Genomic DNA, 55,988 nt, shown 5'->3' with positions numbered 1-55,988 from the left:
CGCATCCGGGCTTGTTTCTATACGCGATTCACCTAGAACGGTCTAGATCACTGCCGAATCCGCTCTCCATCCATAAGCGGTTCGCTGCTTTCTGTGATCACCTGCTCCTTGTCGAACAAACCTTCGCTCACTGCCGTTGTATGCTCATTCGCATTCAAAATCGTAATCGGCCTGCGAACGGCATAAAAAGCATTGCCAAGCGGTCCTTGCCTGGTTTCTATCGTATAAACATAGGTGCCTGTATGATCCTTGCGAATAGCCGTGCTAGCGATTAGCAGCGTATCCTCGCTCCCTTTTTTGGCTATATTCACCCGCACGCTCTCGCCCCCTTTAACCGTCTTATCTTGAACGGTAACGACGATGCGAGTTGCAGGCTCATCTGTGCCCGCTGTCCCTTGCGGTGAAAGGCTGCCGGAATTCCCCGGATCGCTGTCTACCATTAAAGAAATATTGCCTTGAATAACACGGCTTTTTTTCTCCAGCAATTGTGCCTCCATCCCCTCGCCAATCGTAAACATAGCAGCGATGCTTGCAGCAATTTTCAGCTCGAATTGATACCCCTTGCTGCTGTTGGACAGGCGAATATCCGCTCCCCCTGCGGCCATTCCCTCCATCGCCTTGATATCCGTTATGATGCCAGCAAAGGGGGCGACGAGCTCCTGATTGGACAATAGCTTTTTTTGTGCCGCTTGAATATGCTTCTTTTGGATGTCCCGATCGATTTTGGCAGCTTCCAAGGCGGCTTTAGCTTGAAGAAGCGCGGCGTAGTCCTCTTTGTGAGCCGCTTCGATATATTCATTCTCGAGCAGGCTCATCGACAGCTCCAGCTTCTGGAGCGCCGCCTGCTCGTCTTCAATCTGCTGCTTCGCTTCGGTGCTGTCGTACGTAATAAGCGACTGGCCTTTTTGCACATTTTCCCCTTTGCCCACAAGCACCTTCGTGACCTTCCAGCCAGCAGGGTTAGTTAGCTCCACCTCTTGCACGGGCTTGATTACCGCACTTCCTTTATAGAAATAATCCAGCGACCCTTTGGCAGCCTCCCCCGTTATCACTTTAGGCAGCGTTAGCGCAAACAGCGTGTTGCCTAACAACGTAAAAGCAACAAGAATGAGCGTAAACAAGCCGCCTATAAGTCTGAGCTTCCGCTTGCGGGCGCTTATGTTATGTTCCATCGTTTCCACTTCCAAAACAATCACTCCTACCCCTTGATCCCCGATTGCTGGATCCCTGCTACAAAATAAGATTCCGCGTACAAAAACAGCAGCACCATCGGCGTCATATAAAGCACAGAGGCAGCAAAACCAACGCCGCGCGCCTCTTGATTAATATAAGCCAAATAAAGCGATAACGGCTGCTTGAACGGATCCTGCAGAAAAATAAGCGGCTGCTCTACCATATTCCAGTAATCGACGAACAACAGCACCATCAATGAAGCTAGGCCCGGCTTAACGAGCGGCATAATAATCCGCGTAAAAATAACAGCATGTCCGGCACCGTCCATTTGCGCGGCTTCCATATAGGAATAAGGAATATGCGCCATGAATTGCCGCAGCATAAACACCCCGAATGCACTGAAGATGCCCGGCAAAATAATAGCAGATGCCGTATTCATTAAATCAAGCTTCTCTACGATCATATAATTCGGGACAAGCGTCACTTGAAAGGGCATGAGCATCGTCATCAAATAGATGAGAAACAGCTTATCACGGCCTTTAAAGCGCAGTTTGGCAAATACATACGCCGCTAGAGCCGCCACGAGCGCCTGCCCCGCGATGATCGGTACGACCAATCCCGCCGAATTCCAAAATAGCTTCAGAAACATCGGATTTTTATACAGCACCTGTGCAAATTGATCAAACGAAAACCAATCCGGAAGCAGCTTCAGGTTAACAAAAGAAGCCTTCTCTCCCGCAGCGGCATCCGTCATTTTTCCAATTAAATGATAATTCAAGCCGATCTCGCTCTCCGTCATGATCGAGTTGGTAAACGTAAGCACAATCGGCAATACAGCTACGGCCGCCAACATCACTAAGATGAGTGTTATTGCCAGCCTTGATACCCGTCCAGACTTCTCCATCATTTCCTCCAAAGCGTTTATTCCAAAAATGATCGAAACCGGCGCTCTACCGCAAACAGCAGCATGACCAAAATAACGATGCAGCCGACCATAAGCGTTGCCGCTGATGTCAGCTTCTGCATATCAAGCGAAAAAAACATATTATTCATATAGTGCTGCATCATGTAGATACGGTCATACGGATAATCTCCGGCCAGCAAATAGGACTCCCGGAATACTTTAAACGAATTTACGATCGAAATCAGAATGACAAAAAACATCGTAGGCGTTAAATACACAAGCGTGATATGAAAAAGCTGGCGCACCTTGCCCGCTCCTTCGATTCGTGCCGTCTCGTAATAAGATTGCGGAATCGATTGCAGTCCCGCCAGAAATAATATCATGTTGTACCCCATGTTCTTCCAAATGTACATCATGACAAGCATGCCCATTGACCATTCCGATTGCAGCCAATCGATTCTGCCGCCGCCCAAGCTATTCAGCCACGCGTTCAAGCTGCCATTCCAGTCCATGAAAATTTGCCAAATCATGACGATAGAGGCGACGGGAATGACGAGCGGCAAAACAAAAGCGGTTTGCAGCCAGCTGCGAAAAAATAAACGCTGATTCAGCAAAAAAGCGAGGCATAAGGAAATGGCGATAAGCAGCGGCACGCTAATGAGTGTAAAAAGCAGCGTATTCGACGCCGCTTTACGGAAGGAGCCGCTGCCAAGCAGCTCCTTGTAATTGTCGAAGCCAACGAAGGCGCCGCCAAGGGTTCGATCCGTAAAGGAATAAAACACTCCCATGCCAAACGGAAGCAAATAAAAGAGCATAAAACCAATTAAGCTGGGCAGCAAAAACAGCAGTGCGGCGATCCACTCCTTGCGCAGCAAGAAAGCGAAACGATTTCTACTCATTGAGATAGGTCGTTGCTTTATTTTGAACCAGCTTCGCGACCTCCTCCGCCGATTTTTGGCCGCTAAAGAACGCTTGCGACTCTTTGGTTATAATCTCATTAAGCTTCGTTGTTTTGAACGCGACAGCATGGACCGCGCCGTTTACGTAAGCTTCAAGCTGCTGAAGGATTTCATTGTCGACCTTAAACGTCATGCCCTGCAAAGGCCCTTCTTTATAGGCTTGAACTTCTCCCGCCGCTTGCAGCTGCTTGACCTGCTTTTCAAAAATGCTTTTACGGATCGGAATGCCTGCTGACTCAGGAGGATGCTGCAGCTCTTCCGAAGTGAGATATTTAATAAAATCCCAAGCTTCCGCTTTAACCGTTGATTTTGCATTAAGGCCTATCGTTTTATAGGTTCGGAAATAGCCCCCGGGCTCGGTAGACAACGCATTCGGCTTCGCATACAGCTTGGCATGCTCGGCAAATTCCCGAAGTGCAACTAAGTAATCCCATGATGAATTAATTTGGCTTTGCATGAAATAGGCTTTCTCGCGGCCATCGTCTGAAATCACTTCTTCGTCGAACATCTTTTTCACCTGCTGCATGAGATCGGTAAAGGCCTTCGTATCAAACTTTGCCTTTCGGCTTGCCTCATCCACGAACAGAGAGTAGTTGTCCGTAACCATTTGATCTAATAGATACTCCGCTTGGGAGGTGAATGCGTGCTTATATTCGCCTTTTTTGGCTAATTCCTTTGCAGTCTCGGCAAATTCATTCCATGTCCAGCTGCTGTCGTCTACTTTTACGCCCGCTTTTCCAATGGCATCCTCATCCCCCAAGAGCCCAAAAAGGAAGAACGAGAGCGGCATCCCATAAAGCCCTTCGCCAGTCGTTGCATGATTCAGAACATTTACGAAAAAATCATCCTTACGGAACGATGAATCCTGTTCCATCATCTTATTCAGATCAACAAGCAGATTATTGTTTACATACTTGTCGATGGGCAGCAAATCCATTTCAATCAGATCGGCTCCCTTTCCGGCTAACATAGCCGTATTCGTAGTAGTGACGAATTTCTCGAGGGCAGCTTCTAAATTTTGGTCATCGGCCTCGATATATTCAAGCTTGATCTCGATATTCGGATGCTTGGCTTCATATTTCTTCTTCGCTTCCTTAAACCGCTCGTCCGGCCAAAAAGTCGAAAATACGATTGTCTTTTTACCGCCCGTCCCGGTCGCAGCTTCATTATCGCCCTTCTCTTCCCCCGTCACCGACCCGCCATTCGTTGATGTTTGCTCCTGCGGCGCATTGCTTGTCCCCTGGCTGCTGCAGGCAGAAAGAAACAGCAGGATCAGGCTGCACGCTATCCATAAACCTTTTATTTTCATATTCACTCACCTTTCTTCAATGGCCGTCATTCAGAACCGGCTCATTAAATGTAATGCAGGGATGTCACGACCATTTGACTAACTTGTGTACAAAATGTCTCCAAATCTTTCCGTTTGTGTTGAGCAGCCATTCCAATAAAAAACCCGAAAGCATGTCGCCTTCTTCAAGGCACAGCTTTCGGGTTAATATCCCGCTTCGTTATTTGAATGTAATGACAAACGGCTGATTGTTTGCAGGACGTACTGCCGGTCTTGACTGCTGTGCATATGGCTTCCAGCCGTCGATCAGAAGCTTGCTGCTGTCCGTACTCCATGCCATTTGAGCAGGTACAAGCCCTTGATAAATAGACTTCTCGTAGAGAATATTATTGCCTTGCAGCTTGCCGGCATAAATCATATCGCCCTGCGAGTAAGCAATATACCTTCTATCCTGAGAAACTTGGAAGCTGCCGACCTGCTTCAGCAATGTCGAGGCTGCCCCATTACGCCGGTCATATGCAAATAGGGATCCATCCGGGGCGACAAAAGCGATTTGGTCGTTAGTCAACCAGTCCACTGAACCATCATAGCTTATGGCATGTATGTAATGGGTGGCAAACTCGCTGTCCTTTAGAGAGCCAAATAAAACATCCGATTGCATCTCGTTTGTTTTGACGACCAATGCGCCAAGGCCGTCATCCGCTATTTTCACATACGTGATATAGTCCGTTCTCTGCCAGTTTGGGATAGCATACTGCTTTAAGCTTTTCTCGATTGCATCGTACACGTTGATCGTTACCTTTGCATCTTGCGTATTTTGAGTGACATACGAAAGGTAGCGGCTGTTGCTTGACCAAGTGGTGCTGCTGTTTAGATGCAAATGAGGAGCGAGCTGCTCGATCATGACTTGCTTTCGATCGGAAATTGAAACGAGCGACAGGGAAGCGGCCTCATCTCCTTCCTGAACGAATGAAGCGTAGCTGCCATCTGGCGATAAGCTGTCGATAGCGGCCGTTTTATCAAAATCCCAAAGCTTGGTCCTCTCATTATATGGATAATCCACTTTTTCAAAGCCTTTGGAACGGTCGCCTGCTCCGCCGTAGACGCCAAGGACGGCATCAATGCCCATCCAGCCGAGCCAATTGCCTTTATCCGCTTCATGAACTGGCAATCGGTAGATCGTTTTAACCGCTATCGCTTCATTTCTAGGATCGGACGCGATATTCTCTTCGAAATCAGGAATAATGATCGTTTCCGAGCGGGGTTTTGTCATGCAGCCAGATAAGAGGGCGCCTAATAAAACAAGCAAAATAAGCAGCGCAACGGGACGTTTGCTCATAGCGGCTCCCTCCTTTCCTGGGCGTAAGGCATATCGATAAATACAGTCGTTTGCTGATGCTCGCTCTCAATCCGAATAACGCCGTGATGCTCATTAACGATATTTTTGCAAATGCCTAGGCCCAGTCCGACGCTCTCTGCCTCATGCTGCTTATTGTCAGCCCGGTAGAACGGCTCGAAAATCCGCGACAAATACGCCTCAGAGATCGTCTCCCCTTTGTTGATGAAAGCAAACCGAACAAGCTGCTCTTCCCGCTTCGCTTCGACATGGATATCGGAATGGGCAAAGCTGTACTTAATGGCGTTATCGATCAGATTAATAAAAAGCTGCCTCAGCTTATCTCCATCCCCGTTGACAAAGAGCCCGTCCTCGGCATGGCAGTCTATTTTTTTGCTGTAGCGTTTGGCTTTTACCTGCATGGCTTCGCATACATCCCGAACAATTTGTCCGGCTTCAACTTGTTCAAAATCGTCCCTATTCATCGTTTGCTTCGACATCTCGAGCAGCGCAAGCACCATCCCATGCAGACGCTTGCTCTCATCGACGATATGATCCATCCCTTTGTTGAACAACGACTCGTCCCGCTCGCCTATCTCGCGAATCATCTCCGCATAACCAAGAATGGTTGTGAGCGGCGTCTTCAGCTCATGCGTAACGTTGTCGTAAAACTGCTTCCGCTCCACATTTACTTCCTCCAGCCGATCTCTATCCTTCTCGATTCTAGTAATTTGAGCCTTAATCTTCTCGATCATGCTGCTGAAATTGGCAGCCAGCTTACCGATCTCATCCCTTCTTCGAAAGCCGATCCGGATATCCAGATTCCCGTTCATCACCTCGGTAGAAGCTTTGGTGAGCTGGATTAGCGGAATCGTAATATGTCTGGAGAGAATGTATGAGAATAGGAAAGCGACCGCAAAGATCGCCAGCGCAATATAAAAGATAATCGCCAGCGTATGGTCGCTTTGCTCATACAGCAGGGAGAAGTCCTTGGCAAAACGCAAAATGCCTACCTTCGTTCCGTCAATGACAACCGGATAAGAATAAAGAACAGAAGTATTGCCCGACGAATACGAAATCGTATAAGCCGTTTTGCCAAGCAGCGCTTGCTTCAAATCCTCGTCTGCGCCCGAGAAGGGCAGCTTATCGGATGCATATATCATTTTCCCATCGACCGTATACGCGCTTACGCTGCTGCTGGTGGAGTGACGCAGATCCTGCACCATTTCCTCCGCCATTTGCCCGAAATAAAGCTGGTCATTCGTAAAATGATTAATCAAAAAAGCCTGGCGAACATAGATGCTGCTGTTTTTTTTAAGCCCGATCAAATCCTCCGCAACAATTTTTTTATTGCTCGTTTCAATGCTTTGCGAGACCAACTGATTAAGCAGCAGAAAGGAGATACAAAAGATAAAGAAAAAGCCAATAATAAATTTGGCTCTAATCGTCCGGATCATTTTAGAAGTCCGCCTGTCTCTCGAATTTGTAGCCAATGCCGAACACGGTCGTGATCATATCGTTAAGATCCAGCTTCTTTCGCAAGCGCTGGATGTGCGTATCAATGGTTCTTGTATCGCCAAAATAATCATAGCCCCATACGAAGTCCAGCAGCTCCTCCCGGGTGAATATTTTGCCCCTATAGCTGTACAGCGTCATCAAGAGATCAAATTCCTTTGGCGTCAGCTCGACCATTTGTTTGTTTTTCTTGACTTGCCTCTCGCTTTTTGCCACTTCAATGTCCTTGAAACGAATGACATCCTCCAAGGTCTCATCCACCTGCCGGCTGGCTTGCATAAGACGCCGAAGAATCGTCCGAATTCTGGCTATGACCTCACGAAGGTCAAAGGGCTTCGTAATATAATCGTCCGCTCCAAATTCCAGCCCTAAAATTTTATCCTTAATATCGGATTTCGCAGTAAGCATCAGAATCGGAATATTGTGGGTAGCCGTTACCTTCTTGCATATATCAAGTCCGCTTTGATCAGGCAGCATCCAGTCGAGCAGTAGCAAATCCGGCTTGAAGCGCCCAACTTCTCTAAGCCCGTCTTCCCCCGTATGCGCCTTAACTGTCTCAAAGCCCTCATTACTCAGTCCATAGGCGAGCAAATCAGCAATGGCCACTTCGTCTTCTATAATTAAAATTTTGATTTTCTCCATAGGCTTGTCTCCAAATGCTCCCTTCACTTTCCCTCAATCATTATAGCCTATCATAGAAAATGGAGATGCCTCCCGTCAATAAAGCGGCGATCGGCGCTTCCGAGCCAGCTGTTTTTTTTCATAAAAGTGTTGGCTGATGGAAACATTATTTGTAGAGGACAAAATAAGCGGGAGGTCGCCTTGTACTATATTTACAGCTCTTCACTGCTTTTAACTGGCCTGTTCCTTGTAAATGCTGTGTTCTCTTATCAAAGCAAGCACATCGACCCGCATTTCTGGTCTACGCTAAAATTTCAGCTGCTTGCCTTGCCTTTGTTCCTTACGGCGAATCTTTGCATTGGCTATGGAATCAAACTCGGGTATAAAGCAGTTGGAAGCTTGGGGTATGTGCTGCTTGCTTCGAAGGGGCTCGAAATGTTCATTTCGCTGCTTATGGGGTTTATCTTCCTGCGGGAATCGCCAAGCTGGCGCACGTGGGCAGGCCTTGCCATCGTTCTAATCGGGTTTGTTGTAGCCAAAGGGAAATAGTGCTGCGCGGAGGGTTATAACAAGAGAGGTTAAGCTCCGAATGGCTCATCTTAGCCATTTGAAGCTTAACCCCCTTGTTCCCCTTTTTTAAAAACAGGATCGGTTTTTAATCGTTGCCATTTCTATTGTTGTCCCTGTTGTCACGCCTATTCTCTCTATCTTTGTCTTTATCCTTCTTTCGATCCTTTTCCCTTTCCTTCCGCTCCTTTTCCCGTTTTTTCCGTTCCTTCTTGTCTTCCTTTTCTGTTTTTCGATCACCATCTTTATTCCATTCCGATTTCGATTTATCTTCCTTGTCTTTGTCCTTATCCTTCTTTTTAGGCAGAATATCGGGAGCCTTAGGGAACGGAATGACCGGTTCATCCTTTAATGCCGCTGCGAAAACCGCTTGGAATACAACAGCCGCAGCCTTCGAGCTTGTCGATAAATAATGGCTGCTATCGCTCTGATCGTAGCCCAGCCATACCGCGCCTACTAGCTGGGGCGTGTATCCGACAAACCAGTTATCCTTGGCCCCATAACCCGTCGTACCGAGCATTTGAGTCGTGCCTGACTTGCCCGCAAGCGGTCGGTTTTGGAGCTCCGCCGCAACTCCCGTCCCTTCCTTAATAACGCCTTCCAGCATTGCTGTCATCGTTCGTGCAACGGCAGAGTCCGTTACCTTCTCGCTGCCCGTGCTTTGCTCGAATGAAGCCAGCACTTCGCCGCCTGCCGATTCGATGCGCGTAATGGCATGCGCATGCTGGCGAATGCCGTCATTTGCGAATACGCCGAAGGCTTCGGCCATTTGCAGCGGCGATACGCCGTCATGCAGGCCGCCAAGCGCAAGCCCCAGCGTACGGTCCTGCTCCGTTAATGGAATGCCGAAGCGCGCTGCGGCATCGGTGCCCTTGGCAATTCCGATCTCGTTCAGCAGCTTCACAGCCGGTATATTATACGAATGGATCAACGCTTCATAAAGCGATACTTTCCCATGGAAGGAGCCGTCTGCGTTCTTAGGCTCGTAGCCGTTAATGTTAATCGGCTCATCGACCAGCTCGTCGCTTGGCTTATAGCCAAGCTCTAGCGCAGGCGTGTAAACCGCTACTGGCTTGATCGTTGAGCCCGGCTGGCGCTTTAGCTGCGTAGCCCGGTTGAAGCCGCGAAACGGCTGCTCCCCTCTTCCGCCTACCAGCGCCCGAATGCCGCCATTGCGCGGATCAACGAGAACCGTGCCGCTTTGAATCAGCTGGTCTGCCGCACTGGCTGGAAACAGCGTCTCATTCGCATATACCTTCTCCGCCGACTGCTGCATTTTTGTATCCAATTCCGTATAGATTCGCAGCCCGCCTTGCAGCACTTCATTTTCCGACAATCCATATTTCGCCATCGCCTCGCGAATGATCTGATCGACGTAATAAGGAAAGCTGATGTCATCTACGCGGTTAGGCTTCGAGCTTAATAATTGGATAGGCTCTTGAACCGATTTGCTGTAACTATCCTCGCTAATCAACCCTTGCTCCTTCATGAGCTGAAGAACGACATTCCTTCGCTCAAGCGCCTTATCCTTATGCTTATACGGCGTTAGGGCGGAGGGCGCCTTTATAAGACCGGCAAGCAGAGCAGTTTCCGCTACTGTAAGCTGCCCCGGCTCCTTCCCGAAATACGTATTCGCCGCCCGATCGATTCCCCAAGCGCCTTCCCCATAATAAATCTGGTTCAGGTACATCGCTATAATTTCCTCTTTGCTGTAATTCTCCTCGATTTTCTTGGCGAGAAGCACCTCGTTCCACTTCCGTGACCAGGTCCGCTCTTGCGACAAAAAGACGTTTTTGGCGAGCTGCTGCGTAATCGTACTGCCGCCTTGCACCGTACCGCCTGACGCCATATTCGTCCAAAAAGCACGCCCGATCGCCCGCAGGTCCATGCCCTCGTGTTCAAAATATCGCCTGTCTTCTACGGCAACAACGGCATCCACCATCGATTTGGGAATATCCGAGTACCCGATTTCGTCTATTTTATTGAAGGAAATCCGGCTAGCCTCCGCTCCATTCTGATCATACAAAATCGTAGCCGCCGGCAGCGGCACCTCAAGCTGTCCAATATCCTGCACGCTGACAAAATACCGAAAAGCCGCCCAGCTCCCAACAATGGCGACAACGAGCAAAGCTGCCATGATGAGCAGCACTTGTTTAATCTTTATCTTTTTGATACGGAAAGCCTGCTTGTTCTTCATTCATTCTCCCCCATGCTCTTGCTTCTTGCTGCCTACAACATTCGTAAGTGGACTCCTTTTTTAGTACGTTGGACTCATTAACTGCTTAGATGCGCAAAAAAATGCCAGGAAACAGTCGCCTGCTCCCCAGCATCTTTTAGACCTATTTGGTGAATCGTAAACATCCACGCTATATGGTTATGCCTGCATTTCGGAATGATAAAGTCCCTCTTCGGCTTCCGACAAAAAAAGCGTAAAATCCTCCCGTTTGTTTAAAAACTGCTGATACTGCACCTGCGCGATCTCATCATCCGGATTCGTCTCCAAATAAATTTCCAGTTCCTCGATCGTTTGCTCAATCTCATACAATACGTCCCTGCTGCTATAGCTTTTCTCTTCGTTCATCTGCATTTGCGTCCATGCCTCGTTCAACTCATCTGCCTCCTGCTGCCCTATTCTATTGTTTTGCAATCATTATGGCAGACATGCAAAAATAGGGCTTCGTTAACTACTATATTCAGGACACCAATAAATAGAACCTCCACTTTCGGAAAATGGATGCTTCAGCTAGACCTATACCAACGCAAGCAAGGCTGTCAGTAGAACCGACAGCCTTGTACTGAGCATGAAAATGAATGACTTATCGCTGCAAGCTGCTGGCGTCAGCCTCCCGCTTTCTTGCGTACCGGATATAGCATCGTGAAATTGAATGTCTCGATATCTCCATATGGGATCGTCAGCGCGTTGATGGGCTCCAGCGGAACGGTCTCCATACCGAGAGCGCTGGCATCCAGCTCGTAATCCTGAGACTGCTCCAGCCATCCGAACATCGCTTCATATACGCTCCACATATGATTTTCATCTCCATATACGCGTGCGCTCGCGCATAGGCCACCGCTTGACTCAAGCGTCTCCAACCCATCTGGCACATCGCCAAACTCGCTAACCGCTAGCCCGACCCATAGCGTATCCACTTCCTTGCCCCACTGCTCCTGCGGAATGAACACATAGGCATGCGGCCCCGCAAGCAGCCTTGCGTCATCAAGCGGAAGCTGCTCCGTCAGCTTGCTCCACGCCACACGCGTTCCGCTTTTGTCTGGCGTCATGCCTGTCCGCACCGCCAGCGCCTTAAATGTCGCAATATGAACGACTTCAATCGTAATCGTCTCTTGCATGATAGGAGGCTCCCTTCAACTCAACAGATCTTTTTAAGCTTTTGCGCGAATGGGGAAATACAAATCAATCTCGGAATTCGGATCATTTGGCTCCGTGTAACGCTGGTCATAAAACTCAAATTCATATTTGCCGGTATGGGTGCCTCCGTCGTATTCAAAGGAGCTGCTTGGCAGCCATTCTCCCCAGAAATGTTTGAAGCCATCGCTTATGCCGTCAAGCGGACCACGAAGAGTCAGCACGATATAACGTGCAGCGGGTACTTCGATACGCAGCATGCCTTCCGGGACCTCGCCGTCTTGATGGATTTGCACAGCCGCTGTGTATTCAAAAGGCGCTCCGGGCGGGTTGTCCGGATTTTGCAGCATAAGCCCAAAGCTGCGCCAGCCGAGCTGGCCTTGAACTTCTGGAATGCGCTTGCCGAATTCGCCCCACAGCTTGGCAATCTTATTCTCCGATGCAGGCAAAGACGAATCAAAATGGATCGTTTCCGTAACGCCAACGACGGTAAAGGCAGGTTTTTCAATGATTTTTGTTTCAATGATCATGATTGCTTCATCGCTCCCTATCAATGTTGGTGTTTTTACTTTCATCTATGTGAGATGCCATTGAAGTCTAATATCTAACCGCTTGTTTCAAAATAATATTCATCTTTCTATATTATCATCGAAAGTAACCATAAAAAAGCGCAGCCCGCATGCGGCTGCACTTTTCTTATTCAACTATTGAGAATTTCGGGCAAGCTCCTTACGTACGATTGGCGCTACCTTGGTACCGAGCAGCTCAATTGCGCGGAGCACCTCACGATGCGGCATCGTGCCGACATTCACATGCAGGAAGAACCGCGTTATGCCTAAGTTTTTGCGCAGCAATAAAATTTTTTCCGCGACATATTCAGGATCTCCGACATATAGAGCGCCCCGAAGGCTGCGAGCGGAATCAAAAGCAGCACGGTCATAATGCTGTCTCCAGCCGCGCTCGCGCCCGATGACATTCATCTGGGCCTGCGTTGGCGGGAAAAATAGATCGGCAGCCCGTTCCGTTGTTTCGCCAACAAATCCGTGCGAATGCGTCGCGATTTCCAGCTTGCTAGGATCATGTCCGGCACGTACTGCAGCTTCCTTATAGAGATCAACTAACGGAGCGAAGCTCTCAGGCATTCCGCCAATAATCGCGAACGCGATAGGAAGTCCCAGCATACCTGCCCGTACTGCGGACTGCGCATTCCCGCCGCTTGCGATCCAGACCGGCAGCGGGCTTTGAACGGACCTTGGATAAACCGCAAGGTTATCGATTGCCGGACGGTGTCCGCCTCGCCAAGTTACTTTCTCCGATGCTCTAATCGCAAGGAGCAGCTCCAGCTTTTCGTCAAATAACTCTTCATAATCATCTAGGCTATATCCGAAGAGCGGAAAGGATTCAATAAACGAACCCCTGCCCGCCATAATTTCAGCTCGTCCGTTAGAGATGCCGTCAAGCGTAGAGAAAGCCTGATATACGCGAACCGGATCATCTGAAGACAGCACGGTGACGGCGCTCGTAAGCCGAATCCGCTTCGTCATGGCAGCCGCAGCTGCCAGCACAACAGCAGGCGAGGTGCCTGCATAATCCGCTCGATGATGCTCCCCAATGCCATAAACATCCAAGCCTGCCTGATCGGCAAGTACGATCTCTTCCACCGCATGCCGCAGCCGTTCAGCATGGCTGATGACCTCGCCCGTTACCGGGTCCGGCGTAGTCTCCAAAAACGTACTGATTCCTATCTCCATCTTAGTTGCCAAATCGGTCATTTCAACTCTCCCCCTTCACTACCTATAGTTTACTCATTTTTTTATGGTTTCTCAACTTTAGTAAGCAAATTATTTCATTGGCATTCTTAATCCATGTCAATTAAAATAGAAGATGATAAGCTTCAGCTTGAGAAAGAGAGTGTAGAAATTTGAAAATTAGAGCAGCAACTGAAACCGACTATCCTGCATTAAGGCACATCTTTCTTGAATCACGCCGCAAGAGCTTTGTATGGGCGAATAATAAAGAAATGGCTTTAGAAGACTTTGATAGGCAGACTATTGAAGAGTATATTATTTTAGCAGAAGAAGATGGTCACATGCTCGGCTTTGCTTCTTTGTACTTGCCTGAAAATTTTATTCACCATTTATTCGTTCATCCCCAGTTTGCACGTAAGGGCGCTGGCAGTAAGCTGCTTCAAGCCGCCATTGCAAAAATGAATAAACCAATGACGCTAAAATGTGTTTCTCAAAATCAAATCGCGATGCAATTTTATGAGAAACATGGTTGGAAAAAAGTCGTTGAAGAAGGCAGTCCCGAAGAAAAATATTGGGTTATGGTATATGAATGAATCATTTCACTATGGACCAGCTTATATGCTCATCGTCTCTCCCTATCTCTTTGAAGCCCATTTTCACTAAAACCTTTGCAGAATCTATATTGTTTAACAAGCACTTGGCTGTAATAGCTTTTACATCCGGCTCACATCCGGCTCAGACAAAGCCCATTTCGCCAGCCCTTTTGCCGCTTCAACGCCGTAGCCCTGTTTGCGCTCCTTCTCCATGATCGCATAACCTATATCTACTTCCCCGTCAGCGTTTGGCCTGCCTTTAAACCCCGTATCGCCGATAAACGTACGATTATGCCATCCTTCTCCTAAAAAGAAGCCTTTATGAAGCACGACATCATAACGGCCTTCCAATAGGGATGAAGCAACCTCATATGTAAAAGGCACTAAAAGCAGCCTCTCCGTAACCATTTGCTCTACACTCATCGCTATGTATCCGTCCTTTCTTAATGGCGTAAAGCCTGCCGTTAATTGGCACAGCGGCTCCTCTGAACCGCTACCGAAATTTTTTTACAATTTTATTTCTAATCGCAACAATTAATATTTCCGGCAATAAAACAATGACCACAAATGCCAAAACAATAAAAGGCAAGGACGCCGAAAAGATAGCGGCTCCCTGTCCTTCCTTCCCACTCTCGATAATCCACCATGCCGGTACCGCTATGAACCACATTAACATGTTTGAGAAGAATAAGTAGCGCAAATTACCCCAAAGGAAACAAAATAAGAGGGTAACAATAGCCGGAATGAGCCATGAATTCAATGAATGCCCTATGCTTAATAACCATAAGATGATTACTGGATATAGAAGAGTAAATGCTGTTTGAATTCTTTTATTAGCGTACATTTTCATTTGAGCGCTCCTCCCCTCTTACTCATGCACCTATCATAAAAGTAATATATTCTACTGTTTCCGCTGAGCAATTATCTCTACCAGTATTATACAGCATGAATAACATCAACGGTCCAACTCCGCCTTTTACATATAAAAAAAGCCCCGCATTGCTGCGGAGCTCTCTCAATGACTCTAAGTTTCTACTACGTCAAACGTGCCGCAATATCTAACAATCGTTTGGTTTGAACCTTAACCGCATCAAGTACAATGGGGTCAAAATCTCCATTCTCACCAACGGTTGCGCTTGCGCCGTAAGGATTGCCGCCAGCCTTGAACAAAATGGGATCGGTGTATCCTGGCGCGACTACGATCGCTCCCCAATGGTAAAAGGTCGTATACAGGGAGAGAATCGTCGCTTCCTGGCCTCCATGAGCATTTTGAGCAGAAGTGAAGGCAGATACAGCCTTATTCGCCAGCTTCCCTTCTGCCCACGATTTTCCCGTTGTATCTATGAACTGCCGAAGTGGCGATGCTGCATTGCCATACCGTGTCGGAGCACCGAATAAGATGGCATCCGCCCATTCCAAATCATCTGTTGTCGCAACTTTAACATCCTTTGTTGCTTCAACATGATCATTCCATGCCGTATTGGAAGCAATCACTTTTTCCGGAGCCAGCTCTGCAACCCGCAGCAGCCGAACCTCCACGTCCTGATTTGTGGCAGCCTCCTCGGCAGCCTTTGCCATTTTATAATTTGTACCTGTTGCACTGTAATAGACGATTGCTAATTTCACCATAATCCCATCTCCTCCTCGCTAGTTGTAATTCCACCTCATTTGCTCGATCATCTGACTATCTTTTACCCTATCCCCGTAAGGGTTAATCATGCAAAGATAACGGCCTGACATAAGTTCGACTATTTCCCGAGCAATAATCGAAAGAGCTCGAAACTTGCTCCCATGCATGGATCATAGTGTTTCATCATTCATTTTTCAGGGTATTGGAGATTAACCAAATCACACTAAGGAGTGGTTCAAATGTCAACCGGACAACGAAACTTAGAAATCGAAGAACGCCATGTAGAGAAAAAATCAGACTCAAGCTTGGTTGCTTCTACGTTCATCAAATATGCCGCCTACATCATCATTTTCTTTGGAGCATTGTACTTCTTGGTACGATACGTATTCCCGATGTTTTAACCGTAAATCGAGAGTGAAGGATCAGCTTGTTATCAAAAAATAGGACGAAGCAGTGTGCGATTCACTGTCCGTCCTATTTTTGTTTTTTTCGAAAAGCCTAATTTCCGAAAATGAGGTAGGTTTTCTAGGAAGAAATCTAGATTCTAGCTCTATGTTTGGCGGAATGAAGATCAGCTGAGCGGACATTTTAAATGATTCCGCATTCAAGGTTATGGTAAAATCGGATAAGGGAATTACGTTTTTATCGAAGGAGTGCATAATCATTGGGGCGGATAATCGATCAATATATACGAAGCGAGCAGGAGAGAGAACGTGCCGATAAGGTAGAGGCGCTTGCTGCGCGTTTTGCCGAAAGAGCGGCTGCGCACGACCGGGAAGGGTCCTTTCCGCATGAAAACTTTGCTGACCTCCATGAAGCCGGCTACTTAAAGGTTACGGTGCCGAGTGAATTTGGTGGCGATGAGGTATCTTTGCATGAATTAGTTACGCTGCAGGAACGATTGGCTTACGGAGACGGCTCGACTGCACTGGCTGTCGGCTGGCATATCGGACAAGTGCTGCATCTTCGAACGACTCGCAAATGGCCGGACCGCTTGTTTGGCGAGCTGTGCCAAGCGATCGTTGCCGATGGCGCTATGATCAATACCTTCGCCAGCGAAGCGACCTCCGGAAGTCCAAGTCGCGGCGGCAAGCCCGAGACCACTGCCACTCGCGTAGACGGAGGCTGGCTGATAACAGGGCGCAAAACGTTCAGTACGTTATCTCCGATTCTCGATCGTTTTGTTGTAACAGCTTATCTTCCTGAAGAAGAGACGACCGCTGATTTTCTAGTATACAAAAACGAGCGGGTAAGCATCATTGAAACCTGGGATACAATTGGCATGCGAGGTACCGGCAGCCATGATGTCGTATTGGACAACGTCTTCGCCTCTGATGACTCCCGGATCACCGGCAAAGGAATAGATGACGGCGGCGGCTGGATGCTCCATATTCCTGCTTGCTATATAGGCATTGCACTAGCCGCACGTGATTTTGCCGTTAATTTTGCCCAGACTTACCGTCCCAACCATCTTCAAGGTCCAATCGCTGAGCTACCCATCGTGCAGCAGTCCATTGGGCAAATGGAGGTTGAGCTCCGCACTGCCCGCAGCCTGCTGTACGAGGCAGCCGGCCGCTGGGATCAAGAAACCGAGAACCGGCCCTCTTTGAGGCCTGAGCTTGGGTTAGCCAAATACGTAGCCGTGAATAACGCGATCAAAGTGGTGGATATTGCGATGCGGATCGTGGGGGGAGCGAGCTTATCCAAAACCTTGCCGCTGGAGCGGTATTACCGCGATGTAAGGGCGGGCCTTCACAACCCGCCGATGGACAATACGGTGCTGAATACACTCGCAGCGGCTGCTTTGAACGAACAGCGCTGATGTTTTAAAGCGTGCGTGGCGGTTGAAACAAATCATGATGCACAACCGGCTTATTAAATCGGCTGCCCGCTAAAAAATATTCATGGGCTCCAAGCCTAGCCAAAGCTTCACGATCGGTTTTCCACACCCACTCGTCCATTTCCGTTTGACAGCGATGCGCACGGAAAGCAGCAAGCTTGGCTTCCAAATGATGGCGAACATCGATTTTGACGACTTCTTTCTTCGTATAGCCATACCGCTCGGGGCTCTCCATCGTATCGCCAAAGCTGATGAAATAGAGAGAACCCTGCTGGCGCGTCCGATGGAAAGCTTCGTCCGTTGCTTTCCCGATCGCGCAATGGTCGGGGTGCCCGCCAAATATTTCATGAAAAGTAAGAACGACATCAGGCTGTATCTCTTCCATGAGAACGGCTATTTTTTCAATTAACTGCTCCGAATCAAAAAATTCGACCATTTTATCTCGAATATCAAAGAAGATCAGCCGTTTTATGCCGAGTGCTTCACATGCCTTCCGAAGCTCTTGCTCCCGAATGTCCGGCATAGTTTCTCTGTTCACATAAGGCGGGTTGCCCATCCGGCGCCCCATCTCGCCACGCGTCGCACTTACGAGCGTAATTTCAACGTCCATGCTCGCATACTTTGCCAGCGTTCCGCCGCAAATAAACGATTCATCATCCGGGTGTGCAAACACGGCTAGCAGCTTACGCTTTGCCTTCACAGCTTCTTTACTCATTCCGGAAACGGCTCCTTTCCTAAATGCAGAGCTACGTTCATCCTGCCTCTATCGTCAAAACCGGCAAGCAGAAGCTTCCCATCCTCCGTCGCTTCAAAATGGGTAAGCCCTTCCATTCGCAGCCAGCCAATGCCGTCAAAGTGGAGTGCGACCCGGTATGGACCATCTCCAGCAGATAACGCATCCGTCAGGTTAACCTTAAAATTCCGGACAAAAACGAAGGAGGTCGCTTCACTATGCATGAAGACCTCTTGCGCGAGAAAAGCTTGAAATGCCGCGTCAAGCTTGATTTTATTTATTTTTTCCATCATCGCTTCATTCCAATTCTATAATTGATCTACAGCCTAAGAGCGGCTTACGAAAAACGGCAGCTCTTCAATTCCGAGCAAACGAAGATAAGTGAACAATTGGCCTTTATGGTGAATCTCATGATCTTTGGCATTTTCAAGCAAAGCAATCCCAGCCATTTTCATGCCTTTAAAATCAACAACGCTCTCTAATTGCTCATCGGAGAGACCCACCAGCACGGCTTTTGTAGCCTCTGTATCAGCCTGTATAATGGCTCTCAGCTCTTCAATCGTCTCAAATGGCTTTGGTGCTGAAGGAGGCGTAAATTCCCCGTTTTTCACCGTATTCGCGAACATCCCCATCGCACCGTTCATATGGAGAACTAGGCCAGACAACGACATCGCTTTTTCCCAAGGCTTGTACTGAAGATGCTCATCACGAACCGTATCCAGCAATGCAAGCAGCACGCTTCGGTGGTTTAACCATCCCGAAATGAAATCGTTTTGTTTAGACATAAGTTTTGCAGCTCTCCTTCGTCATTCGAAAGTTAATTAACATTAAAAAAAATAGCATGGAGCATAACCATTATACAAGATTTAAATAACAACATACATTATTTCTATTGATCCGGTGAAAATCAACCTCACATTTCTTATTCTACGCATAAAAAAACCTCTGATTCAAACGCACTCGATTTTCGAGCTGCGTGGATCAGAGGATCTCGCTTCGTTTCGTTTCAATAGCCTATGCCGTGCAATTAGATATCTGCCAAAACCTGATACCAGACGCCCTTCTTCGAATAAAGGTTTTTCCTGACCTCAGACCAGCCGCCCAAGTACGAAATATCAAACAGCTCATCCGGCACGGTATAACGATCCTTCGTGTCAGTGGCTACCTTCTCATCGACCGCGCGGAAGCCGTTGTCTACGAATAGACGCTGCGCTTCCTCGCTATGCAGATAGGCGATAAAAGCTTCGGCTACCTTGCGGGTGCCATGCTTATCTGTATTCTTATCGACTACCGCTGCCGGATTCTCGATAAGAATCGTGCTTTTCGGAACGACAATGTCATATTCGACGCCCTTCTTTATCCGAGCGAGCAGCTCGTTCTCGTAGGTTACGATCACATCGCCAACGCCGTATTCGAAGGCCGCCATTGATGCGCGTCCGCTCTTGTCGAGCGATTCTACGTTAGCGTGAACCGCTTTTAGAAAGCTTTTCGCATAATCCGCATCCTTCTTGCCGTTCTTCTCCTCGGACTGCTTCAGTCCAGCGCCATAAATAGCGTTGATGTCCCACTGCGCACCGCCGGAGGTTTTCGGATTCGGATACAGCACCTTAACGCCCTCGTTCGTCAAATCATTCCAGTCCTTGATCCCTAGCGGGTTGCCGGCTCTTGTTCCCAATACGACAATGGAGTTCGTAATCATTCCGCCATTGCTCTGAGCCTTCCAGTCATGCGTGATGAAGCCGGCATCAGCAATCTTGTCCAGATCGCCTTCCATCGCGAGAATCGCGACATCCGCCTCGAAGCCGCCGGCTATCGCGCGTGCTTGCGTGCCTGAAGCCTCATAGGATTCCTGAAAAGCTACCTTCTGCCCGGTCTCCTTCAGCCAATAGGCTTGGAATGCAGGCAAAATGTCCGCGAAAGCGTCCTTCACTACGGAATATGCACCGATTACAAGTGTTACATCGCCGTCTTGTACGGTAGACCCAGCCGCATGATCGCTCGTCTGCTCTTCCTTGCCGCAGCCTGCTGCAACGAGCAGCATAACCGCAGCAAGGAGCAGCACGAACATGCGCTGACTTGTTGCTCGATTGATTTTCATGTTCGCATACAACTCTTTCTACATCGCTTATTGGTTAAATATGAATAGGCATCGGATCAACCTTCAATTTATTTTCCGCAATCCAGCTGTCGTTATCATTGAACAAATAGGCACGGTGCACAAGCACGCTGACTTGATCGCCAGGATGCAGTACTTCCTTCTCCAGCGAACGGTATGTGATCAGCTTCGTATCTCCGACGAGCAGCTCAACCATCCACTCGCTGCCGCGGAAATGCAAATGCTTCACCTTGCCAGAGAGCGTAGCGGAAGCAAGCTTGATTTCTCCGGGCTTGCCGATTTCGATATATTCCGGACGAATAAGTGCTTTGGTGCCGGGACGGCTTGCCGCATCCTCAAAACCTTTGAGCTGCGCGATATTGTCCACAATCGTGGATTCGCCGATAAAGCTCGCGACAAAAGGCGTTTCCGGATTTTTATAAATATCCCACGGGCTGCCCTTTTGCTCTAGCTTGCCCTTGCTTATAATCATAATCTCATCGGCTACTTCGATCGCTTCCTCTTGGTCATGCGTTACGAAGATGGATGTAATGCCGACACGCTCGATCATTTCCTTCAGCCATGTCCGAAGCTCCGTGCGAATCTTCGCGTCGATCGCAGCAAACGGCTCATCCAGCAGAAGCAGCTGCGGCTCTGGCGCCAGTGCCCTTGCGAAGGCAACGCGCTGGCGTTGGCCGCCGGATAGCTGATGCGCATAACGATGCTCGAACCCTTTCAGGCCGGTCAGCTCCACCAAGTACATGACGCGCTCGCGAATCTGCTCCTTCGACTGCTTCTTCACCTTGAGGCCAAAAGCGATGTTGTCATATACGGTCATATGCTTGAACAACGCGTAGTTTTGGAACACGAAGCCGATTCCGCGCTCTTGAGGCGGCAGGTCGTTGACCCGTTTTCCGTGGAAAATGATATCGCCCGAGGAAGGAGACTCAAGTCCCGCCAGCATACGAAGTATGGACGTTTTACCGCCGCCGCTCGGTCCGAGCAAGCCGATCAAATGGCCTTTTTCGATTTCAAAGCTGACATCCTTCACTGCATGAAAATCGCCAAAGCTCTTGTTTAAGTTCCGTACTTCAATATGCATGGCTTAATGCACTTCCTTTCGTTTTTTCGCCCATTCCATGAGCAGCAGCAGTCCGACGGAAAATGCCGCTAGAACCAGTGCAACGCCATTGGCGGCAACTACGTTAAAATTTTCGACATCCTGATATACGAGCGTTGTCGCCGTTTGCGTCTTATTCATAATATTGCCTGATACAACGAGCACCGCCCCGAATTCACCAAGCGACCGCGCTACCGTCAACACTACGCCGTAGATGACGCCCCAACGGATCGAAGGCCACGTTACCTTCCAGAACGTGTACCAGGAGTATGCGCCAAGCGTAGACGCCGCTTCCTCCTGCTGCGCTCCGATCTCCTGTAGCACGGGCATCACCTCGCGCACCATGAGCGGAAACGTCACGAACAAGGTCGCGAGAATCATCCCAGGCAGCGCGTATACGATTTTAAAGCCCGCGTCCTCGAACATGGTGCCGATAATCGTATTCGGGCCGAGTATAAGGACGATCATCAAACCGCCTATTACCGGCGACACCGCGAATGGCAAGTCGACCAAGCTATTGAGCAGCCGCTTCACCCGCCGTCCGATCCATTCGGCGCGCACGAGATACATCGCGAGCATAATGCCAAACACCGTATTCAAAGCGGTTACAACTACGACAATAATTCCTGTCATCATTAGCGCATGCAGCGACTGAGGTCTCGTAATCCCTTCTACGAAGCCGCTCCAGCCATCAGCCCATGAGCCTGTAAAAATCTTGACCAACGGCGCGATAAGCAATAAACCAAAAACGATATAAGTTAGCGTAATCCATAATCTTCTCATCATTGTCCGCTCCTCCTGCCTTGAATGAGGTTAACAGTCCAAAGGATGAGGAACGATAGCGTGAGCAGCAGCACCGATACGGCGGCCGCTCCCTGCGGATTACTGCTTTCAATTTCTCCGAAAATATAAACCGATGCGATCAACGTTTTGCCCGGGATATTGCCGGCTACGAGCACGACTGCGCCAAACTCGGCAATTCCGCGCGAGAAGGCCAGCATGGCGCCGCTTAATATTCCTGGAAGCATCGTTGGCAAAATAACGCTAAAAAACGTCTTTGTGCGCGTAGCACCCAGCGTATAAGCCGCTTCCTCCTCTGATTTGTCCATTTCCTCCAGCAGCGGCTGAATAGCCCGAATGACGAAAGGAAACGTAACGAACAGCATCGCTACAATAATCGCTGGCTCATGGAATACGATCTCGATCCCGATCTTCTCAGCCAAGCCTCCTACTAGACTATTAGGTCCAAGCAGCAGCAAAATCATAAGGCCGCCGACCGCCGTAGGCAGTGCGAATGGCAAGTCAACGAGACTGTTGAGCAAGCGCCGTCCGGGAAAGCGATAACGAATAAGCACCCAGCCGATCATCGTACCAAGAAACATGTTAAGAACCGTTGCGACGACCGCCAATTTTACCGTAAGCAGCACAGCTTTCCAAGCTAATGGATCAGAAATGCTTTCCCAGAAAGGGGTCCATCCAAGCGAAAACGATTGCGTGTAAATGCCGACGATTGGTAGAACGATTAGGATGACAAAATAAAGCAATATGGCGCTTCGAAAGCCGAAGCTCCACCCTTTCCCACGAAACATAGCATTCACTGTGACTTTACCTCCAGACCATCGGCTCGTGCCGTAGGTGTAGCATAACAAGTAAAAACATAATTCCTATTAATTTACTAGGTATTGATAATGTAGCATCCAAACTGGGATTAAGTCAATAATAAATTTAGAAATCTAATCGCTTTTATAGCCTTTTCTTATGGCTGATTCAAAGACAAGCATTCCCAAGAACAAAAAAAAGAGGAGATCAGCATATGCCGATACTCCTCTTCATCCTATTCGCCTTCAATATAATAAACATTTTCGCCTTCAGTTATGGCCGCTTGCCCTTGCGTCAGATCGGTTATCCATGCGATAAACGCCTCTGCCTCAGGCACTTCCGGCAGGCAGCGTACGATAACGCGGTCCGTAAAATCCGTTCCGCCTACCCGCGTTCCCTTGCCGTGCAGCTCATTCTCCAGCTTGCCGTACCACGTATAGTCCACGTCAACGAACACTTCGCGGTGAAGCACATTAACGATCTCTTCTGCCGCTTCGATGCCGGCAACAGCACCGTCCGTGTAGGCTCTGACGAGCCCGCCTGCGCCAAGCATAATGCCGCCAAAGTAGCGCGTCACGACGACGGCGACATTTTTCAGACCCTTATGCTTGATGACTTCAAGAATCGGCTTGCCCGCCGTACCGCTTGGCTCGCCATCGTCGGAGGCCTTTTGGAACTGATCCCGCTCCCCCACCATATAAGCCGAGCAGTTATGCGTCGCCTGCTTGTGCAGCTGCTTGATCTCATTAATGAAAGCAACGGCTTCCTCTTCCGTCTCCACAGGCTTCGCATAACCGATGAAACGGGACTTCTTGATGACGATCTCAGCGCTGGCCTGCTGCCTGACCGTCTTATACTTCTCGAGCATAGGCTAAAACTCCCGTATACCGATCAAGCCGGTTGATTACAGCCTTGCTTCCAGCTCGGCTTTTTCCTTCTCGAAGCCCGGTTTGCCGAGCAATGCGAACATGTTCTTTTTGTAAGCTTCAACGCCCGGTTGGTCGAATGGATTAACGCCAAGCAGGTAACCGCTGATTCCGCATGCTTTTTCGAAGAAATACACAAGGTAACCAAACGTGTAAGGCGTCATGTCCGCAATGTTAACGATTAGGTTTGGAACTTGTCCATCCGTATGCGCAAGAAGCGTGCCTTCGAACGCTTTTTTGTTAACGAAATCCATCGTCTTGCCAGTCAAGAAGTTCAAGCCGTCAAGATCCGCTGCATCATGCTCGATTGTAATATGCTCAGATACTTCATTCACTTGAATAACCGTTTCGAAAATGTTCCGGTTGCCCTCTTGGATAAATTGCCCCATCGAGTGAAGGTCAGTCGAGAAGTCAACGGCTGCCGGGAAAATACCTTTATAGTCTTTGCCTTCGCTTTCGCCGAAGAGCTGTTTCCACCACTCGGATACGAAGTGCAGCGACGGCTCGTAGTTCACGAGAATTTCAGTCGCTTTGCCTTTGCGGTATAGCGCGTTGCGTGCTGCCGCATATTGGTAAGCCTCGTTCTCAGCAAGGTTAGGGTTGCTGTATTCTTTGGATGCATCCGCTGCGCCCTGCATGATCGATTCGATGTTGATTCCGGCAGCAGCGATTGGAAGCAAGCCTACCGCTGTAAGCACGGAGTAGCGTCCGCCAACATCGTCAGGAATGATGAACGACTCGTAGCCTTCTTCCGAAGAAAGCTTCTTAAGCGCGCCCTTCTCGCTGTCCGTTGTCGCGTAAATGCGTTTGCGGGCTTCTTCTTTGCCGTATTTCTTCTCAAGCGCTGCGCGGAACACGCGGAATGCGATGGCAGGCTCAGTCGTCGTGCCGGATTTCGAGATAACGTTGATCGACCAGTCGCGGCCTTCAACCAATTGCAGAAGGTGAGTAACGTAAGTCGAGCTGATGTTGTTGCCAGCGAACAAAACTTGCGGCGTTTTGCGCTGCTCTTTTGGCAAAATATTATAGAAAGAGTGCGACAGCGCTTCGATTGCCGCGCGTGCTCCCAAATAGGAACCGCCGATGCCGATTACGATCAGCACTTCTGAGTCCGATTTGATCTTCTCAGCAGCCTTCTTAATGCGAGCGAACTCTTCTTTATCATAATTAGTCGGAAGGTCGATCCAGCCCAAATAGTCCGAGCCTGCTCCCGTTCCGTTATGTAATTGCTCATGCGCAAGGCGAACGGATTCTGCCAAGTAATCAATTTCATGCTTGCCGACAAAAGTCAGCGCTTTGCTGTAGTCAAACTGAACTGTTTTGCTCATGTTAATGTATGCCTCCTAAAAATTTCTCGATATACAACTCTGATAATGCTTTTCAACTTAGCATCTACAATATCGGATTTACCTTATAAAAACAAGCAACAAACAATGAATTATTGATGAAAAATCTGTATACTTAAATAAAAAACGATTCAGAGCGGAGGAAATCTTCATGAAAAAGATCGGATTTATCGGGTTAGGCGTTATGGGACTTGGAATGGCAACAAATTTACTAAACAAAGGCTTCGAGGTGGCCGTGTATAACCGCACACCAGGCAAGGCAGACTCCCTTACTGCCCTTGGCGCAAAAGAATTGGACAGCCCCTCTGCCGTAGCGCAAGCCTCGGAAGTTGTTATTACGATGATTAGCAACGATCCGGCTATTCGCGAGGTTTATTGGGGAGAGAACGGCATCTTTGCCGGAACACGCAGCGGTCATACGCTCATTGACAGCAGCACAATCTCGCCGACTTTGGCGAAGGAGCTTGCGGCGGCGGCGGCTGATCTTGGCGCCTCGTTCCTCGACGCTCCGGTGACAGGCAGCAAGCCGGCAGCAGAAGGCGGAACGCTTGTTTTCATGGTAGGAGGTTCTACAGACACACTTAGCGGAGCTCGTGATGTATTGCTTGCAATGGGACGCAAGGTCATTCCGATGGGCGCTAACGGCAGCGGCTCCGTGGCAAAGCTTGCGCATAACACAATCGTTGGCATCAATGTTGTCGCATTGGCAGAAGGCATGGCGATTGCCGCAAGCGGCGGCATCGACGGCGCTTCGTTCATCGAGCTCGTCCAATCGGGCGGCGCAGCAAGCAAGGCAGCGGAGCTCAAGGGCGCAAAACTGCTGGAAGGCAATTATGACGTGCAATTCTCGCTTGAGCTGATGCTGAAGGACTTGAAGCTGAGCTCCGTCTTGTCGGACGGCTTGAAAGTGCCAACGCCTTTGCTCGAAGCAGCGAAGAGCCAATTCCAGATCGGAGACACCATGGGACTTGGCGAGCTAGATATGTGCAGCGTAGCTCAAGCCTATGAGCAATGGATCGGCCGCAAGCTTGGCGATAAAGCTTAGGTTTTCGTAAGGCATACTATTTAATACGCTCAGCCATCACAGAAACAAAGAGTTGCCTTGATTGCAAATGCACTGCAATCGAGGCAACTCTTTGTTTGATTAGGCCAACCTTATTTGGCTGCTTCCTGCTTCTCAATGACATCGTCCTTCGTCTCCGCGACAAGCTCCTTCGCGGAAGACTTAAACTCATGAAGCGTTCTTCCTACCGCTCTGCCCAGTTCCGGCAGCTTGGATGGCCCAAATATGATCAATACCACTACAAGAATCATAATAAGTCCCGGCAAACCAATACTTTGCAGCATCAACCATCATCTCCATTTCTTCTTTATATAGGACTAAGCTACTGCTATTAATTTTGGTTGTGAGTGATCGGATAAGCAGCCACTGCTTCGATCTCAATTAGCCAATCCTTGTTGACTAAGCCCGCTACGCCTACTGTTGAGCGTGCCACTTTGGTAGGGTTCTCCTTCGTATTGAAGAACTTCGCATAGGCATTGAACCAGCCTTGATAATCGAATTCGCCCTTCTTCGCTTCGTCAGCCGTCACGTATACCCTGAGATAAATTACATCCTTCATGCTAAGGCCTTGTTCCTTAAGCTGCTTTTCGATGTTCAAAAGGATACCTTCCCCTTGCTTTTCCGTGTCTCCGTAACGCTCATACACCGTCTTGCCATCCTTGTTCAGAAGCGGCGGAACCGTACCGCTCGTCGAGAACGTCGCTGCTCCGGAAGGCAAAGCCACCGCGCTGGCAATTGACGAGGTCGGGCTTCCGTAAAATTCAGGCTCGTTTACCGGCGTTAACGGCAATTTATTAGGCAATAATGCGCTTGCATAGGCGGATGCACCCAGGAAGCATGACAATATGGCTGCTCCGACTGCGATTTTCGCGTTGCGCTTCAACTTTATCTCCATCTTTAGCATTCCTCCTAAAGTTTCATGAACCGGCATGAATCAGCTTGCTACTCATTCATCACGCGCTGATGAATATCGGTTACGACTGCGCGTGCAGATTCGATGCCGCCTGCCATCCATGCCGTAATATAGCTCATATGCTCACCCGCAAGATAGACTCTGCGGTCCGGCTTGCACAACGTCGGATAAACGGTCGTACGCTGGTCGCCCGTGTAAGATACCCAGCCGCCAAGATTGTACTTGATTCGCTTCCAGTCTATAGAGAATGAGGCCTCGAACTCTTTATGATATTGTGGATGTATCTTTGCGCCCTGCTGAAGCGCATGCGCTTCCCTCTGAATATACGACATCTCGCCTAGCTTATCCGCGCTTCCGCCGAACGCGTAATAGCCGAGCAGCAGCCCTTTCTTCTGCATATACCCTGTCGGCGGGTAATAGATCGATGAGATATCCATGTTGGTCAGCGTATTGCCACCGTAGATTTGCTCATCCTCTTCCCAGAATCGGCGCTTGAATTGCAAGCCGATCTTGCCTGCTGACGCGTAGCTGATACTGTCAATCGCCTTTTTCATCTCCGGAGAGAAGTCGGCTTTGACCGATTTCAGCACAGATAGAGGAATCGTGCATATGCAATATTCGCCTTCGATCTTACGCTCCTCACCTGAAGCAAGATCTTTATAAAGGACGGTTACGCCACTGCCGCTTTGCTTGATTTCAATGACCTCGGAGTGGAACTTAATTTTACCTTTTAGCCTTTTCTCGAAAGCATTTGAGATCGCGTCCATGCCGCCAACCGGATGGAACATCATCATTTGCTGATCATAGCCGTATTCGCTGCTGAAATAATTGCCGAAGCCTGAATTCAAAATTGCCTTCATGCTGAACGGATCCCGAATGACGCCGGCATCAAGCCTTGCGCCCGGCTCGTCCTTATAACCGCCGCGCGAGGAAGCCTTGTAGAACAAATCGGCATCCAAGCCGCCTTCCGAGCGCAGGTAGGCAACCAGCTTTTCCTTCTCTTCGGCAGTAATCGGCAGATCGAGCGCATTTTGGTTAACCGCTTTGGCCATTAATTCGTTAACGTATCCGCGAACATCCGCTTTTGCTTCGCGCTTTCTGACTTTTTTGCCGGAAAGCTCGCCAACTTCCTCGTTATAGTAATAAGCGTGATCATTCACATTGTTGAATGGTTCAATAGGAATGCCGAACTTACGGATATACTCCATCGTGACATGGAACTGCGGAATACGCATAGGACCGCCATTCAAATATAAGCCGTCCGCGAATCGCGCCACTTGCTTGGATGCCCCTATTTCAGCTATCGTCGTTCCGCGCCGCACAGACCAGATGCGTCCTCCCGAACGGGCGCGCGCCTCCAGAATCGTACAATCGTAGCCGGCTTGGCTAAGCTCGTAAGCGGCAGTCATCCCTGCAATACCAGCGCCTAAAATAATAATCTTTTTGCCGCCTTTTTTACTCATCGACAGCTCGTTCCCGTCCGGCGGCTCAAAGTCTGCTGCCTTTAGCGTCTCCGGAGATAGCAGCCCAAGCGTACCCATTACGCTAAATACGGCTGCTCCTCCGCCTATCTTCCCCACTGTGCTCAGAAACTGCCGCCTGGACATCTCGCTAGGCGTTTTCGTCGACTCCATTCCGCTCACTCCATTCGTCGGCTTTGTAAATCTCACAACGAAAAGATAACACGGACTACAGAGCCCACTCTATTATTATGTAAGAAAAACTAACATAAATATTCTTTATATATTTTGACGTATCAATAAAAAAAGTATTTATAGTCAGTTCATCCTGCATAAAAATGGGCAAATTCCTTTTTCAAACAAATATTCATAGTCCATCAAGACCATTGTCTTCTTTCATTCAGCCTGCTAAAATCACCATCAAGGTCATTCTCATGTTATATAAACTCACTTTAACCTATCATTTGCATGCAAGAAAGCACTCACTTATTTTTAATTGTTATAGGAGGCGAAGCAATGAGCAATAAAGTGATTAGAATTGGCGCCGTTTGTGAATTAACCGGTTTAACGGAGAGGCAGATTCGTTATTACGAGGAAAAGCAGCTCATTTTCCCTGACAGGACGCGAGGCGGCGCAAGGAAATTCTCTTATGAGGATGTGGACATTCTTAAGGAGATTCAAACAAAGCTACAAGATGGCTTCCACACGTTCGAGCTTCGCAAGGCATACGCTCGCCATCATATGCGTTCCTAATATTAGGAAAGGTAGTGCATCTTAATGAGCAATAGAACCAATATGCCTTTATTAGAGCATCTCTTCGAGCTTCGCAAGCTGCTGATTTCGATTTTCGCCGTATTTGCCGTATTCACTGGCGCTGGCCTTGCCGTTTCGCCGATTATTTTAGACTATATTAAAAGCACACCGCCGGCTTCGACGCTCGAATGGAATGTTTTCTCCCCCTTCGACGGAATCCGCATGTACATGAACATATCGCTTGCATTCGCTGTTACCTCTTCATTGCCCGTCACGCTTTATCTGATCTGGGGTTTCGTCAAAAAAGGATTGCATCAGCATGAACGAAGCGCGACGCTCAGATACATCCCTTACAGCGTGTTATGCCTGCTGCTTGGGCTTGCCTTTGGGTATTATGTCGTGCTGCCAATGAGCTTCTCCTTCATCACGGATGTATCCGATAAGCTGAATCTTGTCGAAACCTATGGCATTACCCAATACTTCAGCTTCATGATTAACATTGTCCTGCCGATCGCCTTCGCTTTCGAGCTTCCGATTCTCGTCATGTTCCTGACCAAAATCGGCTTATTAACGCCTGAACGGCTTAAGAAATCGCGGCGTTATGCTTATCTCATTCTTGTTATCGTCGCGAACGTGATCTCACCGCCGGATTTTGTCTCTGCCTTTATCATCTTAATTCCGCTTGTCGCACTCTACGAGATCAGCGTCTTCCTCTCGCGGAGCGTGCACCGCAAGAGGCTGAAAAAAACGATCGAAGGCGCAAGCGCGGCTGTTTAACGTCTATATAAACAATGAAGGCCGCCAGGATTATCCCGGCGGCCTTCATTGTCTTCTCAATAATAAGGAGAAATCATCAGATATACAACAACGCCCGTAAAGCTCACGTACAGCCAGATTGGCATCGTCCATCTCGCGATTTTGCGGTGCTTGTCCACCTTCATTTGCAAGCCGCGGACAGCAGACAGCAAAGCAAGCGGCACAACAACAATAGCTAGCAAAATATGCGTTAGCAGAATGAAGAAATAAATTGAGCGCAGCGCGCCCTCTCCGCCGTATTTCGTTGATTCCGTCAAATAATGGTAAGTGACGTAGGAAACAAGAAACAGCGTCGTGGATGTAAAAGCAGCCCCGATGAATGTACGATGAAGACGTACATTTTTCTTCAAAATCGCAACTAGCGCAACAACCAGCGCAATAAAGGTGAAGCAGTTGAATATCGCATTAAGCAGCGGCAATATCGTAACGTCAAAGCCGATCTCCCCGTCGTATGCCGGCAAGAAGAACAAAATCGTTATGATCGCTACTAGGACCAGTGACAAGATCGCCACCAAGGGTCCAACGTTTTTTTCCTTCAAGAACATAACCTCCTAAGTAAACGCGAAGGCTTAAAGCATGCGCGCTTCTTTCTCTCTTAACCTTATCCGATTTGCATAGTCCAAATCAATTTGATTTACCGTATAGTTGTCACGAAAAATCGAATTTTGCGCCATTCGTCAATATAAGAAAGCCGAAGCAGACAAGCCCATACTTTGAAAAATTATCATGGTGATTCCATTATTTAGTATAAACGACAGCACGGCCTTTGCAATCCGCCGGTTCAATTGCTTTTCCCCCTCCACCCCTAATGTTTTGTCTATATTTAGCCATTACAAAGCTAATTGTAGCGCTGCGGAGCCGGGTCCTTATATTACCATTTTTTATGATTGTTAGCACGATATTAGGGATTATGAGCAGGCAAAAAAAAGAGGCTTTCCCCCGGCGATTGCTCGCAGGTGTGGATAGCCTCTTTTGAACTTGCTAGGCAAAACTATTCGTAAATGTACGAGCAGCAGTAATCCGATACTTCAGCAACCTGAAGCTTGAATTTGGTGTTCGCAGGCACTCTGAATTCGCCTTCGCCTTTAATGTGCAGCCATTCCGTTTCGCCAGGCAGCAGCACTTTCAAATCACCAGCCAAAATCTCCATGATTTCGACGCAGTCCGTTCCAAATTCATAGTCGCCCGGCAGCATGATGCCGAGTGTTTTTTTGGTGCCGTCCGCGAACAGTACAGCGCGGCTCGTTACTTTACCGTCGAAGTAAACATTTGCTTTCTTGACGATTGATACGTTATCGAATTGAGACATGGTGGCTGTGATCTCCCTTATCTATCGGATGCTAAAGCTTGAATCGCTATTACAGCAATGCTTTTACTTTGCTAACAACATTTTCTACCGTAAAGCCATACTCTTTGATTACGCGATCGCCAGGTGCGGATGCGCCGAAACGGTCGATAGCAAGAATATCGCCTTGGTCTCCTGTGTAACGCTCCCAGCCGAATGGATGAGCCATTTCGATGGCAAGACGAGCTTTAACCTCAGGAAGAATGACGGAGTTTTTGTACTCCTTCGATTGCTTCTCGAACAAATCCCAGCTCGGCATGCTGACGACACGTACTTGAATGCCTTCTTCTGCCAATGCTTTTTGAGCGGCTACAGCTAGTTGCACCTCAGAGCCAGTTGCAAGAATTTGCGCTTGCGGCTTGCCGTTTGCTGCATCGGATACAACGTATGCTCCGCGGCGTAGGTTAGCGTGAACATCACTCACTGTGCCTTCAAGGATAGGCAGGTTTTGACGAGTAAGCACAAGTGCTACCGGGTTGCCTGTGTTCTCAACGGCATATGCCCATGCTGCCGAAGTTTCGTTAGCATCAGCCGGACGAATAACCGTAAGGTCAGGGATGATGCGGATCGAAGCAAGCTGCTCGATCGGCTCATGCGTAGGACCGTCTTCGCCTACTGCGATACTGTCATGCGTCAATACATAAACGACAGGAAGCTTCATCAGTGCAGCAAGACGAACAGCCGGACGAAGGTAATCCGTAAATACGAAGAACGTACCGCCGAATACTTTCAAGCCGCTATGCAGCGCAATACCGTTCATTGCAGCAGCCATTCCGAATTCACGAACGCCATAGTAAAGATTGCGGCCATCGTAGCTGCCTGGTTTGAACTGCGTCAAACCTTTCAGGTGAGTCATTGTCGAGCTTTCAAGGTCAGCGGATCCGCCGAAAATCGTCGGTACGTTTTTCGCAAGGCCGTTAAGCGCGTTGCCTGAAGCTACGCGAGTCGATACCGCGTTGTCTGCCGTTGTGTATGCAGGAAGGTCAGCGTCCCAGCCCTCTGGCAATGCACCAGAGATCGCAAGCTCGAATTGAGCCGCAAGCTCAGGGAAAGCTGCTTTATATGCTGCGAAGCTAGCATCCCACTCTGCATTGGCTTGCTCGCCGCTGCTTTTCACATCTGCGAAATGAGCGCGAACTTCGTCAGGCACGTGGAACTGATGATCTTCCGACCAGCCGTATGCTTGCTTCGTCAATTTTGTTTCGTCAGCGCCAAGCGGTGATCCGTGAGGACCTGCATGTCCGCCTTTGCCGCCTTTGTTCGGGCTGCCGTAGCCGATAACCGTTTTCACTTCGATCAAAGTCGGTTTGGACAGATCCGCTTGCGCTTCAGCTACTGCTTTAGAAAGCGCATCAAGATCGTTGCCGTCTTCTACGCGAAGCACTTGCCAGCCGTAACCTTCAAAACGTTTTTGAACGCTCTCGGAATACGAAAGGCTCAGCTCGCCGTCAAGCGAGATATCGTTGGAATCGTATAGAACAACCAATTTGCCAAGCTGCAAGTGGCCCGCGAAGGAAGCAGCCTCGTGGGATACGCCCTCCATCAAGTCGCCGTCGCCGCAAATGGAGTATGTGAAGTGGTTGATTAGATCGTGGCCTTCTTTATTGTAAGTAGCGCCAAGCTGTGCTTCGGCAATCGCCATACCTACAGCCATCGCAATACCTTGTCCAAGAGGACCCGTAGTTGCATCAACACCTGCCGTGTGGCCAAACTCCGGATGCCCTGGAGTCAGGGAGCCCCATTGGCGGAAGTTTTTCAGCTCGTCGAGCGGCAAGTCATAGCCGGAAAGGTGGAGAAGGCTGTAAAGCAGCATCGAGCCGTGACCCGCGGACAAAACAAAGCGGTCGCGGTTAATCCATGTAGGGTTCGATGGGTTATGCTTCATATTTTTTGCAAACAGCTGATAGCCCATTGGAGCAGCGCCCATTGGCATACCAGGGTGGCCTGATTTCGCTTTCTCGATGGAATCGATCGCAAGTGTACGGATCGTATCGATTGAAAGCTGGTCAATTGATTTTTGTGTAACTGTCATTCCATTTGCCTCCTATGGTCTACTCTAGTCTAATAATCGTCTCGTTATATGGTTTCTCAATAACGATCGCAGCGTCATACCAGTACGCAATAACTTTGAATATTGTATCACTCTGCATGCTTGTTTTCCATCATAAAAATAAGAATGCTCGCATAATTATGCAGCTAGTTGAATACAACCGTTTTGTTATTATGCACGATTACGCGATCTTCAATATGCCATTTTACAGCGCGAGCGAGCACGACGCGTTCGATCGTACGGCCAATGCGCTTCAAATCATCTACATTGTCGCGGTGGCTGACGCGCTGAACGTCCTGCTCGATGATTGGTCCGCCATCTAGTTCCTCTGTCACATAATGCGCAGTTGCGCCGATAATTTTCACGCCGCGTGTATAGGCCTGTGCATAGGGCTTGCCGCCCACAAATGCCGGAAGGAACGAGTGGTGAATATTAATGATACGATTCGGGAACTGCTCGATAAACTTAGGTGAAATAATTTGCATGTAGCGTGCCAATACGACGATATCCGCCTTATCCGCCACGACCTCCATTTGCTTGCGCTCCGCCTCAGCCTTCGTAGCAGCCGTAACCGGAATATGGTGATAGGCAATTCCGAAGGACTCTACAAGCTCCCGCATATCCGGATGGTTACTGATAACCATCGAAATATCGGCATCTAGGTCTCCTGCCTTCCACTGCCATAGCAGCTCCAGCAAGCAATGATCCTCTTTGGATACAAATATGGCAAGACGCTTCTTGCGGCTAGCGCGGAAAGTATGCCACTTCATATCGAAGCGATCAGCTACTCTTGCGAAATCCTCCACGAGTACTGGAAGCTCCTTATCTAGATCAAGCAAATCAAATTCGAAGCGGATAAAAAACATGCCGCCTTCCGGATCCATCGTATATTGGTCCGATTGCACGATATTCGCTCCGTGCTCATATAGGAAATGCGATACGGCCGCAACGATGCCCGGACGGTCCGGACAAGAAATCAGCATGCGTGCACGGCCGCTTTTGCCGCCGAATTCATTGGAAATTTCGGACGGTTTGGATTGGGATGACATGGACTTCAAACTTCCTTTCACAACGATATAAATGAAATGTTTTGCTAGCTTATATTAAACCTTGGCAAGCAGTTCCTTGCCGCCGAACCAAGCGGTAATCCGCTGGTTGATCTGTTCTTCCGTCAATTCGGAAGACAGCGGCTGGCCTGCGATTACAAGGTCGTATAGGCGTTCCATCGGCTCGCGTGGATCTGCTTTTTTCGCTTTTGCATCATTTTTCAGCAAATCCCACGTAGAGAGCACAAAAACTCTAGGATCAATTTCTTGCTTGCCGAAGAAATGGTGCAGACGCTCTACATCCTCGAAGAACGTTTCGCCAAAACGGCTTCTGCCGTTGCCGTTTAACAAGGCGATTTCCGCTTCGTACATCGGCCGCTCCGTTTTGTCTTCCTTGCCGATCCATGGCGTTTCCAGAATGAAAGGACGCCCTTTCAGCCCTTCATGATGAACGATTCTTTGGATCGCTTCATGTCCAAGCCAGCCTGCGCCGACCGGTGCATGCCTGTCCTTGCCTGCTCCGCGCGAGTTTTTGCTGTCGTTGACGTGAACGACCGCTACGCGATCAAGTCCAACCACGCGATCAAACTGCTCCAGCACGCCGTCCAAATCATGAACGAGATCATATCCGGCATCATGCATATGGCAGGTGTCCATGCATACTGTCAGGCGATGATTGTCCTGAACCTTGTCGATAATCGCGGCAATCTCTTCGAAGCTGCGGCCGATTTCGGTGCCTTTGCCGGCCATCGTCTCAAGCGCGATGTTTACATTCGTTTCTTTGGTGCCGGCAAGCACTTCATTCAGGCCTTCTGCAATGCGGGCAATGCCGTATTCTGCATCTTTATCCGTATAAGCGCCTGGATGCAGGACAATATTACGAACACCGATATAGTCTGTCCGGCGAATCTCTTCCTGCAAGAACGAAACCGCGAGTTCATACGTTGAATCCTTGTATGACCCTAAATTAACGATATACGGAGCATGCACGACAATCTCATTGATGCCGGATTGCTCCATTAGCGCCTTGCCTTCTTCAATATATAACGTGTCGACCGGCTTCCGCCTTGTATTCTGTGGTGCACCGGTGTAGATCATAAACGTACCTGAGCCATAGGATAATGCTTCTTGTGCTGCAGTCAGCAGCCCCTTGTCCGAAAATGATACATGGGAACCTATTTTCAACATGAATCTTTCGCCCCTTTCGGTTGATCAAACCTTATTTTACAAGGAATGTCGAAATAAATCTAGGAATACGGTATAATTCATTATTGAGGTGAAAGACACGTATGAAAGTTGCGCCGGATTGGTTTATGTATTTTATCGTTTTTTGGGCGGTCGTCATGGTTGCGGCTATGTCGATTGGCGGATTTTTCATGTTTCGAAAATTTCTCAAGGTGCTTCCGATGCGAGACGGCAAGTCTAAGCTCGATTGGCAAAACTACTGGGTAGAGCGCAGCCGCAGCATGTGGAACGACGATTCCAAGGAGCTGCTGGATGAGCTTGTATCACCAGTGCCAAGCGCTTTTCGCGATATAGCTAAACATTCCATCGCAGCCAAAATCGGTCAGGTGGCAATTGAGCACGGCGCTTCGTCCGTAACGCGCGAGCATTGCATCGAAGGCTACATACGAGCAACTCCAAAACGTGATTACCGCAGCCTAGTTACTTTCCTTGAACGTCAAGGCATCGACTACGGCCCCTATAAGCATTTACTTAATAAATGAGTTTGAGCCGCTCCACGCGGCTTAAGCTCATTTATACTTTCAGCAGCTTGCGAATCCTGTCATTTGCTTCATTGCTTTCCTATGCGTTTATATATAAATGTAACCTAACTAGCGTTCATTTCGTTAATACATACAGGAGGTGGTTCTTATCATGAACTCATCGAAGCGAAGAAGAAGCAAAAAAGCAGCTACAGCAGGAGCAGTTCTTCTAGCTGTTATGCTCGCCACATCAGCTTGTGGCAGCACGAACGCGAATAATGCAAATCCAGGGAATGAACAACAAGGAACAGTCGAGGAAGGGCCGGAAATCAGCCAACTTCCTGAAGAAAGCGGCATGCTTGATCCTAATGTTTCCTCACCAGAGCCTACTGAAACTCCAGCAAACAGCGGCGGAATTGAGGAGCCGGCAGATCCGGTTAAAGTTAACGAAGGAACATACAGCGGTCTAAGCGACTCGCACTCTATAGAGATAGAAACAGCTTCAGGGACATTGCCGTTACAAATAACGGAAGATTTAAAAAGCAAGCTTGAAGCTTTGCCGGATGACGCCAAAGTGAAATTCGAGTATACGGAAAAAGCAATCGAAGGCGAAGCAAACCTTAAACAAAATTGGCTCGTCAATATCGAGGAAATCAAGTAACGAGGTAAATGAAGGAGCGAACAGGGATGCGGGTTGCGATTGCTGGCGGGACAGGTTTTATCGGACGTGCGTTAACCAAAGCTTTATTGGAGAGAAATGATGAAGTTTATATTATTTCAAGGCAAAGCTCAAAGGAGCACTCTGAGCCCTCCGGCATTACCCGATTAACCTGGAGTGAGCTGGGAACTGATCCGGCTTTGCTTGAAGGCATCGATGCAATCGTTAATCTTACAGGCGAATCCATTAATCAGCGCTGGACGCAAGCTGCCAAGCAGCGTGTCATGGAATCCAGAAGGACAGCAGCAGCCCGCATCGCTAAGCTTATGCAATCGCTCAAACATAAACCAACCGTTGTCGTGAATGCCTCCGGCATTTCAGCATACGGTATCTCGGCTGACGGCATTTTCGATGAATCCAGTCCTACCAACGTTACTGACTTTTTATCGGAAGTGGTGCAGAAATGGGAGCAAGCCGCCGACACCATTGCTGCTGGGCGGCTCGTCAAGCTCCGTGTTGGCGTCGTTCTGGACAAGAAGGAAGGCGCATTCCCATTAATGGCGCTGCCCTACCGTTTGTTCGGCGGCGGCAAAATCGGCAGCGGAAAGCAATGGCTTTCCTGGATTCATCTTGAGGATATGGTCCAACTCATATTGTTTACACTGGACAACGATGATATTAGCGGGCCGATTAACGGGTCCTCGCCAGATCCAGTAACCAATGATGCATTTGGCCGGGCAATTGGAAGAGCAATGGGAAGACCGCATTGGTTTCCAGTGCCAGCCTTTCTAATGCGCACCTTGTTTGGCGAAATGTCTACGCTGCTCCTTGATGGTCAGCGCGCACTGCCTCGCAAGGCGCTTGAGCATGGGTTTATTTTTAAGTATCCAACTGTTGATAGCGCCATGAATGAATTAGTGGGTCGTCGCCGTTAAGATGCGCTCTGTTTATCCCGATCTAAGCTCGTAGCAAGGTCCTCGCGCGCCTGCTAATTGGATAACATCGCCTAACGAAAGCTTATAGCTTTTGTAAGGTATCATCGCTTCTCCATTTAGCAGGCTCCCATTTCTGGATCCCAGATCCTTTGCTTTATATCCCCCATCAGAGCGCTCGATTTCCAAATGAAGTCGTGAAACGCCTCCGGCAAGATCAGTATAGCTCACGTTTTCACCCATCCGCCCTATTTTAAAACATCCCTCTACCAATTCAAGCTTTGAATCCTGCCCCTCCCAGCTTCTTTGAAGCCATTCAGCATGCTCGTTAGAGGTCTCTTTCTGTTCTTCCTTCCAGAGTAGTACCGTTGGTTCAGCAGCTGGGTGCATATGGTTTGCGGCGACCACATGGATTGTGGACCCTGAATCGATTTTGCCCTCTTCATTAAGATCGTTCGCCGATTGCTTGGATGCAGCTTTTTGCCTATTCTGCTCACCATAAATATTCACAAGTCCGGGAAACCTTCTCGAGTCTTGCTCCTCCTCATAATCCTGCTCTAGCTGTCCTATCCCATACTCCATATCCATGGTGTCGGCATGCTGACTATCCTTTTTTCGCCAAACGAACAGCATCGCAGCTAGGAGCAGCAACGTTATACCCAAGCTGATCAGCAAGCTTTGCTTGGTATCAGCTTTAAAATAAACGAAACGCCACACGCATGCTATTCCAATAATCAGCCCTGCTGATAAAATCCATTTTTTCTTCAGGGCTGGTTCGGACTCTTCTAATCTATCGTCCATATCTTCCACAAAAGCGCTGGAAGAAGCTTTCATAGCATTAGAATTATACCCATCATGAAGTGGGAAGGAAGGCTCATGTTGCTTGTGTATGGCTTTATAGCGTTCTGGCTCAGCTTGTTGCTGATGGCTTGCCCATGAATATGATTCTGTTTGCTGAAACGGCTCGGATTGCTGATCCGGGTGGGATTGTTTGGTTTGTTGAGTTTGCCGAGACTGTTGTGCTTGTTGGGTCTGGTCTGCTTTTTGCGGTTGAATTACCGTCTGCGCTGCCCTACTGTGCTGCAATGCGGGTATTTCGCCAATCAAATGTAGAAGCGTTGCCCGCAGCTCAGCTAACGGCCATCTTGTGTTCGTTAAATGATGAAGAACCTGCTTTAATCCTTCACCGTCAATATGGTCGATATAGGAGGTGAATCGCACGATTAAAGATAAAAGATCACCCGCACCGGCGCTTTGCCCCGCAGCATCTCCCTTCATAGGCACATAGGCTAACCGAATGTCATGCAAGCTCTCTCCAATAAATATAAATTGCTCGTCGAGCAAGCATCCTTCGGGCCGCAGCATATAGTGCTTGCACTCAAACAGTGCATCCGAAATGCCGAGTATTAGCGTGTAATACTGCTCCATCGTTAGCTTTTGCTGCTGCAAGCGATGCAGGAGCATTTTCATGCCTGACAGCTTGTATCGAAAGATGAGCTTCCCATCCAGCTCGAACCAATCAACAGGCAACAGAAACGGAATCCGTCCGCCCAGCAGCATCTGCGTCTCGATCTCATCAAGCTCGTTTCTAAATATGCCGGTTTCCCGGTCAAGCGTCATCTCATGCCCTTGATTCATCGCAAAATCAATTCGATAGCTCTGCATTCCATTCCTCTCCCCTCAAGCATCGTGCTAGTTGCTGATCATTGACCATACCGTAATAGCAGCTGGCGCAACCGCCAACATAAACGGGAATTTTTTGCCTGACTCAGCCCATTTCAGCCACTGCTTCTTTCGCCATCCTGCTGCTGGAACAAGGATTGCGGTTACTCCTGCCGTTACCTTCTTGCCGAAAGCACGATTCACAACAAGTAGACATACTCCAATCGCACCAGCGTACAAAATGGCATATAGCATCATCTGCAGCACCGTCGCTACTCCAACCCATGCACCCAACGCTCCAAACAGCTTCACATCCCCGGCGCCTATTCCTCTTGCCAAATAAAGCAGCAGTAATGGGACAAAACCGGCGGCAGCACCGGCAGCAGCCGTTATTACTCCATCAATACCGCTGAAAGCAGCATGAAAAATAAACGCAGCAGCAAAAAAACTTGCCGTTAGCCGGTTGGGAATAATTTGCGATTTTAAATCCGTGACGAAAGCAATTATCAAAAACACGGCTACCGCAGCCGTCTGTATGAGGAGCATGCTACTTTCCTCTCCCTCTCCGTTTTTTTCATTAACTGCCGCCGCTGCTGCTTTTCTCCACTTCAAAATGCATCGATACTTGGTTGGAAGGCTGGCTCTTAACCGATGCGGTAAGCTCCCAGACGCCGGGAGTTGTATTTCCGGATACATGCCAAGTCCATGACACATAACCGTCGTCATCTGCCGCTGCCGCTCCCAGATGCTTCGCTTTGCTAGCGCCGCTTTTGTAAGTAACATCAAGCGATATAACCGCATTCGGCAACGTCTTAACCGTTACGGTCGCCTTCCTACCAGGCCGCAGAGGCACAGGCTCTATCGCCACAATTTGCAGCGGAATATTTTGTTGATCCGTGCTTTCCAAACCATATCTGGCAGGAGCCGAGTCGCTTATCCAAACACGCTCGGAAGCTTGCTCCTTAAGCACGATTGGCTTCCCGAAGAAGGGAAGCTTTAAAGGAAAATCGTACTCCACAGAAATAGCCAAATACGGCTCTTCTGTCTTCCCCAGATCAGGCAGCGATAACCATTCCAGTCTCAGTCTCTTCGGATCAATAATGGCTGTATCTGCAAACTCTCTTAACAAGGGCTCGACGACTGCGCGGCCAATCTCCGTAGCAGCCATGTTTTGGAGCGGCTTGAAGTCACCTCGCAGCGCGGACGATACCACCTCTCCAACAGGAGAGGGAAGCCACTCCGATGCATCTGCCGCAATCTCGCTCCATGAAGATAAGGAAGTGCTTGTCGTTTCCGTTACGGGAATGCGGGCTGAAGCCTGCTTCCATGCCAACTCTACCGGTTGGATATTTGCAGCGATTTGCCTTACCGATTGTGATGCGGCAGAATGCAGAGCCATTTGTACGGAACATAGGCGAATAAGCATGACAAACACGAGCAAAACAATTATAAGCATGGGCATTACTAACGCTGCTTCTAAAACAATGGAACCTTGGTCATTTTTGCGGCCTCGGCATTTAATAGGACCAACCAATCGTTTGCGTCGTCTCATAGCGATTGCCGACAACCTTTCCCTCCAAAAGCCCGAACTTTCCCAGCACCTGCATCAAGCCGGGTACAAACCATAGCTGCGTAGTTACTTTAGACTCGCCTGTTACTCCGCTCGGAACGGCCGATAGTATCGTTCCGCTATTCTGTTCAATGACCGCGATCATGCGGGCAAAGCTTGCCTCGTCTTCAGCGCCGTGCATGAGTATAAACAGCCTTAAATAATCGGTGTACTTAAGCTCTACTTTCACATATTTAGACAAAGGTGCCGAGCCTCGCTCCGTGAAGGCAAGCATATCCTCAATCGTTTTCTCCAAGCCGTAAATAAGTGCTGCCGACAAAATAAGCAGCGGGTGGCCAAGCGATTTACTTTCAATAAGCCCCTCCATCGTCCTTATGGCTAGACGAGCCGCAAACAACTCCCCATATGCGGCAGCTATGTTTCCAATGGGATTGTGAAAGCCATAAATGATATATTCGGCCTCCTGATTGTTAAATGAAACAGCTTGCGATAGTTCGGATACGTTTCCATTCGTCATCATCCCTCGCAAATGCTGCGGGGCAAAGCTCAAATATCGATTAATCACATATTCCCCAAAATAAAACGAATCTCTTGTTCGCTCGAGCATGCCGGACATACCCGAAAATAAACCGTCCATCACAGCAGTCGATTGTTCACCAGCTTCATGTGCATCCATGGCATTCCCTATTTCCTCAGCCGCGGTCTCCGCCGCTTTGCCAGATTGCCAGTTAAACAATAGATTATCGTTATAACGCTTCTTAACCTGCTCAAAAATCTTTATATGCTCTTCTGTCTGAGGGATAGCAGTGATGCCGTGAAGCATGCTGCGCGCCCTCTTCCACAGCGCTCCCGCTTGCTCCTCCTGCTGCTTGAGCTGTGCTTTTATGTTGCCTTGCTCAAGCGCCTGCTTTCGACTGCCAATAATGCCGGCAGAGTGAATGTATTTCTCTTCATAGGCACCATATGCAAGCCGCAGGCTCGTAACGCTCTCTAACAATACGCCAGAGGCACTGCTTGTAATCGGCTTTGCCAAGGAAGCTAAGCTGCTTGTTTGAAAACCGCCAGCCTCCATAGCAATGGCAGCTGCAGTAGTTCCTTGTGTTTCTAACTCCTGCCTGTAGTCGTCAAACCAACCATCAGGCAATACAAGCTCATTTGCAGCTTCCTTTACCTGCTTAATATCAGAGGCGCTGTTCGCTGGAACCTGATATGGCTCCGAGCCCGTTATACTTCGCCCGGACACTGCGTCATAGTCAGAAAGATTGGACTGTTGCTTCGCTTGCTCGGCAAGCCTCAGCATGTCCTCATTGCGCAATCGTGCAGCTTCCAGCTCTTGAATGGCATCACCATGCAGCTCTACATGATGCTTCATCATTCCAACGCTCGCTCGGCGAAGTTCAGCCACAAAAGATCTGACTTTATCCTCATATTGTTTAATCTCATTCGTATATTTGGCTTTCTCTCCAGCTGGCAGCATTTGATCATGGATGACCATCTCGGCATATTCTTCGTATTCACTAGCGATACGAAGAGCGGACTTTACACCAGCAGTCATGCCTCCCGTCTGAACAGGAATCATCGCCGCAATTCCGCTTTCCCCTACCGTTTTGGACGATTGCTCTTGCAACATCAGCACTCTGGCAAGATGGGCTTCTCGTTTCTCATAGAGCTTGCGCATTTGCTCCAGCAGATTGACGGCAACGGAAGCCTCCTTCATCGCCCCTGCCATCGGAGCAAACCTCGCAGCAAGCTCCAGCGTAAAATCAATCGGAGCCTTATACTTCATCTCCTCCAGCACCTGTCTGCCAAACACCTCATGCCTTCCTAAAAATGAGGCTGCATGCAACTCAGATGACTCCACCTTCATACGAACCAGCTTCATCCCCTGTTTATTCGAGCCAATAGGTCCTTCTGTATTAGCTGTCATCGCCTGCGAGAAGAGCGCTCCCCCCTCTGTACCGCCGCGCCCGAACAGTCCATATCTCTCATACAGGGCAGAATCATAGGCAGAGAGCACGGATCGAACACTAGAGCGGACAGCATCTTCGGTAAGCTTATGCAAAGCTGCAATCCGGGCATAATCAATGAGCAAAGAAAAAAACAGCAGCAGCGCGGATAATACGATAACCGAAAATATCGTCACTGCTCCGTCCTCTCGAAACAGAAGGCTATTTTTGCAGCTTTTGTGCCAGACTTTTCCGATTGTATCCCTATTCACAGCTGCTCTTCCCCCTCATCTTCTATTCGTTTTGGGCTGCTCAGCCTTGATCAGGGCTTCCGCACTTTAGTCTCTTTGTAGGGAGCCAAAACTTCTCCTGCCTGCGACCTCGCTCCGCCTGTCCCATCGGCAAACTTCTTTGTATAATAGCGAACGAGATCAACGCTTCTAATAAATTCAACGGGATCAACAATAGCTGCAGACGTTACCGTCATTGCCTCTCGCCTCAACCAGCTTTTCTCAACCGATCGATTAGAAAAGGGGGACTTCAGCTTCACTTCGATCACTCTTTTTAGGACACCGCCAAAGTAGCTCATTTGACCTTCGTAGGAAAGGCCAGCTTGTCCGATCCACCTGACAGATTGCTCCATTTTGCGCATGGGCAAAGCGTTCTCGCTTGCTTCATCTGAGCTCTGAGGTGGAATCATGACTGCTGCGTCCGGCTTCTCTCCACCCGTTCCGAACAGGCTCTTGAGCCGTTCATCCTCGCCAATCCGCCAATACAAGCCGTCGTAACTCAGTTCCGAAAGCATGCCGTTTCTTGCCTCTCGATAGCTATTATCCCAACCAAATGCTGCACGTTCTGCGCTAGCCGAGGCTGCGTAATACAAAACGACCTTTTGATACATATACATGCCGAACAAAATAAAAAGTAAGATGAGCCCCAGCAGCATTGGAAAAACAATGGTCGATTCTAACGTAAAGCTGCCCTGCTCCCGCTTCAGCCAATCTAGCAGCCGTGCCCTCATTCTTATCCGGCTCACTAGCATCACCTGCTAACTAAAAATTTTGTCCGCTTCATCATCCGCTTTGCCCATTAAACGTTCAATCAGCTCAATAATCCAATCCTTGAACAGCAGCGCAATAATAATAACGACTGCTATAATCAAAATAATTTCTAACGTCCCCAAACCGTCTTCCTCTGCCCAAAACGACCGAATCGCTTGACCTCGTTTTTTCATCGTTAATCATCCTCTCTGTTTTTGGTTAAGACATAAGCAGAACAGCAGGCGCAGCTACCAAAATCATAAGCACAAGCAATATGCCTACGAGGGGGAAAACAAGCTTGGACGATGCTTCCTCCCCACGCGACCTGGCGATTGCTTTGCGTTTCTCCCATAGCGTATAGGAGAGCTCTCGCAGAGCAAGTACAAAATGTTCTCCGCCTCGGCGATAATTTAGAAGCAGCACCGTCGTAAAAATGGATACCTCCTGTACGGCACATCGTCGGTTAAACTTTTCTATTGCGGAGCTGAAGGTTTGGCCATTGCGAAGCGCTGACACTACATCTCCCCACTCCTTGTAAAGGGGATGCTCCCTCAGTTCCTTTCCTTCCAAGCATCTCGCCAATGCTTGCTGGACAGTCTCCCCGGCTCCTACAAGCAGCATCAGCTTGCTCAGCATGTCCGGAAGCTCGGTAATCATCTGCTGCTTGCGCCGCTCTACTCGCCTTCCTGCTTCAACGAATGGACGTATCGTGAGCACGATTCCGAACACGGCTCCCATCGCAAGCAGCACCGGCTCTTGTCCGATCAGGCTAAGCCATGCACAGACCGTTAAGGCTGCGTACCCCGTCCCGAAAGCCGCTGCCATCTCCGCTTTCGTCCGCTCAATCGTCCAATCGCTTTCCATCAATAGAAGCAGCTTCATATGATAGCTGCTTATTGGCAGCTGCAGGGAATCGAATAGTCGAAGCCGCTCTAGCAAGAGCATAAATGGATGGATTAAGCAGAGCTGCTTAAGCTGCTGCTCCGCTAGACTTGCCAGCCTCTTCCTGCCCGCAAGACGAAGCCAAATCGCATAAAGCGCCGCTCTTCCAACGAAATAGATCCATATCGCGGATAACCCAACAGCGGCAATCGCTGCAGCCATTCGCCTCCCTCCCTATCGGTTACATCTGAATGCTCATTATTTTCGCCATCGTCCAAAAGCATAAAATCAAAAGCAACAACGCTGCCGTCAGCAATAAATATCCGACTCCCCCATAGAGGGGAGCCATGTAATCGGGGGCTGCGAGGCCAAGAAAAGCGAGAAAAAAAAAGGGCACCGCCATCATAATCCGTCCCTCGAACCTTTTCTGTGCAACCATGACCGCTATCTCCTGCTCAGTGCCCAGCTTTTCACTGATAATAACGGAGGTTCGTTTCATCACCTCAAGCAGGTCCCCTCCTGAGCGCTTGCAAGCCGCCAAAGCGTCAACAAACTGCGTGATTTCATCGATGCCGGCCCGGTCCGCAAAGTTGCGCAGCGCATATTCAAGCGGTTCCGCATTCTCAAGTCGAAAGTGTACAATTTGGAACTCGATCAAAAGCTCCGTGCGCGGATCCGGATAAAGCAGCTTCAAATCATCTAGCGTCGATAAAAAGGCATTTTCCAGTGAACGGCCTGCCGCGAGCGAGGAAGTAAGAGAAAACAATGCCTCCTTGAACTGCAGCTTCAACCGCTCTTTACGCTGCTGCAGCAGCGATCTGCGCCTATATCTAGGGGCTGCTATTCCGAGACTCGCGAGCATAAACGAAAGGAAAATGGAATGATAAAATAAATAAACTGCGCCATAAATCAGCAGTGCTCCAGCTACTGCAGCAACTACAAACTGGCTCCGAGTTAAGTGATACTGTCCATAGTTTGTTAATGATCTGCCTGCCTTGATATGAGCTAGCATCGAACGACTCTCCCAGCCGCACCATTCAAGCGCCCGCTGCAAACGCCCGCCAAGCTGACTGCGCCGGTTCTTTAACGCACCTGTTCCTCTATGGCCGTTCATATCGCCGTTCCTCCTTCAATGCTCTTTCCAGCCATCGCTAGCTTGTCATTTCGGACGATTAAATTCGCAGTTCGCTTAAGGCTGCCTAGCACCAGTCCGTTCTTCTCCCCCTCCTCCTCAAAAAGGAAAAGCGGATTAAGCAGCACCTCGCCAGCTTCCATGCCTACAACCTCGCATATTTCCGTTACTCTACGCGACCGATCCCGGAATCTCGAGATATGAATTACAATATCGATGGCCGACGCAATTTGCTGACGGATGACTTGCACTGGCAATTCCGCAGCGCTAAGCACCATCGTCTCTAGTCGTGCCATCATATCCTTTGCCCCATTGCTATGGCCTGTCGACATGCTCCCCGAATGGCCGGTGTTTAGCGCTTGCAGCATATCAAGCGCCTCCCCGCCGCGCACCTCCCCTACAATGATTCGGCTAGGACGCATCCTCAGCGATGCGCGAATGAGATCGCGGATCGTTATCTCGCCTTTGCCCTCTGTATTTGCGTTTCTCGTCTCCATCGATACTAAATTTGGAACGGTGCGTATTTGCAGCTCCGCGGAATCTTCGATCGTTACAATTCGCTCATCCTGTCCGATAAACTGCGATAAGGCATTCAAAAAGGTAGTTTTGCCCGTACCCGTACCGCCGCTTATGAAAATATTGTATTGCGCCGCGATCATCACTTTAAGAAATGACGCGGCCTCCGCCGATATGGAGCCAATTGAAACAAGCTGTTCCATCGTAAGCGGCTGCTCAGGAAATTTTCGAATGGTCATGCATGGCCCTTTAAGCGCAACCGGCGGAAGCACGACATGTACCCTGGAGCCGTCCTTCAAACGCGCATCAACGATGGGAGAAGACTCATTGACGACACGGTTCACGCTGGCTACGACCGTCTGTATCAAATCCTCCAGCCTCTCTCTGCTCTCGAATGATACCGGCAGCAGCGCCATTTGCCCTCTGCGTTCAACAAAGATTTCTGCATGGTGGTTGATCATAATTTCGCTGATCGAAGGATCTTCCATAAGCGGCTGCAAAATGTCGAGTCCTCGAAACGAATGAAACAGCCTGCGCACCAGCTGTACCTTGCCTGAGGCAGTAAGCGGATGAAGCTCGCACCATTCGAATACGGTTTCTTCCGCCATTCGCATTAGGCTGTCGTCAGACAGCGCACCGCTGAAGTCAATCTTCGCCCGCACCTTGTCGCGCAGCTTCAGCACCGTCTCCTCGTTCAGCAACTGCCCTCTCCTCCCTCCGGCCAAAGATGCTTAAATAGCTTATCTACCGCCGCCCTATATTGCGGGGACGACAGCAGCGTGGCGTTGCCCGCTCCCCTCCACTGCGGAATCTCTGGAAGCTGAACCCGCGCAAATGCCAATCCATTCGTTTCTTGGCTGACGGGGATCTCAGCCTTTCCTGCTATGCCAACGAATTTGGAGAACAATCGGTGAAATCGGCTGCCCCACTTTTGCTCCCCGTAACGAAGGGCCATCGCATGCTTATTACGTACGGATGCTTCATCATTCAATAACCAAAGCACCTGATTCGATCTTTCGAAAATGGCGGCGTGCAGCTCATCCAAACCGCTTTCCAAATCGATAACGATAAGATCGTATTGTCCGCTCCGCTCGATGACCTTCACTAAACCTAAAGCATCCTCCTCGTTAAGCGTCATTCGATCCTCCATATTCGTACAAGCTGCCAAATAATCAGCCTGCAGCAGGGGGTCACGCTTCCGATGCTCCAAGAGCCAGCTCACCGCTTGCTCGGGCTGGGCTTTAAGTCCATACAATAGCTCGGATAATCCTTCGCTTACTGCCTCTCCTCCACTTGAGCCATTGCCAGGGCGCCGTGATCCAAGCCACATCTCAGACGTATTCCACCTCTCAAGATTCAGATAAAACGTTCGGCAGCGGTGCGTGCTAGCAGCATGCGCCAAGTGAAGCGCCAAAGCTGTCTTTCCGGTCCCGCCCGCTGCCGAATAAACCGATATAACTCTTACGCCAGCAGCAGCCTCTGAGACTCTTCCCTTATAGACAGGAAGGACAGCAGCACGGGCATGTATATCTATTAGGCGCTGCAACAGCAGCGGAAGCGGCTGATATTGATGCAGCTCATTCTCCTCGCTGCTGTCTCCTAGCTTTAATACGAGCGCAACAATCGGTATGCTTGAAAGCTCTTCTTTCAATTCTTCAATCATATCGGGCTGCGCAGCAATCAAATCAACTCTGTAACCCTGTTTCAAATAATGCCTGCATGCGTTCGCGTTCGTAAACGCGGTCACCTGCCACTGCTCGCCAAGCTTGCTGTCCCGGATATAATCAGCCAGGCGCTTCAAGTATTCTTGCTCACGAACCGCTACTGCCAGCTGATATTTGCCCAACTGCGTCCCCCCTTCCCGTTAAGAAAACACAAAAAAGCACCGTCGAAGGCGCAGATAGCTGCGGCCTTATACGGTGCTTCCGTGTTTGATCGTTAACTTTGTATAAAATTTACCATAATCTGATTCCATCCGTCAACCTGCCAATTTACTTCTATTTGCCTCAGTTGCTCATAAACTTCTCAATCCCGATAGCGGCAATTAGATGTATCCAAGAAAAATTCCTTTCCCGGTCATCTACCTTTGCCTATCGGAAAAATCGGCTGATTTCACGTTCCGCATTCTCGGCAGAGTCTGATCCGTGAATAATATTGCTTGCTACATCGAGCGCAAAATCACCGCGGATCGTCCCTGCAAGCGCTTCTGACGGATTCGTCGCGCCAATTAACGCACGCGCGTTTTTGATCGCGTCATTGCCTTCCCAGATCATCGCAAAAATAGGACCTGAAACGATAAAATCAACCAATTCGTCAAAAAACACCTTTGAGCGCAAATGCTCATAATGCTCCTCGGCATGCTCTCTTGACAGCCGCATAACCCTCGCATCTATGAGTGTAAAGCCCTTTTCTTCAAATCGACTGACAATACGACCAACCAAACCACGAGCATATCCATCCGGCTTCACCATTACAAACGTTCTATCCATTAAGATTCCCCCTTGTCTCTATCGGTATAGCCAATTATTTGTTAAGCCATTCAGTTATAATTCCGGCTGTTTCCTCAATTGCGCGATTCGTGACATCGATAACGGGACAATTTAATGATTTCATGACGGATTCCGCATATTGAAGCTCTTCTTCAATTCGCTCTCTCGTCGCATATTGTGCGGATGCTGGAAGGCCCAGCGTTTTCAATCGTTCAGAACGGATTTCAAGCAGATGCTCTGCTTGCATCGTAAGTCCAATGATCAGCCGTCCGGGAGCAGGCTTTAGCTCTTCAGGCGGATTAACCTCAGGCATAAGCGGCAGGTTAGCCGTCTTAATGCCTTTGTGTGACAAAAATATGCTAAGCGGCGTCTTCGACGTCCGCGACACGCCAATTAAGACTACCTGCGCCTGCACAAAGCCCCGCGCATCCTTGCCGTCATCGTATTTAACTGCAAACTCGATAGCATCCATACGGCGATGATAGGCATCGTCAATCGAATGCAGCAGCCCCGGCTCCCGCTTAGGGAAGCTGCCGAATGTATCCACGTACGCCTGCATCATCGGCCCCATCACATCTACGGCTCGTACACCGGCTCTTAGCGCCTCTTCCTTCATAAGCTCCCGAAGCTCCGGTTGTACCAATGTGTAGCTGATGAAACCGCCTGTGCTAAGCGCTTCTGCAATAATACGCAATATTTCATCCTCAGACCTCAGATGTCCGTAACGTTTAATTTTCACATGCTCCGATGAAAATTGGCGCAACGTAGCCTTGGCTACCGCTTCCGCCGTTTCGCCGACAGCATCGGAGCATACATAAATAATTTGCTGTGTCATAACTCTGGCTCCCCCAATTCCCTATCCATCGCGATGTCCGCCATCAGGCGTATAATGTTCGACTTTGACACCCAGCCGGTTACTTCCGGATCAGCCGGATGCTCCTCGCGAGGAACAATGACCGGCAAACAATCCACCTGATGGAGCGACATTTTGCGTACCGCTTCCATGACGGATTCATCAGGCATTAGCGTCACAATATTCGGATAACGGGTCATCACCATACTGACAGGGATGGCTGAAGCGCCAGCGTTTCCTAGCGTTATTTTGAGCAAATCCTTAGGCGTTACGATTCCAACAAACCGCTTCTGATCGTTAACGACTAGAAGAGTGTCTGCATTCTCGGTGAACAGCGTGATGACGGCATCATGCACGGACAAAGAATCGGGCACATTGACGGGAACCCCTTGCACCTCTCTTACCTTCATATTGTTGAATTGCTGCAAAGGCTCGCTGCTCGAACGATAGGTGTTGCCGAGGAAATAACCGACCTTTGGCTTCGCGTCAAGCAGTCCGAGCATGACAAGCAGCGATAAATCCGAGCGCAGCGTCGGCCTGCTGACTCCTAGATACTCCGCAAGCTGTTCACCGGTAATCGGCGCATGCCTCTTCACGAGCTCAAGAAGCTCCAATTGCCGTGAGGATAACTGAATCGTACTCTCCCCCTACCTTTATATGAGTCATATTTAAGTTATATAGTACCACTATTCGAAAAAATAATATATCATATTAACGCATTACGCACAATAAATAGTCGTTTTATTCGCCGAATATCACTTTGTACAACGCTTGCGTGCCGTTGTTCTCTTCTCCATTCGCAATAACCTGCTCATATAAAGAGCGTGCGAGAGCCAGGCCAGGCAAGGGCAGCCCGAGTTCATCTGCCGATTCTATCGCAATTTTGATATCCTTCATGAAATGCTTCACATAAAACCCAGGTGCAAAATCTCCGTTTATGATGCGCGGACCCAGATTCGACAATGACCAGCTGCCTGCCGCGCCAGCTTCGATGCTCTTTAGCACCTTGCTCTGCTCCAATCCCGCACGCTTCGCGTATGCGAGCGCTTCGCTTACACCGATCATATTGGATGCGATCGCAATCTGATTGCACATTTTCGTAAATTGGCCGGAGCCCGCTGCTCCCTGATGTACGATATTTTTGCCCATAAGCAAAAACAGCGGCAAGGCCGCTTCAAAGGCTTCCTCCGTACCGCCGGCCATAATCGAAAGCCTAGCCTCCTTGGCGCCGATATCCCCTCCAGATACAGGAGCGTCAACCGCCGCAAGCCCTCTTTCACTTGCCTCCTGCTCGATGCGTTTAGCAAGCGATGGACTTGAAGTCGTCATATCGATCAGCAGACGATTCGGCTTAACATTTTGCAATAAGCCCGCTTCTCCAAAGTAAACCTCTTCTACGTCGGCAGGATAGCCGAGCATCGTAATGATTACATCTGATTGCTCAGCAACTAATTGGGGCGTATCTTGCCATACGGCACCTCTTGAAACCAAGTTATCTGCTCTTGACTTCGTGCGATTGTATACGTTCACCTTATAACCTGCGGCTAGCAAATGTCCCGCCATGCTTTCCCCCATAATGCCTGTCCCGATAAATCCGATTACGCTCGCTTGATCGATCTTCAATTCTGTCAATTTCATTCCGCCTCTCCATGATAGGTCTACAATTTCAGATATGCTTATTATAATATTGTTCGAAAAAAAATAGCCAGAGACATAGGCTTGCGCTTGTCTCCGGCTGTCCGGTGGATGTCTTCTCGTTTCTAATTCTATCTGTCCGAGCCTTAAATAATCTATAGCTCAGACCGCTCATCTTATCCATTAACCTTATTCGTTCGTCATTTCAATAAACTGACCCACATCAATGGCAGTCAATGCAACCGCATCGCGCCAAAAATCGATCTCTTCCACATTTACGCCAAGATGCTCCTTAGCCAGCTGCTCGACGCCCATCCGGCCGGTATCTCGCAGCAAAGCGACATACTGATCCTTAAACTCCGGGCCTTCCTTCAGCGCTTTCGCATAAATGCCCGCGCTGAATAAATAACCGAACGTATAAGGGAAGTTATAGAAAGGGACGTCCGTAAAGTAGAAATGCATTTTGGATGCCCAGAAATGGGGATGAACCTCCCCTAGCAGATCGCAATAAGCTTCGCGCTGCGCTTCTTCCATCAATGTGTTCAGCTCTTCTACAGACACTAGACCCTCTTTGCGGCGCGCATAGAACCGTGTCTCGAATAAGAAACGAGCATGAATGTTCATAAAGAAAGCCACTGAACGCTGAATTTTGTCTTCAAGCAGTCCAAGCTTCTCCTCAGGTTCAACGGCAGCATTAAACGCACGGTCAGATACGATTAGCTCTGCGAAAGTAGATGCCGTCTCCGCCACATTCATCGCGTACTCTTGCGACAAAGCCGGCAAGTCGTTCATCACATGCTGGTGATAAGCATGGCCTAGCTCATGCGCCAGCGTAGAAATATTCGAAGCTGTGCCCGAAAAAGTCATGAAAATACGGGTTTGGCCGCTCTTCGGAAACGACGTGCAGAAGCCGCCGGGACGCTTGCCGGGACGATCCTCGGCCTCTATCCATCCCTCGCGGAACGCTAGCTCCGAGAAGTCGGCAAGATCAGGGCTGAACGTTCGGAATTGCTCTACGATAAAAGCAGCCGCTTCGTCGTATGGAATCGTCTTTGTTGCAGAGCCGATCGGCGCTTCTACATCATGCCAGTCAAGCTTTTCTAAGCCAAGCAGCTTTGCTTTGCGCTCTAGGTAGGCAACAAGCACCTGCTTGCCCTCTTGAATCGCAGCCCACATCGCCTGCAGCGTTGCCTCGCTCATCCGGTTAATTTGCAGAGGATCCTGCAGAACCGATTCCCAGCCGCGCTTCTCATACAGCTTCAAACGAAAGCCTGATATCCGGTTCAGCGTCTCGGCGCACAAGTCAGCCTGCTCCGACCACTCGCGCTCCCATTCTGCGAATGCCGTTTGGCGAACCTCGCGATCCCCGTCGGATAGACGGTTTTGCATTTGGCCTGCGGATAAAATATGTTTCTCGCCGTCCTTGCCGATATCGGTAAATTTCGCGCGCGACACAATGACATTATAATAGTCGCCCCAGCCATGATAACCGTCTACAGCCAAATCCTCTGCCAGCGCCTCCAGCTCAGGAGCCATCTTCTTCTTCGCAAGCTCCCGTCGTTCGTTTAGGTTGAAAGCAACCTCGGCTAGCTTCTCGTTCTCAAGCAGCGCAGACCATTCATTGTCATCGAACCCGCGCAGTCTATTATCGAACCGGGTCAGTACGCCTAGAAACTTTGCGGATAATGTTTTCACATTGTCGTTGCGTGCGCTGGCTGCGGAGTCCCGAATATTTTGAGCGAGCAAACAAGATACGAATGACTCCGATTGGCGAAGCCGGATTAAGACGCTTTGCAGCAATTCTGTCATCGACGCGATGTCGGATGCAGCCGTGTCCGCTTCCTTCGCAAGCGCAGCATCCAGCTTCGAAATGTCCTCGTCCATTCCCTTTAGCTCCTGCAAGAAAGCAGGCGAGCTTGAGCCTCCCTCATAAAATACGTCTAAATCCCAGCTTTGCGGGTATCCCTTATTCATCTGCTTTCATCCTTTCTTCCATAAAAAAAGCCGAGAAGCGGCCGCGTTTTATTTGCGCAAACCTTCTCGGCGGTGTATAACTTAATTATATCCAGATTGGAGGAATTACACCATGTCTAAACCGTTGCAAATTTCGGCCGATACAGCTATTAAGCTCTCCGAGCAGCTTGGCGTGCCGATCGAGCATTTGATGCATATGCCTCGTCACATTTTGCTGCAGAAGCTGGCTGAGCTTGCTAAGAGCGATGCGCCCACTGCACCCGATAGCGATCAAAAATCATGATTCCGTTCGAAAAAGCATGGCCTTATGACATTCTAATGGGTGATCTTTACGTAGCAAGCTGTCCCTTCTGCCAAGCGGAAAATGTGCTGCTCCCTGTCAAGCCGGCAGAGCTGCAGGACATTCAAGACGGCATGAAGCGGCTGCTCGTCTTTCCTTGCTGCCACAATAAAGTGACCCTTGTTGACGCAGACCGGGATTACTTGCTGACAGACCGCGTTCTTAGGAAGAAAACTCACTAAGCCGAAGTAGAGATCGATTGTTCAGTCAAAGCATCGCTATCGCTTAGAGATGTGTCGCCGGATGCGCTTTTCGATCCGGCTTCCATATCCTCGCGGATAAGCTGCCATTGCTCGCGGCTTGCGCGAATCATCGCGGCATCGACGATTTTCTTATCGTTCACTACGCGGGAGAACCACCGAACAGCATCGTTTAACTCCCCGATTCGACGGCTCAGCTCCCCAATCAAATACATGAGCTTTGCATTGTTAAGCGCAACGCCCTCTGCCTCATAAACCCGTATGTACGCCTGCAATGCAAACCGAAGAAACCTTTTCTCATCATTGTGGTTCGCTTCGTACCGGTACAACCAAGCAATGTGATGCAAAATCCCCGCAATCACACGATCCTTCTCGCCAATCGCTTGCGCGGAGAGCAGGGCGAGCTTGTAGCTCGCCATCGCCTGACTCGCAGTGCGCTCGCCGCCGTATTCTTGCTTTTGCCAACGCTTGCCGATTTTATCTTGATACTGCTTTTTTTGTTGATCGTTTAACCGGCCCATACCATTCTCAGTCGATGCAAAGCCGCAATACGGGCAAATCCTAACGACATAGTAATCAGGATTTACCTCAGATTTATAATAACCGCAAAAGTCAGTGTCCGTTCTTGCCGCTCTTTTGAAGCTAGGTCTAACTCGCGATGTCATAAACGTATTTTCACAGCAGATGCATTCGATTTTTGATTGGTATAGTGGTTCCATACGATCACGTCTCCTCTTCAGATGTGTTAACAAAATGATGTGCTGGTCCGGATAGTCTGTCGATAACGATTATTTGAAGCTCTTCATCTATTCCTACCTCTTGCAGCGCTCTGCGCATGCAGTCAAGCCATGCTAGCGCACGCTCCGGGGTAATAGGGAAGGGCAAATGTCTTGCGCGCATCATCGGATGTCCATACTCGTCTGAGTATAAAGATGGGCCTCCAAAGAACTGGGTCAAAAATAAATATTGCTTCTCAATAACTGGATCAATGTCTTGCGGGAACAAAGGCCCAATTAATGGATGGGTTTGTACCTTCGGATAAAATGATTCCACAATTAGCCTTAAAGTCTCAGCCCCGCCTAACGCTTCATAAAGGCTTATATTCCTATTCATCGTCAATTTCATCTCCACCTTGTAGGTATTTAGTATTATATCATATAAATAATTTTCCAGGGAACAAAAAAAAGCCCGCATCGCATCCATGCGGACCTAGTCATATAGAACTTATTACCTATTAACCCTCATAGTCTTCTTCCCCAGGCGCTGTAAGAGATTCTCGAATGACATAGACGAAAGCACATACCAAGATGCCAGCGATTATACTCATACTCATCACTCCAACCATTTCAAAGGTAATTCCATTGTACCATAAAAAAAAAAGGAATCCAGCTTTTTGGAAGCGTTTTCTTTAGGTTTCCTAATTATTTTTAATTTCGTTCAAGTGATGGATGTCCCAGTTCCGACATATACGTGTAGGAGGGGTTTGTACATCATCTACATTCTGCTGCATAAATGCCATCCAAACAATAGCAGGAGGCGGTCTTATTGCTGCGCTCGTTCGTCCATCCGTTATCCATTACCGCCTTTGGCGCTCTTCTTATCGTGCTTCTAATGACCGTCTTTCCGACAGAAACGCTGCATTCCTCC

Annotated in this window: 62 protein-coding genes (1 of these 62 cut by a window edge); 13 read left to right on the top strand and 49 right to left on the bottom strand. The window is 49.0% G+C overall.

Features of this window, described 5'->3' with window-relative positions:
- Nucleotides 1-47 precede the first annotated feature (47 nt).
- The 7 genes from ADU23_RS15075 to ADU23_RS15045 form a co-directional block, all read right to left on the bottom strand.
- Nucleotides 48-1,181, bottom strand: a complete 1,134-nt coding sequence (locus ADU23_RS15075) for an efflux RND transporter periplasmic adaptor subunit (protein WP_231637609.1) — start codon at nt 1,179-1,181, stop codon at nt 48-50.
- Nucleotides 1,182-1,198: 17 nt separating this feature from the next.
- Nucleotides 1,199-2,077 (bottom strand): carbohydrate ABC transporter permease, encoded by an 879-nt coding sequence (locus ADU23_RS15070; RefSeq protein ID WP_053374475.1) that lies wholly within the window; start codon nt 2,075-2,077, stop codon nt 1,199-1,201.
- A gap of 17 nt (nt 2,078-2,094) precedes the next feature.
- On the bottom strand, nt 2,095-2,976 hold the full coding sequence (locus ADU23_RS15065) for a carbohydrate ABC transporter permease (protein WP_053374474.1): 882 nt from the start codon (nt 2,974-2,976) through the stop codon (nt 2,095-2,097).
- Nucleotides 2,969-4,345, bottom strand: coding sequence for an ABC transporter substrate-binding protein (locus ADU23_RS15060; protein ID WP_053374473.1), 1,377 nt, complete (start codon nt 4,343-4,345; stop codon nt 2,969-2,971). The genes ADU23_RS15065 and ADU23_RS15060 overlap by 8 nt, the downstream gene beginning before the upstream one ends.
- A 199-nt stretch (nt 4,346-4,544) precedes the next feature.
- Entirely contained in the window at nt 4,545-5,663 is a 1,119-nt protein-coding gene (locus ADU23_RS15055) for a hypothetical protein (RefSeq protein ID WP_053374472.1), read from the bottom strand.
- Complete coding sequence (locus ADU23_RS15050; protein WP_053374471.1) at nt 5,660-7,117, bottom strand: sensor histidine kinase; 1,458 nt, start codon at nt 7,115-7,117, stop codon at nt 5,660-5,662. Before ADU23_RS15050 ends, ADU23_RS15055 begins: the two co-directional genes overlap by 4 nt.
- Nucleotide 7,118: 1 nt before the next feature.
- Nucleotides 7,119-7,817 carry a response regulator transcription factor gene (locus ADU23_RS15045; RefSeq protein WP_053374470.1) on the bottom strand — a complete coding sequence of 233 codons (699 nt, stop codon included), beginning with the start codon at nt 7,815-7,817 and terminating at the stop codon, nt 7,119-7,121.
- A 180-nt stretch (nt 7,818-7,997) separates the two neighbouring features.
- Between ADU23_RS15045 and ADU23_RS15040 the strand changes: the two genes are divergently transcribed.
- Nucleotides 7,998-8,345, top strand: a complete 348-nt coding sequence (locus tag ADU23_RS15040; RefSeq protein ID WP_053374469.1) for a hypothetical protein — start codon at nt 7,998-8,000, stop codon at nt 8,343-8,345.
- Between the two features lie 106 nt (nt 8,346-8,451).
- On the opposite strand, the gene ADU23_RS15035 is transcribed toward ADU23_RS15040, so the two are convergent.
- From ADU23_RS15035 to ADU23_RS15015, 5 genes are all read right to left on the bottom strand, one after another.
- The gene (locus tag ADU23_RS15035; RefSeq protein WP_053374468.1) at nt 8,452-10,560 is read right to left on the bottom strand and encodes a transglycosylase domain-containing protein; all 2,109 of its coding nucleotides are present in this window, start codon (nt 10,558-10,560) and stop codon (nt 8,452-8,454) included.
- Nucleotides 10,561-10,737: 177 nt separating this feature from the next.
- Nucleotides 10,738-10,971, bottom strand: a complete 234-nt coding sequence (locus tag ADU23_RS15030) for a hypothetical protein (RefSeq protein WP_053374467.1) — start codon at nt 10,969-10,971, stop codon at nt 10,738-10,740.
- A gap of 230 nt (nt 10,972-11,201) precedes the next feature.
- The gene (locus ADU23_RS15025; RefSeq protein ID WP_053374466.1) at nt 11,202-11,714 is read right to left on the bottom strand and encodes a GyrI-like domain-containing protein; all 513 of its coding nucleotides are present in this window, start codon (nt 11,712-11,714) and stop codon (nt 11,202-11,204) included.
- A 33-nt stretch (nt 11,715-11,747) separates the two neighbouring features.
- On the bottom strand, nt 11,748-12,260 hold the full coding sequence (locus ADU23_RS15020) for a GyrI-like domain-containing protein (protein WP_053374465.1): 513 nt from the start codon (nt 12,258-12,260) through the stop codon (nt 11,748-11,750).
- 174 nt (nt 12,261-12,434) lie between these two features.
- Nucleotides 12,435-13,502 (bottom strand): LLM class flavin-dependent oxidoreductase, encoded by a 1,068-nt coding sequence (locus tag ADU23_RS15015; RefSeq protein ID WP_231637400.1) that lies wholly within the window; start codon nt 13,500-13,502, stop codon nt 12,435-12,437.
- 149 nt (nt 13,503-13,651) lie between these two features.
- Between ADU23_RS15015 and ADU23_RS15010 the strand changes: the two genes are divergently transcribed.
- Entirely contained in the window at nt 13,652-14,071 is a 420-nt protein-coding gene (locus tag ADU23_RS15010) for a GNAT family N-acetyltransferase (RefSeq protein ID WP_053374464.1), read from the top strand.
- Between the two features lie 120 nt (nt 14,072-14,191).
- Here ADU23_RS15010 and ADU23_RS15005 read toward each other — a convergent pair whose 3' ends face one another.
- From ADU23_RS15005 to wrbA, 3 genes are all read right to left on the bottom strand, one after another.
- Nucleotides 14,192-14,494: a GNAT family N-acetyltransferase gene (locus ADU23_RS15005; protein WP_231637398.1), complete on the bottom strand. Its 303-nt coding sequence runs from the start codon at nt 14,492-14,494 to the stop codon at nt 14,192-14,194.
- A gap of 70 nt (nt 14,495-14,564) precedes the next feature.
- On the bottom strand, nt 14,565-14,921 hold the full coding sequence (locus ADU23_RS15000) for a hypothetical protein (protein ID WP_053374462.1): 357 nt from the start codon (nt 14,919-14,921) through the stop codon (nt 14,565-14,567).
- Nucleotides 14,922-15,106: 185 nt separating this feature from the next.
- Complete coding sequence (wrbA, locus tag ADU23_RS14995; RefSeq protein ID WP_053374461.1) at nt 15,107-15,700, bottom strand: NAD(P)H:quinone oxidoreductase; 594 nt, start codon at nt 15,698-15,700, stop codon at nt 15,107-15,109.
- A 240-nt stretch (nt 15,701-15,940) separates the two neighbouring features.
- Between wrbA and ADU23_RS33210 the strand changes: the two genes are divergently transcribed.
- Nucleotides 15,941-16,102, top strand: a complete 162-nt coding sequence (locus tag ADU23_RS33210) for a hypothetical protein (protein WP_176707698.1) — start codon at nt 15,941-15,943, stop codon at nt 16,100-16,102.
- A gap of 263 nt (nt 16,103-16,365) precedes the next feature.
- Complete coding sequence (locus ADU23_RS14990; protein WP_053374460.1) at nt 16,366-17,523, top strand: acyl-CoA dehydrogenase family protein; 1,158 nt, start codon at nt 16,366-16,368, stop codon at nt 17,521-17,523.
- Nucleotides 17,524-17,527: 4 nt separating this feature from the next.
- On the opposite strand, the gene ADU23_RS14985 is transcribed toward ADU23_RS14990, so the two are convergent.
- The 9 genes from ADU23_RS14985 to ADU23_RS14945 all read right to left on the bottom strand — a co-directional run bounded on the left by ADU23_RS14985 (nt 17,528) and on the right by ADU23_RS14945 (nt 25,342).
- Complete coding sequence (locus ADU23_RS14985; protein WP_053374459.1) at nt 17,528-18,256, bottom strand: PIG-L family deacetylase; 729 nt, start codon at nt 18,254-18,256, stop codon at nt 17,528-17,530.
- A complete protein-coding gene (locus ADU23_RS14980) occupies nt 18,253-18,564 on the bottom strand; it encodes a DUF1806 family protein (protein ID WP_053374458.1) in 312 nt (103 codons plus the stop codon). Before ADU23_RS14980 ends, ADU23_RS14985 begins: the two co-directional genes overlap by 4 nt.
- A 36-nt stretch (nt 18,565-18,600) precedes the next feature.
- A complete protein-coding gene (locus tag ADU23_RS14975; protein ID WP_053374457.1) occupies nt 18,601-19,059 on the bottom strand; it encodes a DinB family protein in 459 nt (152 codons plus the stop codon).
- A gap of 242 nt (nt 19,060-19,301) precedes the next feature.
- Nucleotides 19,302-20,372 (bottom strand): sulfate ABC transporter substrate-binding protein, encoded by a 1,071-nt coding sequence (locus ADU23_RS14970; protein WP_053374456.1) that lies wholly within the window; start codon nt 20,370-20,372, stop codon nt 19,302-19,304.
- Between the two features lie 34 nt (nt 20,373-20,406).
- Nucleotides 20,407-21,471 carry a sulfate/molybdate ABC transporter ATP-binding protein gene (locus ADU23_RS14965; protein ID WP_053374455.1) on the bottom strand — a complete coding sequence of 355 codons (1,065 nt, stop codon included), beginning with the start codon at nt 21,469-21,471 and terminating at the stop codon, nt 20,407-20,409.
- A gap of 3 nt (nt 21,472-21,474) precedes the next feature.
- Nucleotides 21,475-22,272 (bottom strand): sulfate ABC transporter permease, encoded by a 798-nt coding sequence (locus ADU23_RS14960; protein ID WP_053377644.1) that lies wholly within the window; start codon nt 22,270-22,272, stop codon nt 21,475-21,477.
- Nucleotides 22,272-23,078, bottom strand: coding sequence for a sulfate ABC transporter permease subunit CysT (gene cysT, locus ADU23_RS14955; RefSeq protein WP_053377643.1), 807 nt, complete (start codon nt 23,076-23,078; stop codon nt 22,272-22,274). The genes ADU23_RS14960 and cysT overlap by 1 nt, the downstream gene beginning before the upstream one ends.
- Before the next feature lie 245 nt (nt 23,079-23,323).
- On the bottom strand, nt 23,324-23,956 hold the full coding sequence (locus ADU23_RS14950; RefSeq protein ID WP_053374454.1) for a YigZ family protein: 633 nt from the start codon (nt 23,954-23,956) through the stop codon (nt 23,324-23,326).
- Nucleotides 23,957-23,992: 36 nt separating this feature from the next.
- Nucleotides 23,993-25,342 carry a glucose-6-phosphate isomerase gene (locus ADU23_RS14945; RefSeq protein ID WP_053374453.1) on the bottom strand — a complete coding sequence of 450 codons (1,350 nt, stop codon included), beginning with the start codon at nt 25,340-25,342 and terminating at the stop codon, nt 23,993-23,995.
- 112 nt (nt 25,343-25,454) lie between these two features.
- Between ADU23_RS14945 and ADU23_RS14940 the strand changes: the two genes are divergently transcribed.
- Nucleotides 25,455-26,405 (top strand): NAD(P)-dependent oxidoreductase, encoded by a 951-nt coding sequence (locus ADU23_RS14940; protein WP_269433169.1) that lies wholly within the window; start codon nt 25,455-25,457, stop codon nt 26,403-26,405.
- 110 nt (nt 26,406-26,515) lie between these two features.
- Here ADU23_RS14940 and ADU23_RS14935 read toward each other — a convergent pair whose 3' ends face one another.
- Genes ADU23_RS14935 through ADU23_RS14925 form a run of 3 tightly spaced genes read right to left on the bottom strand, consistent with a single transcriptional unit; the run spans nt 26,516 to nt 28,970 of the window.
- Nucleotides 26,516-26,707, bottom strand: a complete 192-nt coding sequence (locus ADU23_RS14935) for a twin-arginine translocase TatA/TatE family subunit (RefSeq protein ID WP_053374451.1) — start codon at nt 26,705-26,707, stop codon at nt 26,516-26,518.
- Nucleotides 26,708-26,754: 47 nt separating this feature from the next.
- Nucleotides 26,755-27,318 carry a RidA family protein gene (locus ADU23_RS14930; RefSeq protein WP_053374450.1) on the bottom strand — a complete coding sequence of 188 codons (564 nt, stop codon included), beginning with the start codon at nt 27,316-27,318 and terminating at the stop codon, nt 26,755-26,757.
- 47 nt (nt 27,319-27,365) lie between these two features.
- Nucleotides 27,366-28,970, bottom strand: coding sequence for a flavin monoamine oxidase family protein (locus tag ADU23_RS14925; RefSeq protein ID WP_053374449.1), 1,605 nt, complete (start codon nt 28,968-28,970; stop codon nt 27,366-27,368).
- Nucleotides 28,971-29,312: 342 nt separating this feature from the next.
- Between ADU23_RS14925 and ADU23_RS14920 the strand changes: the two genes are divergently transcribed.
- Nucleotides 29,313-29,549, top strand: a complete 237-nt coding sequence (locus tag ADU23_RS14920; RefSeq protein WP_053374448.1) for a MerR family transcriptional regulator — start codon at nt 29,313-29,315, stop codon at nt 29,547-29,549.
- Nucleotides 29,550-29,573: 24 nt separating this feature from the next.
- A complete protein-coding gene (gene tatC / locus ADU23_RS14915; RefSeq protein ID WP_053374447.1) occupies nt 29,574-30,326 on the top strand; it encodes a twin-arginine translocase subunit TatC in 753 nt (250 codons plus the stop codon).
- 56 nt (nt 30,327-30,382) lie between these two features.
- Here tatC and ADU23_RS14910 read toward each other — a convergent pair whose 3' ends face one another.
- The 5 genes from ADU23_RS14910 to ADU23_RS14890 form a co-directional block, all read right to left on the bottom strand.
- Nucleotides 30,383-30,910: a DUF420 domain-containing protein gene (locus ADU23_RS14910; protein ID WP_053374446.1), complete on the bottom strand. Its 528-nt coding sequence runs from the start codon at nt 30,908-30,910 to the stop codon at nt 30,383-30,385.
- 446 nt (nt 30,911-31,356) lie between these two features.
- Nucleotides 31,357-31,674 carry a pyrimidine/purine nucleoside phosphorylase gene (gene ppnP, locus ADU23_RS14905; protein WP_053374445.1) on the bottom strand — a complete coding sequence of 106 codons (318 nt, stop codon included), beginning with the start codon at nt 31,672-31,674 and terminating at the stop codon, nt 31,357-31,359.
- Nucleotides 31,675-31,723: 49 nt separating this feature from the next.
- Entirely contained in the window at nt 31,724-33,742 is a 2,019-nt protein-coding gene (gene tkt / locus ADU23_RS14900; RefSeq protein WP_053374444.1) for a transketolase, read from the bottom strand.
- A 164-nt stretch (nt 33,743-33,906) separates the two neighbouring features.
- Entirely contained in the window at nt 33,907-34,809 is a 903-nt protein-coding gene (gene purU / locus ADU23_RS14895) for a formyltetrahydrofolate deformylase (RefSeq protein WP_053374443.1), read from the bottom strand.
- 54 nt (nt 34,810-34,863) lie between these two features.
- Complete coding sequence (locus tag ADU23_RS14890) at nt 34,864-35,994, bottom strand: deoxyribonuclease IV (protein WP_053374442.1); 1,131 nt, start codon at nt 35,992-35,994, stop codon at nt 34,864-34,866.
- A 101-nt stretch (nt 35,995-36,095) separates the two neighbouring features.
- On the opposite strand from ADU23_RS14890, the gene ADU23_RS14885 reads away from it, so the two are divergent.
- The 3 genes from ADU23_RS14885 (at nt 36,096) to ADU23_RS14875 (ending at nt 38,105) form a co-directional block, all read left to right on the top strand.
- Complete coding sequence (locus tag ADU23_RS14885) at nt 36,096-36,533, top strand: DUF2621 domain-containing protein (RefSeq protein ID WP_053374441.1); 438 nt, start codon at nt 36,096-36,098, stop codon at nt 36,531-36,533.
- 151 nt (nt 36,534-36,684) lie between these two features.
- Nucleotides 36,685-37,173, top strand: coding sequence for a hypothetical protein (locus ADU23_RS14880; RefSeq protein ID WP_053374440.1), 489 nt, complete (start codon nt 36,685-36,687; stop codon nt 37,171-37,173).
- A gap of 26 nt (nt 37,174-37,199) precedes the next feature.
- Nucleotides 37,200-38,105, top strand: a complete 906-nt coding sequence (locus ADU23_RS14875; protein WP_053374439.1) for a TIGR01777 family oxidoreductase — start codon at nt 37,200-37,202, stop codon at nt 38,103-38,105.
- A gap of 12 nt (nt 38,106-38,117) precedes the next feature.
- Here ADU23_RS14875 and ADU23_RS14870 read toward each other — a convergent pair whose 3' ends face one another.
- The 15 genes from ADU23_RS14870 to ADU23_RS14800 all read right to left on the bottom strand — a co-directional run bounded on the left by ADU23_RS14870 (nt 38,118) and on the right by ADU23_RS14800 (nt 53,801).
- On the bottom strand, nt 38,118-39,767 hold the full coding sequence (locus ADU23_RS14870; RefSeq protein ID WP_053374438.1) for a DUF6382 domain-containing protein: 1,650 nt from the start codon (nt 39,765-39,767) through the stop codon (nt 38,118-38,120).
- 27 nt (nt 39,768-39,794) lie between these two features.
- A complete protein-coding gene (locus ADU23_RS14865) occupies nt 39,795-40,310 on the bottom strand; it encodes an A24 family peptidase (protein ID WP_053374437.1) in 516 nt (171 codons plus the stop codon).
- 31 nt (nt 40,311-40,341) lie between these two features.
- Nucleotides 40,342-41,226 (bottom strand): hypothetical protein, encoded by an 885-nt coding sequence (locus ADU23_RS32795; RefSeq protein WP_197286067.1) that lies wholly within the window; start codon nt 41,224-41,226, stop codon nt 40,342-40,344.
- 55 nt (nt 41,227-41,281) lie between these two features.
- A complete protein-coding gene (locus ADU23_RS14855; RefSeq protein ID WP_157265796.1) occupies nt 41,282-43,477 on the bottom strand; it encodes a hypothetical protein in 2,196 nt (731 codons plus the stop codon).
- Nucleotides 43,478-43,602: 125 nt separating this feature from the next.
- Nucleotides 43,603-44,316 carry a TadE/TadG family type IV pilus assembly protein gene (locus ADU23_RS14850; protein ID WP_053374434.1) on the bottom strand — a complete coding sequence of 238 codons (714 nt, stop codon included), beginning with the start codon at nt 44,314-44,316 and terminating at the stop codon, nt 43,603-43,605.
- 12 nt (nt 44,317-44,328) lie between these two features.
- On the bottom strand, nt 44,329-44,514 hold the full coding sequence (locus ADU23_RS14845) for a Flp1 family type IVb pilin (RefSeq protein ID WP_053374433.1): 186 nt from the start codon (nt 44,512-44,514) through the stop codon (nt 44,329-44,331).
- A 25-nt stretch (nt 44,515-44,539) separates the two neighbouring features.
- Nucleotides 44,540-45,424 carry a type II secretion system F family protein gene (locus ADU23_RS14840; protein WP_053374432.1) on the bottom strand — a complete coding sequence of 295 codons (885 nt, stop codon included), beginning with the start codon at nt 45,422-45,424 and terminating at the stop codon, nt 44,540-44,542.
- 19 nt (nt 45,425-45,443) lie between these two features.
- The gene (locus ADU23_RS14835; RefSeq protein ID WP_053374431.1) at nt 45,444-46,316 is read right to left on the bottom strand and encodes a type II secretion system F family protein; all 873 of its coding nucleotides are present in this window, start codon (nt 46,314-46,316) and stop codon (nt 45,444-45,446) included.
- Entirely contained in the window at nt 46,313-47,548 is a 1,236-nt protein-coding gene (locus ADU23_RS14830) for a CpaF family protein (protein ID WP_053377642.1), read from the bottom strand. The genes ADU23_RS14835 and ADU23_RS14830 overlap by 4 nt, the downstream gene beginning before the upstream one ends.
- The gene (locus ADU23_RS14825) at nt 47,545-48,696 is read right to left on the bottom strand and encodes a hypothetical protein (protein ID WP_053374430.1); all 1,152 of its coding nucleotides are present in this window, start codon (nt 48,694-48,696) and stop codon (nt 47,545-47,547) included. Before ADU23_RS14825 ends, ADU23_RS14830 begins: the two co-directional genes overlap by 4 nt.
- A gap of 244 nt (nt 48,697-48,940) precedes the next feature.
- Nucleotides 48,941-49,339, bottom strand: coding sequence for a nucleoside-diphosphate kinase (ndk, locus tag ADU23_RS14820; protein ID WP_053374429.1), 399 nt, complete (start codon nt 49,337-49,339; stop codon nt 48,941-48,943).
- Between the two features lie 34 nt (nt 49,340-49,373).
- Nucleotides 49,374-50,174 (bottom strand): pyruvate, water dikinase regulatory protein, encoded by an 801-nt coding sequence (locus ADU23_RS14815; RefSeq protein WP_053374428.1) that lies wholly within the window; start codon nt 50,172-50,174, stop codon nt 49,374-49,376.
- Nucleotides 50,171-50,806 carry a CBS domain-containing protein gene (locus tag ADU23_RS14810; protein ID WP_053374427.1) on the bottom strand — a complete coding sequence of 212 codons (636 nt, stop codon included), beginning with the start codon at nt 50,804-50,806 and terminating at the stop codon, nt 50,171-50,173. The genes ADU23_RS14815 and ADU23_RS14810 overlap by 4 nt, the downstream gene beginning before the upstream one ends.
- Before the next feature lie 127 nt (nt 50,807-50,933).
- On the bottom strand, nt 50,934-51,830 hold the full coding sequence (locus tag ADU23_RS14805; protein WP_053374426.1) for an NAD(P)-dependent oxidoreductase: 897 nt from the start codon (nt 51,828-51,830) through the stop codon (nt 50,934-50,936).
- Between the two features lie 186 nt (nt 51,831-52,016).
- Nucleotides 52,017-53,801, bottom strand: coding sequence for a M3 family oligoendopeptidase (locus ADU23_RS14800; protein ID WP_053374425.1), 1,785 nt, complete (start codon nt 53,799-53,801; stop codon nt 52,017-52,019).
- Between the two features lie 112 nt (nt 53,802-53,913).
- Between ADU23_RS14800 and ADU23_RS32145 the strand changes: the two genes are divergently transcribed.
- Entirely contained in the window at nt 53,914-54,084 is a 171-nt protein-coding gene (locus ADU23_RS32145) for a YycC family protein (RefSeq protein WP_082311103.1), read from the top strand.
- Complete coding sequence (locus tag ADU23_RS14795; RefSeq protein ID WP_053374424.1) at nt 54,081-54,323, top strand: hypothetical protein; 243 nt, start codon at nt 54,081-54,083, stop codon at nt 54,321-54,323. The genes ADU23_RS32145 and ADU23_RS14795 overlap by 4 nt, the downstream gene beginning before the upstream one ends.
- Here the strand turns inward: ADU23_RS14795 and ADU23_RS14790 are convergent.
- Both ADU23_RS14790 and ADU23_RS14785 read right to left on the bottom strand, forming a co-directional pair.
- Nucleotides 54,320-55,060, bottom strand: a complete 741-nt coding sequence (locus ADU23_RS14790; RefSeq protein WP_157265793.1) for a DUF2225 domain-containing protein — start codon at nt 55,058-55,060, stop codon at nt 54,320-54,322. The genes ADU23_RS14795 and ADU23_RS14790 overlap by 4 nt on opposite strands.
- 4 nt (nt 55,061-55,064) lie before the next feature.
- Nucleotides 55,065-55,454 carry a globin domain-containing protein gene (locus ADU23_RS14785; protein ID WP_053374423.1) on the bottom strand — a complete coding sequence of 130 codons (390 nt, stop codon included), beginning with the start codon at nt 55,452-55,454 and terminating at the stop codon, nt 55,065-55,067.
- Between the two features lie 498 nt (nt 55,455-55,952).
- On the opposite strand from ADU23_RS14785, the gene ylbJ reads away from it, so the two are divergent.
- Nucleotides 55,953-55,988, top strand: the 5' end (the start) of a protein-coding gene (gene ylbJ, locus ADU23_RS14780; protein ID WP_442950652.1) for a sporulation integral membrane protein YlbJ. It continues 975 nt past the right edge of the window; the window shows 36 of its 1,011 coding nt (coding positions 1-36); it begins with the start codon at nt 55,953-55,955; its stop codon lies beyond the right edge, outside the window.

Source organism: Paenibacillus sp. FJAT-27812, from assembly GCF_001273905.1.
In the GTDB taxonomy this organism is placed as follows: Bacteria; Bacillota; Bacilli; order Paenibacillales; family Paenibacillaceae; genus Pristimantibacillus.
Note: the sequence above shows the minus strand (reverse complement) of the source record. Positions and strands in the feature narration are given on the sequence as shown.

What these genes read in the sequence shown, in the direction of transcription:
- ADU23_RS15070 (WP_053374475.1), bottom strand. Translation starts at nt 2,077, where the DNA reads ATGGAGAAGTCTGGACGGGTATCAAGGCTGGCAATAACACTCATCTTA.
- ADU23_RS15065 (WP_053374474.1), bottom strand. Translation starts at nt 2,976, where the DNA reads ATGAGTAGAAATCGTTTCGCTTTCTTGCTGCGCAAGGAGTGGATCGCC.
- ADU23_RS15060 (WP_053374473.1), bottom strand. Translation starts at nt 4,345, where the DNA reads ATGAAAATAAAAGGTTTATGGATAGCGTGCAGCCTGATCCTGCTGTTT.
- ADU23_RS15055 (WP_053374472.1), bottom strand. Translation starts at nt 5,663, where the DNA reads ATGAGCAAACGTCCCGTTGCGCTGCTTATTTTGCTTGTTTTATTAGGC.
- ADU23_RS15050 (WP_053374471.1), bottom strand. Translation starts at nt 7,117, where the DNA reads ATGATCCGGACGATTAGAGCCAAATTTATTATTGGCTTTTTCTTTATC.
- ADU23_RS15045 (WP_053374470.1), bottom strand. Translation starts at nt 7,817, where the DNA reads ATGGAGAAAATCAAAATTTTAATTATAGAAGACGAAGTGGCCATTGCT.
- ADU23_RS15035 (WP_053374468.1), bottom strand. Translation starts at nt 10,560, where the DNA reads ATGAAGAACAAGCAGGCTTTCCGTATCAAAAAGATAAAGATTAAACAA.
- ADU23_RS15025 (WP_053374466.1), bottom strand. Translation starts at nt 11,714, where the DNA reads ATGCAAGAGACGATTACGATTGAAGTCGTTCATATTGCGACATTTAAG.
- ADU23_RS15020 (WP_053374465.1), bottom strand. Translation starts at nt 12,260, where the DNA reads ATGATCATTGAAACAAAAATCATTGAAAAACCTGCCTTTACCGTCGTT.
- ADU23_RS15015 (WP_231637400.1), bottom strand. Translation starts at nt 13,502, where the DNA reads ATGACCGATTTGGCAACTAAGATGGAGATAGGAATCAGTACGTTTTTG.
- ADU23_RS15005 (WP_231637398.1), bottom strand. Translation starts at nt 14,494, where the DNA reads ATGAGTGTAGAGCAAATGGTTACGGAGAGGCTGCTTTTAGTGCCTTTT.
- ADU23_RS15000 (WP_053374462.1), bottom strand. Translation starts at nt 14,921, where the DNA reads ATGAAAATGTACGCTAATAAAAGAATTCAAACAGCATTTACTCTTCTA.
- wrbA (WP_053374461.1), bottom strand. Translation starts at nt 15,700, where the DNA reads ATGGTGAAATTAGCAATCGTCTATTACAGTGCAACAGGTACAAATTAT.
- ADU23_RS33210 (WP_176707698.1), top strand. Translation starts at nt 15,941, where the DNA reads ATGTCAACCGGACAACGAAACTTAGAAATCGAAGAACGCCATGTAGAG.
- ADU23_RS14985 (WP_053374459.1), bottom strand. Translation starts at nt 18,256, where the DNA reads ATGAGTAAAGAAGCTGTGAAGGCAAAGCGTAAGCTGCTAGCCGTGTTT.
- ADU23_RS14980 (WP_053374458.1), bottom strand. Translation starts at nt 18,564, where the DNA reads ATGGAAAAAATAAATAAAATCAAGCTTGACGCGGCATTTCAAGCTTTT.
- ADU23_RS14975 (WP_053374457.1), bottom strand. Translation starts at nt 19,059, where the DNA reads ATGTCTAAACAAAACGATTTCATTTCGGGATGGTTAAACCACCGAAGC.
- ADU23_RS14970 (WP_053374456.1), bottom strand. Translation starts at nt 20,372, where the DNA reads ATGAAAATCAATCGAGCAACAAGTCAGCGCATGTTCGTGCTGCTCCTT.
- ADU23_RS14965 (WP_053374455.1), bottom strand. Translation starts at nt 21,471, where the DNA reads ATGCATATTGAAGTACGGAACTTAAACAAGAGCTTTGGCGATTTTCAT.
- ADU23_RS14960 (WP_053377644.1), bottom strand. Translation starts at nt 22,272, where the DNA reads ATGAGAAGATTATGGATTACGCTAACTTATATCGTTTTTGGTTTATTG.
- cysT (WP_053377643.1), bottom strand. Translation starts at nt 23,078, where the DNA reads ATGTTTCGTGGGAAAGGGTGGAGCTTCGGCTTTCGAAGCGCCATATTG.
- ADU23_RS14950 (WP_053374454.1), bottom strand. Translation starts at nt 23,956, where the DNA reads ATGCTCGAGAAGTATAAGACGGTCAGGCAGCAGGCCAGCGCTGAGATC.
- ADU23_RS14945 (WP_053374453.1), bottom strand. Translation starts at nt 25,342, where the DNA reads ATGAGCAAAACAGTTCAGTTTGACTACAGCAAAGCGCTGACTTTTGTC.
- ADU23_RS14935 (WP_053374451.1), bottom strand. Translation starts at nt 26,707, where the DNA reads ATGCTGCAAAGTATTGGTTTGCCGGGACTTATTATGATTCTTGTAGTG.
- ADU23_RS14930 (WP_053374450.1), bottom strand. Translation starts at nt 27,318, where the DNA reads ATGGAGATAAAGTTGAAGCGCAACGCGAAAATCGCAGTCGGAGCAGCC.
- ADU23_RS14925 (WP_053374449.1), bottom strand. Translation starts at nt 28,970, where the DNA reads ATGGAGTCGACGAAAACGCCTAGCGAGATGTCCAGGCGGCAGTTTCTG.
- ADU23_RS14920 (WP_053374448.1), top strand. Translation starts at nt 29,313, where the DNA reads ATGAGCAATAAAGTGATTAGAATTGGCGCCGTTTGTGAATTAACCGGT.
- tatC (WP_053374447.1), top strand. Translation starts at nt 29,574, where the DNA reads ATGAGCAATAGAACCAATATGCCTTTATTAGAGCATCTCTTCGAGCTT.
- ADU23_RS14910 (WP_053374446.1), bottom strand. Translation starts at nt 30,910, where the DNA reads ATGTTCTTGAAGGAAAAAAACGTTGGACCCTTGGTGGCGATCTTGTCA.
- ppnP (WP_053374445.1), bottom strand. Translation starts at nt 31,674, where the DNA reads ATGTCTCAATTCGATAACGTATCAATCGTCAAGAAAGCAAATGTTTAC.
- tkt (WP_053374444.1), bottom strand. Translation starts at nt 33,742, where the DNA reads ATGACAGTTACACAAAAATCAATTGACCAGCTTTCAATCGATACGATC.
- purU (WP_053374443.1), bottom strand. Translation starts at nt 34,809, where the DNA reads ATGTCATCCCAATCCAAACCGTCCGAAATTTCCAATGAATTCGGCGGC.
- ADU23_RS14890 (WP_053374442.1), bottom strand. Translation starts at nt 35,994, where the DNA reads ATGTTGAAAATAGGTTCCCATGTATCATTTTCGGACAAGGGGCTGCTG.
- ADU23_RS14885 (WP_053374441.1), top strand. Translation starts at nt 36,096, where the DNA reads ATGAAAGTTGCGCCGGATTGGTTTATGTATTTTATCGTTTTTTGGGCG.
- ADU23_RS14880 (WP_053374440.1), top strand. Translation starts at nt 36,685, where the DNA reads ATGAACTCATCGAAGCGAAGAAGAAGCAAAAAAGCAGCTACAGCAGGA.
- ADU23_RS14875 (WP_053374439.1), top strand. Translation starts at nt 37,200, where the DNA reads ATGCGGGTTGCGATTGCTGGCGGGACAGGTTTTATCGGACGTGCGTTA.
- ADU23_RS14870 (WP_053374438.1), bottom strand. Translation starts at nt 39,767, where the DNA reads ATGCAGAGCTATCGAATTGATTTTGCGATGAATCAAGGGCATGAGATG.
- ADU23_RS14865 (WP_053374437.1), bottom strand. Translation starts at nt 40,310, where the DNA reads ATGCTCCTCATACAGACGGCTGCGGTAGCCGTGTTTTTGATAATTGCT.
- ADU23_RS32795 (WP_197286067.1), bottom strand. Translation starts at nt 41,226, where the DNA reads ATGCCCATGCTTATAATTGTTTTGCTCGTGTTTGTCATGCTTATTCGC.
- ADU23_RS14845 (WP_053374433.1), bottom strand. Translation starts at nt 44,514, where the DNA reads ATGAAAAAACGAGGTCAAGCGATTCGGTCGTTTTGGGCAGAGGAAGAC.
- ADU23_RS14840 (WP_053374432.1), bottom strand. Translation starts at nt 45,424, where the DNA reads ATGGCTGCAGCGATTGCCGCTGTTGGGTTATCCGCGATATGGATCTAT.
- ADU23_RS14835 (WP_053374431.1), bottom strand. Translation starts at nt 46,316, where the DNA reads ATGAACGGCCATAGAGGAACAGGTGCGTTAAAGAACCGGCGCAGTCAG.
- ndk (WP_053374429.1), bottom strand. Translation starts at nt 49,339, where the DNA reads ATGGATAGAACGTTTGTAATGGTGAAGCCGGATGGATATGCTCGTGGT.
- ADU23_RS14815 (WP_053374428.1), bottom strand. Translation starts at nt 50,174, where the DNA reads ATGACACAGCAAATTATTTATGTATGCTCCGATGCTGTCGGCGAAACG.
- ADU23_RS14805 (WP_053374426.1), bottom strand. Translation starts at nt 51,830, where the DNA reads ATGAAATTGACAGAATTGAAGATCGATCAAGCGAGCGTAATCGGATTT.
- ADU23_RS14800 (WP_053374425.1), bottom strand. Translation starts at nt 53,801, where the DNA reads ATGAATAAGGGATACCCGCAAAGCTGGGATTTAGACGTATTTTATGAG.
- ADU23_RS32145 (WP_082311103.1), top strand. Translation starts at nt 53,914, where the DNA reads ATGTCTAAACCGTTGCAAATTTCGGCCGATACAGCTATTAAGCTCTCC.
- ADU23_RS14795 (WP_053374424.1), top strand. Translation starts at nt 54,081, where the DNA reads ATGATTCCGTTCGAAAAAGCATGGCCTTATGACATTCTAATGGGTGAT.
- ADU23_RS14790 (WP_157265793.1), bottom strand. Translation starts at nt 55,060, where the DNA reads ATGGAACCACTATACCAATCAAAAATCGAATGCATCTGCTGTGAAAAT.
- ADU23_RS14785 (WP_053374423.1), bottom strand. Translation starts at nt 55,454, where the DNA reads ATGAATAGGAATATAAGCCTTTATGAAGCGTTAGGCGGGGCTGAGACT.